Origin of the sequence: Pseudomonas laurentiana, assembly GCF_014648275.1 — a bacterium.
Classification (GTDB): domain Bacteria; phylum Pseudomonadota; class Gammaproteobacteria; order Pseudomonadales; family Pseudomonadaceae; genus Aquipseudomonas; species Aquipseudomonas laurentiana.
Map to the genome: position 1 here is coordinate 1 of NZ_BMQU01000025.1, position 50,161 is coordinate 50,161.

The 50,161-nt window shown below is 59.3% G+C and carries 47 protein-coding genes and 2 pseudogenes; 20 read left to right on the forward strand and 29 right to left on the reverse strand.

What is annotated here, in order from left to right; all coding sequences use genetic code 11:
• Positions 1 to 214 precede the first annotated feature (214 nt).
• Positions 215 to 526, forward strand: a complete 312-nt coding sequence (locus tag IE038_RS20680) for an Mpo1-like protein (RefSeq protein WP_163932837.1) — start codon at positions 215 to 217, stop codon at positions 524 to 526.
• Positions 527 to 670: 144 nt separating this feature from the next.
• Positions 671 to 1,558 (forward strand): DMT family transporter, encoded by an 888-nt coding sequence (locus IE038_RS20685; protein WP_163932839.1) that lies wholly within the window; start codon positions 671 to 673, stop codon positions 1,556 to 1,558.
• On the opposite strand, the gene IE038_RS20690 is transcribed toward IE038_RS20685, so the two are convergent.
• The 3 genes from IE038_RS20690 to recQ all read right to left on the reverse strand — a co-directional run bounded on the left by IE038_RS20690 (position 1,559) and on the right by recQ (position 4,556).
• Positions 1,559 to 1,843 carry an Rdx family protein gene (locus IE038_RS20690; protein WP_163932843.1) on the reverse strand — a complete coding sequence of 95 codons (285 nt, stop codon included), beginning with the start codon at positions 1,841 to 1,843 and terminating at the stop codon, positions 1,559 to 1,561.
• 25 nt (positions 1,844 to 1,868) lie between these two features.
• Positions 1,869 to 2,303 (reverse strand): MarR family transcriptional regulator, encoded by a 435-nt coding sequence (locus IE038_RS20695; protein WP_065760890.1) that lies wholly within the window; start codon positions 2,301 to 2,303, stop codon positions 1,869 to 1,871.
• A gap of 120 nt (positions 2,304 to 2,423) precedes the next feature.
• Positions 2,424 to 4,556, reverse strand: coding sequence for a DNA helicase RecQ (gene recQ, locus IE038_RS20700; protein ID WP_189396209.1), 2,133 nt, complete (start codon positions 4,554 to 4,556; stop codon positions 2,424 to 2,426).
• 246 nt (positions 4,557 to 4,802) lie between these two features.
• Here recQ and IE038_RS20705 point away from each other — a divergent pair, with 246 nt between their 5' ends.
• Together IE038_RS20705 and IE038_RS20710 are read left to right on the forward strand one after the other, a co-directional pair.
• Positions 4,803 to 5,390, forward strand: coding sequence for a UPF0149 family protein (locus tag IE038_RS20705; protein WP_163932846.1), 588 nt, complete (start codon positions 4,803 to 4,805; stop codon positions 5,388 to 5,390).
• Between the two features lie 10 nt (positions 5,391 to 5,400).
• Positions 5,401 to 5,763, forward strand: coding sequence for a YbaN family protein (locus tag IE038_RS20710; protein WP_163932850.1), 363 nt, complete (start codon positions 5,401 to 5,403; stop codon positions 5,761 to 5,763).
• A gap of 45 nt (positions 5,764 to 5,808) precedes the next feature.
• On the opposite strand, the gene IE038_RS20715 is transcribed toward IE038_RS20710, so the two are convergent.
• The 4 genes and pseudogenes from IE038_RS20715 to IE038_RS20725 form a co-directional block, all read right to left on the reverse strand.
• On the reverse strand, positions 5,809 to 6,408 hold the full coding sequence (locus IE038_RS20715) for a tRNA-uridine aminocarboxypropyltransferase (protein ID WP_163932853.1): 600 nt from the start codon (positions 6,406 to 6,408) through the stop codon (positions 5,809 to 5,811).
• Between the two features lie 74 nt (positions 6,409 to 6,482).
• Positions 6,483 to 7,457 (reverse strand): annotated as a pseudogene (locus tag IE038_RS25415) (methyl-accepting chemotaxis protein); the annotation flags it as partial.
• 282 nt (positions 7,458 to 7,739) lie between these two features.
• Positions 7,740 to 8,048 (reverse strand): annotated as a pseudogene (locus tag IE038_RS25420) (PAS domain-containing protein); the annotation flags it as partial.
• Between the two features lie 137 nt (positions 8,049 to 8,185).
• Entirely contained in the window at positions 8,186 to 9,079 is an 894-nt protein-coding gene (locus IE038_RS20725) for a LysR family transcriptional regulator (protein WP_189396211.1), read from the reverse strand.
• Between the two features lie 222 nt (positions 9,080 to 9,301).
• Between IE038_RS20725 and speB the strand changes: the two genes are divergently transcribed.
• Complete coding sequence (speB, locus tag IE038_RS20730; protein ID WP_163932856.1) at positions 9,302 to 10,252, forward strand: agmatinase; 951 nt, start codon at positions 9,302 to 9,304, stop codon at positions 10,250 to 10,252.
• A 146-nt stretch (positions 10,253 to 10,398) separates the two neighbouring features.
• Positions 10,399 to 11,778: a sodium:solute symporter family protein gene (locus tag IE038_RS20735; protein WP_189396212.1), complete on the forward strand. Its 1,380-nt coding sequence runs from the start codon at positions 10,399 to 10,401 to the stop codon at positions 11,776 to 11,778.
• A 60-nt stretch (positions 11,779 to 11,838) separates the two neighbouring features.
• On the opposite strand, the gene IE038_RS24715 is transcribed toward IE038_RS20735, so the two are convergent.
• Both IE038_RS24715 and ptrR read right to left on the reverse strand, forming a co-directional pair.
• The gene (locus tag IE038_RS24715) at positions 11,839 to 11,964 is read right to left on the reverse strand and encodes a PA1414 family protein (RefSeq protein WP_256587577.1); all 126 of its coding nucleotides are present in this window, start codon (positions 11,962 to 11,964) and stop codon (positions 11,839 to 11,841) included.
• Between the two features lie 124 nt (positions 11,965 to 12,088).
• Positions 12,089 to 12,982: a putrescine utilization regulator PtrR gene (ptrR, locus tag IE038_RS20740; RefSeq protein ID WP_189396213.1), complete on the reverse strand. Its 894-nt coding sequence runs from the start codon at positions 12,980 to 12,982 to the stop codon at positions 12,089 to 12,091.
• 104 nt (positions 12,983 to 13,086) lie between these two features.
• Here ptrR and IE038_RS20745 point away from each other — a divergent pair, with 104 nt between their 5' ends.
• Positions 13,087 to 14,271, forward strand: a complete 1,185-nt coding sequence (locus tag IE038_RS20745; protein ID WP_163935378.1) for an MFS transporter — start codon at positions 13,087 to 13,089, stop codon at positions 14,269 to 14,271.
• On the opposite strand, the gene IE038_RS20750 is transcribed toward IE038_RS20745, so the two are convergent.
• Both IE038_RS20750 and IE038_RS20755 read right to left on the reverse strand, forming a co-directional pair.
• The gene (locus tag IE038_RS20750; RefSeq protein WP_163935381.1) at positions 14,210 to 15,139 is read right to left on the reverse strand and encodes a DMT family transporter; all 930 of its coding nucleotides are present in this window, start codon (positions 15,137 to 15,139) and stop codon (positions 14,210 to 14,212) included. The two genes, IE038_RS20745 and IE038_RS20750, sit on opposite strands and share 62 nt — an antisense overlap.
• Before the next feature lie 207 nt (positions 15,140 to 15,346).
• Positions 15,347 to 16,672: a DEAD/DEAH box helicase gene (locus tag IE038_RS20755; RefSeq protein ID WP_163935386.1), complete on the reverse strand. Its 1,326-nt coding sequence runs from the start codon at positions 16,670 to 16,672 to the stop codon at positions 15,347 to 15,349.
• Positions 16,673 to 16,811: 139 nt separating this feature from the next.
• Here IE038_RS20755 and IE038_RS20760 point away from each other — a divergent pair, with 139 nt between their 5' ends.
• Positions 16,812 to 18,113, forward strand: a complete 1,302-nt coding sequence (locus tag IE038_RS20760) for a mechanosensitive ion channel family protein (RefSeq protein WP_163935389.1) — start codon at positions 16,812 to 16,814, stop codon at positions 18,111 to 18,113.
• Here IE038_RS20760 and IE038_RS20765 read toward each other — a convergent pair.
• The 3 genes from IE038_RS20765 to IE038_RS20775 form a co-directional block, all read right to left on the reverse strand.
• Entirely contained in the window at positions 18,054 to 18,932 is an 879-nt protein-coding gene (locus IE038_RS20765) for a carboxylate/amino acid/amine transporter (RefSeq protein ID WP_163935392.1), read from the reverse strand. The genes IE038_RS20760 and IE038_RS20765 overlap by 60 nt on opposite strands.
• Positions 18,933 to 19,137: 205 nt before the next feature.
• The gene (locus tag IE038_RS20770; protein WP_189396214.1) at positions 19,138 to 19,737 is read right to left on the reverse strand and encodes an FMN-dependent NADH-azoreductase; all 600 of its coding nucleotides are present in this window, start codon (positions 19,735 to 19,737) and stop codon (positions 19,138 to 19,140) included.
• A 150-nt stretch (positions 19,738 to 19,887) separates the two neighbouring features.
• Complete coding sequence (locus IE038_RS20775; protein ID WP_163935395.1) at positions 19,888 to 20,202, reverse strand: 3-phosphoglycerate kinase; 315 nt, start codon at positions 20,200 to 20,202, stop codon at positions 19,888 to 19,890.
• Positions 20,203 to 20,251: 49 nt separating this feature from the next.
• On the opposite strand from IE038_RS20775, the gene IE038_RS20780 reads away from it, so the two are divergent.
• The 4 genes from IE038_RS20780 to IE038_RS20795 all read left to right on the forward strand — a co-directional run bounded on the left by IE038_RS20780 (position 20,252) and on the right by IE038_RS20795 (position 24,456).
• Positions 20,252 to 21,175, forward strand: coding sequence for a PA3225 family LysR-type transcriptional regulator (locus IE038_RS20780; protein WP_163935398.1), 924 nt, complete (start codon positions 20,252 to 20,254; stop codon positions 21,173 to 21,175).
• Between the two features lie 14 nt (positions 21,176 to 21,189).
• Complete coding sequence (locus tag IE038_RS20785; RefSeq protein WP_163935401.1) at positions 21,190 to 22,005, forward strand: alpha/beta fold hydrolase; 816 nt, start codon at positions 21,190 to 21,192, stop codon at positions 22,003 to 22,005.
• Complete coding sequence (locus tag IE038_RS20790; RefSeq protein ID WP_163935403.1) at positions 21,999 to 22,559, forward strand: peptidylprolyl isomerase; 561 nt, start codon at positions 21,999 to 22,001, stop codon at positions 22,557 to 22,559. The genes IE038_RS20785 and IE038_RS20790 overlap by 7 nt, the downstream gene beginning before the upstream one ends.
• Before the next feature lie 64 nt (positions 22,560 to 22,623).
• Entirely contained in the window at positions 22,624 to 24,456 is a 1,833-nt protein-coding gene (locus IE038_RS20795) for an ABC transporter ATP-binding protein (RefSeq protein WP_163935406.1), read from the forward strand.
• A 12-nt stretch (positions 24,457 to 24,468) separates the two neighbouring features.
• Here IE038_RS20795 and IE038_RS20800 read toward each other — a convergent pair whose 3' ends face one another.
• Positions 24,469 to 25,593, reverse strand: coding sequence for a GNAT family N-acetyltransferase (locus IE038_RS20800; RefSeq protein ID WP_163935410.1), 1,125 nt, complete (start codon positions 25,591 to 25,593; stop codon positions 24,469 to 24,471).
• A 242-nt stretch (positions 25,594 to 25,835) separates the two neighbouring features.
• Here IE038_RS20800 and IE038_RS20805 point away from each other — a divergent pair, with 242 nt between their 5' ends.
• The gene (locus IE038_RS20805) at positions 25,836 to 27,086 is read left to right on the forward strand and encodes a putative porin (protein ID WP_163935413.1); all 1,251 of its coding nucleotides are present in this window, start codon (positions 25,836 to 25,838) and stop codon (positions 27,084 to 27,086) included.
• A 118-nt stretch (positions 27,087 to 27,204) separates the two neighbouring features.
• On the opposite strand, the gene IE038_RS20810 is transcribed toward IE038_RS20805, so the two are convergent.
• The 4 genes from IE038_RS20810 to hrpA all read right to left on the reverse strand — a co-directional run bounded on the left by IE038_RS20810 (position 27,205) and on the right by hrpA (position 33,432).
• The gene (locus tag IE038_RS20810) at positions 27,205 to 27,444 is read right to left on the reverse strand and encodes an anti-sigma factor family protein (RefSeq protein ID WP_163935416.1); all 240 of its coding nucleotides are present in this window, start codon (positions 27,442 to 27,444) and stop codon (positions 27,205 to 27,207) included.
• Positions 27,438 to 28,049, reverse strand: coding sequence for an RNA polymerase sigma factor (locus IE038_RS20815; protein WP_163935419.1), 612 nt, complete (start codon positions 28,047 to 28,049; stop codon positions 27,438 to 27,440). The genes IE038_RS20810 and IE038_RS20815 overlap by 7 nt, the downstream gene beginning before the upstream one ends.
• Before the next feature lie 146 nt (positions 28,050 to 28,195).
• Positions 28,196 to 29,317, reverse strand: coding sequence for a beta-ketoacyl-ACP synthase III (locus IE038_RS20820; RefSeq protein ID WP_163935444.1), 1,122 nt, complete (start codon positions 29,315 to 29,317; stop codon positions 28,196 to 28,198).
• 203 nt (positions 29,318 to 29,520) lie between these two features.
• Positions 29,521 to 33,432 (reverse strand): ATP-dependent RNA helicase HrpA, encoded by a 3,912-nt coding sequence (gene hrpA / locus IE038_RS20825; protein ID WP_163935422.1) that lies wholly within the window; start codon positions 33,430 to 33,432, stop codon positions 29,521 to 29,523.
• A 198-nt stretch (positions 33,433 to 33,630) separates the two neighbouring features.
• Here hrpA and IE038_RS20830 point away from each other — a divergent pair, with 198 nt between their 5' ends.
• From IE038_RS20830 to IE038_RS20840, 3 genes are all read left to right on the forward strand, one after another.
• A complete protein-coding gene (locus IE038_RS20830; RefSeq protein WP_167524029.1) occupies positions 33,631 to 33,792 on the forward strand; it encodes a hypothetical protein in 162 nt (53 codons plus the stop codon).
• 76 nt (positions 33,793 to 33,868) lie between these two features.
• The gene (locus IE038_RS20835; protein WP_163935425.1) at positions 33,869 to 35,233 is read left to right on the forward strand and encodes a glutamine synthetase family protein; all 1,365 of its coding nucleotides are present in this window, start codon (positions 33,869 to 33,871) and stop codon (positions 35,231 to 35,233) included.
• A 29-nt stretch (positions 35,234 to 35,262) separates the two neighbouring features.
• Positions 35,263 to 36,570: an NAD(P)/FAD-dependent oxidoreductase gene (locus IE038_RS20840; RefSeq protein WP_189396215.1), complete on the forward strand. Its 1,308-nt coding sequence runs from the start codon at positions 35,263 to 35,265 to the stop codon at positions 36,568 to 36,570.
• Between the two features lie 48 nt (positions 36,571 to 36,618).
• Here the strand turns inward: IE038_RS20840 and fadD1 are convergent, their stop codons facing one another.
• The gene (gene fadD1 / locus IE038_RS20845) at positions 36,619 to 38,316 is read right to left on the reverse strand and encodes a long-chain-fatty-acid--CoA ligase FadD1 (RefSeq protein ID WP_163935429.1); all 1,698 of its coding nucleotides are present in this window, start codon (positions 38,314 to 38,316) and stop codon (positions 36,619 to 36,621) included.
• 288 nt (positions 38,317 to 38,604) lie between these two features.
• Positions 38,605 to 40,293, reverse strand: a complete 1,689-nt coding sequence (gene fadD2, locus IE038_RS20850; protein ID WP_163935432.1) for a long-chain-fatty-acid--CoA ligase FadD2 — start codon at positions 40,291 to 40,293, stop codon at positions 38,605 to 38,607.
• A gap of 222 nt (positions 40,294 to 40,515) precedes the next feature.
• On the opposite strand from fadD2, the gene IE038_RS20855 reads away from it, so the two are divergent.
• Both IE038_RS20855 and IE038_RS20860 read left to right on the forward strand, forming a co-directional pair.
• Positions 40,516 to 41,460: an alpha/beta hydrolase gene (locus IE038_RS20855; RefSeq protein WP_163935435.1), complete on the forward strand. Its 945-nt coding sequence runs from the start codon at positions 40,516 to 40,518 to the stop codon at positions 41,458 to 41,460.
• Positions 41,461 to 41,495: 35 nt separating this feature from the next.
• Positions 41,496 to 41,966 (forward strand): MaoC family dehydratase, encoded by a 471-nt coding sequence (locus tag IE038_RS20860; protein WP_163935438.1) that lies wholly within the window; start codon positions 41,496 to 41,498, stop codon positions 41,964 to 41,966.
• A gap of 55 nt (positions 41,967 to 42,021) precedes the next feature.
• Here IE038_RS20860 and IE038_RS20865 read toward each other — a convergent pair whose 3' ends face one another.
• The 4 genes from IE038_RS20865 to IE038_RS20880 form a co-directional block, all read right to left on the reverse strand.
• Positions 42,022 to 42,513 (reverse strand): SRPBCC family protein, encoded by a 492-nt coding sequence (locus tag IE038_RS20865; protein WP_163935441.1) that lies wholly within the window; start codon positions 42,511 to 42,513, stop codon positions 42,022 to 42,024.
• Positions 42,514 to 42,612: 99 nt separating this feature from the next.
• The gene (locus IE038_RS20870) at positions 42,613 to 43,101 is read right to left on the reverse strand and encodes a GyrI-like domain-containing protein (RefSeq protein WP_189396216.1); all 489 of its coding nucleotides are present in this window, start codon (positions 43,099 to 43,101) and stop codon (positions 42,613 to 42,615) included.
• 131 nt (positions 43,102 to 43,232) lie between these two features.
• A complete protein-coding gene (locus tag IE038_RS20875; protein WP_189396217.1) occupies positions 43,233 to 43,886 on the reverse strand; it encodes a LysE family translocator in 654 nt (217 codons plus the stop codon).
• A gap of 105 nt (positions 43,887 to 43,991) precedes the next feature.
• Positions 43,992 to 44,945 (reverse strand): threonine dehydratase, encoded by a 954-nt coding sequence (locus IE038_RS20880; protein WP_189396218.1) that lies wholly within the window; start codon positions 44,943 to 44,945, stop codon positions 43,992 to 43,994.
• 90 nt (positions 44,946 to 45,035) lie between these two features.
• Between IE038_RS20880 and IE038_RS20885 the strand changes: the two genes are divergently transcribed.
• Complete coding sequence (locus tag IE038_RS20885) at positions 45,036 to 46,409, forward strand: aminotransferase-like domain-containing protein (protein WP_163939400.1); 1,374 nt, start codon at positions 45,036 to 45,038, stop codon at positions 46,407 to 46,409.
• Positions 46,410 to 46,565: 156 nt separating this feature from the next.
• Here IE038_RS20885 and IE038_RS20890 read toward each other — a convergent pair whose 3' ends face one another.
• Positions 46,566 to 46,823, reverse strand: coding sequence for a DUF2790 domain-containing protein (locus tag IE038_RS20890; RefSeq protein WP_163939398.1), 258 nt, complete (start codon positions 46,821 to 46,823; stop codon positions 46,566 to 46,568).
• Positions 46,824 to 47,105: 282 nt separating this feature from the next.
• Between IE038_RS20890 and IE038_RS20895 the strand changes: the two genes are divergently transcribed.
• Positions 47,106 to 47,522, forward strand: a complete 417-nt coding sequence (locus tag IE038_RS20895) for a GNAT family N-acetyltransferase (RefSeq protein WP_229775710.1) — start codon at positions 47,106 to 47,108, stop codon at positions 47,520 to 47,522.
• On the opposite strand, the gene def is transcribed toward IE038_RS20895, so the two are convergent.
• From def to IE038_RS20910, 3 genes are all read right to left on the reverse strand, one after another.
• A complete protein-coding gene (gene def / locus IE038_RS20900; RefSeq protein WP_163939395.1) occupies positions 47,510 to 48,046 on the reverse strand; it encodes a peptide deformylase in 537 nt (178 codons plus the stop codon). The two genes, IE038_RS20895 and def, sit on opposite strands and share 13 nt — an antisense overlap.
• Positions 48,036 to 49,016, reverse strand: a complete 981-nt coding sequence (locus tag IE038_RS20905; RefSeq protein WP_163939393.1) for a YihY/virulence factor BrkB family protein — start codon at positions 49,014 to 49,016, stop codon at positions 48,036 to 48,038. The genes def and IE038_RS20905 overlap by 11 nt, the downstream gene beginning before the upstream one ends.
• Positions 49,017 to 49,288: 272 nt before the next feature.
• Positions 49,289 to 50,071: a hypothetical protein gene (locus IE038_RS20910; protein WP_189396219.1), complete on the reverse strand. Its 783-nt coding sequence runs from the start codon at positions 50,069 to 50,071 to the stop codon at positions 49,289 to 49,291.
• Positions 50,072 to 50,161 lie beyond the last annotated feature (90 nt).

Here is a 50,161-nt window from a genome sequence, read left to right on the forward strand (position 1 = left end):
AATTTCGGAATTAGCGCGCTCCGATTTTTTAACTAGCTGTTGCACTTGCTCCTTGAGGCCGCCCTTCTTTTTAGTTCGTACCGCGATGCGGTGAACCGAAAGGATACTAAAACGGCGCCGATTGTCACTGGCTGATGTCGCACATGACTCTAGACTTAAATCAGGCTCCACGTCGTATGCCGTGGTCATATCCGATAAACAAGGAAGCGTTATCGTGAACAGCCCTCAACATTTCGGCAGCTTTTCCGAGTTCTATCCCTACTATCTGGGGGAGCATAGCAACCCCACCTGTCGGCGCCTGCACTTTGTCGGCACCAGCCTGGTCATCGCACTGTCAGCCTACACCGTGGCCAGCGCCAACTGGGCACTGCTGCTGACATTACCCGTTGCAGGTTATGGATTCGCCTGGATAGGGCATTTCTTTTTTGAAAAAAACCGTCCAGCCACGTTCGACTACCCCCTCTATAGCCTGATTGGCGACTTTGCGATGTACCGTGACATGCTGCGTGGCAAGATCACCTTCTAGCCCCAGGTCCACCGCACACTCGATTGCCCTGTTGAAAAGCGTGCCAGCCCCCAGAGATGTAAACTGCGCTCCTGCACGTCGAGGAAGCATCGAAGAGCGCCGGCTCGATACTCACCCCGCCTCACTCGAACAACAAGGATTTCCATGAATCACCGCACTGCCCTGGGTGCCCTGCATATTGGCGCATTGTTTTTCGGCCTGACGGGCGTGTTTGGCAAGCTTGCCAGCGCCACCCCGTCGATCATCGTCTTCGGTCGTGCGGTGTTCGCGGTATTGGCACTGGCTGCATTCACGGCCCTCAGCCAACAAGGCTGGATGCGCCTGCAGCGTCAGGACTGGCGCCGTCTGGCACTCGGCGGGATACTGCTGGCAGGGCACTGGGTCAGCTTCTTCATCGCCGTAAAGGTGGCAGGCGTGGCCATCGCGACCTTGGGCTTTGCCAGTTTTCCGGCCTTTACCATCATGCTTGAAGGCCTGTTGTTTCGCGAACGCATCCGCGCCAATGAGATGCTTCTGGTACTGCTGGTCAGTGTTGGCCTGGTTCTGGTCACCCCTGACTTCAACCTCGCCAGCGAAGCCACCGGTGGCCTGCTATGGGCGCTGCTCTCCGGCTTGCTGTTCTCATTACTCTCATTGATCAACCGTGCAAGCTCAGGACGCATCCCGGCAGTCCAGGCTGCCCTGTGCCAAAACGCAGTCGTCGCCCTGTGCCTGCTGCCCTTGGCGGCACCGGGAGTCGGTGAGGTACCCGCACTGGACTGGCTTTGGATTGGTCTGCTCGGCGTGTTCTGCACAGGCGTTGCTCACAGCCTGTTCGTCGCCAGCCTCGCAGTGATCAAGGCGCGCACTGCCGCTGTAGTCTTCGCCATGGAGCCGGTCTATGGCATTGCCATGGCCTGGGTGATCTTCGCCGAAACGCCCACACCGCGCATGTTCATGGGCGGTGTGCTGATCATTCTAGCAATCGTCGTTTCCAGTCGCCTGAGCACAGGCAGCCAAGGCAAGAAGCTCAAGACTGCAGAAAGCGCCTGATCAAGGTCGGTCGTTGTGACCCAGGTCGCGCTGAGGATCGATCTGGTCGCGCACGCGCTGCTTGAGCACTTTGGCTTCAGGAAAGCCGCCATCGGCCTTACGCTCCCAGATTTGCACACCGTCGCAGGTAATGCGAAAAGTGCCACCCGTGGCGGGCTCAAGCGCCACCCGCGACAGGTCATCACTGAAGGTACTGAGCAGCTCCTGAGCCAGCCAGGCAGCACGAAGCAGCCACTGACACTGAGTGCAGTAGGTGATGACGATTTCAGGCTTGTGCAAGGTCATGCGGGTACTGCCTCCTGACCGGTGACTAGGACTTCTCCAGGTTCGCCAGAATGCGCGCATGTACACGCATGCAGATGCTCAACTCTTCTTCGTCGACACCCGTGAACAGCTCGGCGCGCAAGGCATTGGCGATGGTTTCGATCTGCTCGATCAAGGGTTTGGCGGGTGGGCAGAGCAGAATTTTCTTCGCACGACGATCCTCAAGGACCGCCTGACGGCGCACCAGGCCCTGAGCCTCCAGGCTGTCCAGCAAGCGGGCCAGCGTCGGCCCCTCAACGCCAACACTCTGCGCCAGCTCGCGCTGAGTAGGCGCCTCCTCGAAACGGGCCAAGTGCAACAGCACCAGCCAGCGCGCTTGCGAGAGGTTCAATCCAGCCAGGCGGCGATCCAGTTCGGCGCGCCAGCCACGGGACATCTGCGCCAGCTGCATCCCAAAGCGGTGGTGATCGGTTAACGGCATAACACACTCATCATCAAAAACAATTATTAGTCAGCTAACCATGCCCGCGCCCCTTAGGCAAGGCTCAAGCACCGGGCATTTTGTCCAACAATCGTTATAAATGATGACATTACCGATTTTTTACATCTCAAATTCAGCGGCCAAAGCCGCCCGAACGCAGTACAACACCCCTTCGGGGACCCGTGCTCCAAACTGCCCGACAATCACCGAGACTGGCGGTAACTCCCCCTCGCCATCGAGGAAGGCGTCCTGCAGTTCAAGCAACAGGTCTTCCGGCAAATCCAGCGCCTGTTCCAGTGACAGCTCCTGACGGCCAATGGCTTCAGCCAGCAGGCTGTAGACATTTTTTTCACTGCATTGCAGTTGACCGGCGATCTGGATCGGCGTCATGCCGGCGCGGGCCAGGGTAACCAACTCGTGACGCAGATCGACCACGACCTTGGGCGTTTCAGCTTCGCCACCGAGCACCTCAAGGAAGGCCTGACCGTAGCGCTCCAGCTTGCGCGCCCCCACGCCGCTGACCCGCGCCATTTCACTCAGGCTGCTCGGTTGGCTGCGCAACATTTCGAGCAACGTCGAATCAGGGAAGATCACATAAGGCGGTACGCCATGCTCTTCGGCCAACTTGCGCCGCAGCGCACGCAGGGCCTCCCATTGCTCGCGCTCTTCGCCACGCACCAGTTGGCTCGCCGGGCTGCCGGAGCTGCCCGTGCCTTTACTGATCTGCGGCTTGAGGTCCCGACGCAGCTCCAGGTTGACCTCGCCACGCAACAGCGGGCGACAACTGTCGGAAAGGCGCAGGCCGCCATACCCTTCAAGGTCGATATCAGCCAGGCCACGGGCAACCAGTTGACGGAACAGCGAGCGCCACTCCCCTTCCTGGCGGGCCTTGCCGACACCAAACACCGACAACTGTTGATGGCCAAAACTACGTACTTTTTCGTTATCACGACCAAGCAATACGTCGATCAAATGGCCGACGCCATAGCGCTGCCCCGTGCGATAGATGGCCGAAAGGGCCTGGCGTGCCGGCTCGGTCGCATCCCAGGTCTGAACGCTGTCAACGCAGTTGTCGCAATGACCACATGGCTGCAAGAGTTCTTCGTCAAAGTAATTCAGCAGTATCTGACGCCGGCAGCGGGTTTCCTCGCACAAAGCCAGCATGGCGTCGAGCTTGTGCTGTTCGATGCGCTTGTGGCGCTCGTCGCCCTCGGAGTTCTGCAGCATCTGCTTGAGCATCACCATGTCCTGCAAGCCGTAGGCCATCCAGGCATCGGCAGGCAGCCCGTCACGGCCCGCACGTCCGGTTTCCTGGTAATAGGCTTCCAGGGATTTGGGCAGGTCGAGGTGAGCGACAAAGCGGACGTTGGGCTTGTCGATCCCCATGCCAAACGCAATGGTCGCAACCATGATCAGGCCCTCCTCGTTGAGGAAGCGCCGCTGGTTGCTGGCACGGGTCTCGGCAGGAAGGCCGGCATGGTAGGGCAAGGCCGGAAAACCCTGATCACAGAGGAAGGCGGCAACATCGTCGACTTTCTTCCGCGACAGGCAGTAGACAATCCCGGCATCGCCACGGCGCTCGCTCAGGAACGCCATCAACTGCTTGCGCGGCTGCTCCTTGGGCACAATGCGATAGAAAATGTTCGGTCGATCGAAGCTCGACAGAAAGCGCTCGGCATTCTGCAAATGCAGGCGGGTAACGATTTCCTCTCGGGTCCGCATATCGGCCGTCGCCGTCAGGGCGATACGCGGCACCGTTGGAAACAGTTCAGCCAACTGCCCCAGTTGCAGGTACTCCGGGCGGAAGTCATGACCCCATTGTGAAACGCAGTGCGCCTCGTCAATGGCGAACAAGGCGATCTCAAGGCCGCGCAGGAAGTCCAGCATGCGCGGTTGAACCAGGCGCTCAGGCGCCAGGTAGAGCATCTTGATTTCACCGCGACGGATCTTTCCGGCCAGCTCGCGCTGCTGCTCGGCGCTCAGGGTCGAGTTCAGCGATGCGGCCGCCACCCCCAGCTCGTCAAGGGTTGCAACCTGGTCTTCCATCAGGGCGATCAGGGGCGAAACAACCACTGCCAGGCCATTGCGCAGCAACCCCGGTACTTGATAGCAGAGCGACTTGCCGCCGCCGGTAGGCATCAGCACCAAGGCATCACCGCCCTTGGCTACACATTCGATGATCGCACCCTGGCGACCACGGAAACTGTCGTAGCCGAAGATATCCTTGAGGACGCGCTGAGCCTGTTCGAGCATAGAAACTCCAAAAATCGCAGAACCATCCTCGCCACAGGCTGGATGAAAAACCGATCCGCCTCATCCGAAAATGCGTAAGCGGCTTTTACCCGGGGACCGCCACGCTGGGCACCCGACACAAAAGCCGAGCATTATACCCGAGCGCCCGCCCCCACAGGTGGCTCTACGATAGAGCGTCTTCCTTTGCATCGTTTGCTCCGCAAGGTGCTAGAATTCATTATCGTTTATTCCCAAGGTAGCCCTGTAATGTCCTTCGCTGAGCAATTGAACCGCCTGCAAGCCTTCCTCGACGCCGACGAATTGCATGAGGAAGCGCTGGACTACGTTGCCGCACACGGCTACCTGACTGCGCTGTCGATTTGCGCCGAAGCCGTGCCCGAGCGTGAATGGATCGACGCCCTGTTCTCCGAAGAGCCGCACTACAAGGACGACGCCCAGCGTACCGAGATCGAAACAACGCTGATCAAGCTCCGTGAACACATCGCTCGCCAACTGGCCAGCGACGAGGAGTTCGAGCTGCCCTGCGACCTGGACCTTGGCGACGAACCGGACGACTCCGAGCTGCGCGGCTGGTGCATCGGTTTCATGGAAGGCGTATTCCTGCGTGAGGAAGCCTGGTTCGAGACCGCAGAAGAAGAAGTCAGCGAAATGCTGTTGCCGATCATGGTGGGTTCCGGCCTGTTCGACGAGCAGCCTGAATTTGCCGACATCGCCAGCGATGCCAACCTGATGGACGACATGATCGTGCAGATCCCCGAGGCGCTGACTGCGCTTTATCTGCTCTGCCATGCGCCAGACGAAAAGCCAGCGCTGCTCAAGCCTCGCCACCACTGAGTTCTTGCAGATGCGCTACCTGCTGCTGGCCATCGGCTGGCTCAGCGTTGCGTTGGGGGTGATCGGCATCTTCCTGCCGGTACTGCCGACCACCCCGTTTCTGCTGCTGGCTGCCGCCTGCTTTGCACGCAGCTCGCCACGCTTTCACGATTGGCTGATCAACCACCCCCAACTGGGCCCGTGGATCCGTGACTACCTCAACGGTGAAGGGATTCCCCTGAAAGGCAAGGTCTACGCCATCGGCCTGATGTGGACAAGCATCAGCCTGTCCTGCTACCTCGTACCGCTGCCTTGGGCCCGTGGCTTCATGCTGGCCAGTGCCGTGCTGGTCAGCGTCTACATCCTGCGCCAGAAAACCCTGTACAAACATTGACGCCAGCGGGTACTGGCAGGAACCGCTGTGCGCTCTGCCGAGCCGTCAACGCACATGGTTGCGTGTATAGGTCTCACTGCCCATCGCTGCAATCTGCCCCTCGATCAGGGCATCGAACGGCTTGAGCAACCCATCAAACACCTCTGGCGCCTCCAGCACATTCAACGCCTGCACCACCGCTTCCAGCGTCGACAACGCGCCTGGCTCCGGCGCCTTGCGCAATCGGTAACGTGACGGTTGAACGGTCGCCAGGCTGACCCTGGGCAACTCAGCCAGCAATGGATTCAGGTGCAGCAACTTGCGAGCCTTGCGCCAGGTACCGTCAGGCACCACCAATAACCAGGGGCGCGAGTCCTGGCCATTACTGTAGGGTTCAAGCACCTGAGCCTGTTCTGCGGGAAACAGCACCGCGACCCGGTAACCGGGGGTAGCGATCAGTTCAGGCAGATCATCAAACACCTCGCCCACCCGCAATTCGGCATTGCGCAGGCCCAATGCCGCCAGGCGTGCGGTGTTCAGCGCATGCCGGACTTCACTCGGGTGCTGCAAAAGCACGATGCGGGTGCGGCTTGCAAGGCTGGGAATCAAGGGGCAAAGGCAGTGGTTTTGCGGTCGCAAGCAGCGCTCGCAGTTGATTCTGGACATCGGGTTCTCCTGAATGCACAAGTGTGCCATAACAGGCCCGAAAAGCTTACCCACATCCCTGTGGGTAAAAGGAACTAACGATTGAAGCGTTCTGCGAGGCTATACAAGTAATCTGCCATGTGTTCGAGATCCTGGCTGATCTCTGCCCCCTGCTTGGCTTGACCGGCACTGTGGTCGCAAAGCTGGGCAATACGGGTGATCTGCTGGTTGATATCCTCAGCCACATGGCTTTGTTGCTCGGAAGCCGTGGCCATCTGTTGGCTCATGCCCGTAATACGGCTGACCGCCTGGCTGATACCCACCAATGCCGACTGTACCGCCTCAACCCGTTGCACGCTGTCACGGGAAATCTGTTCGCCCTTGGTTGCGGTGCTCACGGCCCGCTCCGCGCCAGAACGCAACGAGGCAATAATCTGGTGGATTTCCTCGGTGGACGCACGGGTACGCTGGGCCAGTGAACGCACTTCATCAGCCACGACCGCAAAACCCCGCCCCTGCTCCCCCGCCCTGGCCGCCTCAATTGCCGCATTCAGCGCCAGCAGGTTGGTCTGCTCGGCAATCGACGTAATCACATCCACGACACTGCCAATCGACTGGGTCTGGTCGGCCAAGGCATGCACCGCCACACCTATGTCGTTGACCGCATCACTCATACTGCTCATCGCTTGCAAACTCTGCTGAGCCAGATCACTGCCCTGCTGAGCCAATTGATCTGCATCGGACGCAGCGTTGGCGGTGTTCTGAACGTTATGGGTCACCTCCTGAATCGTCGCGGCCATTTGTGCAATGGCCGTGGCGGACTGGTCAGTCTCATTACGTTGGCGATCGAGCATCTGCGCCTGGGAGCCGGACAAATCGGACGACTGGGCCGCCCGAGCCTTGACCCCGACACCCGCGTCGACCAGCCGGGTGAGTGCGGTCTGCAGCCGCGCTTCCTCACTGATAATGGCCAGCTCCAACTGCCCCAACAACCCCGGATTGTCACTGTAGGTCAGCGCAACCAGCGGGCTGGTGAAAGCTTTGGGGTGCTCAGCCAGCGTGCGTTCAATCGCGCGGTTCTGTCGCGACTCAGTCAGGTACCAGGCACCGAGCAGGCTGACCGCCAGCACACTCAGCGCCGCGTATTGTGGCAACCATAGGTACCCTGCTGCCGACACCCCTCCCGCAACCAGCAAAGGCCAACCATGAGCGAGCTGGGTACCCAGCCGCGCAGCGAACGGGAGTGCCGAACGCCCTTGGCGCAAGCGCGCATAGAGTGCGGAGGCGCGGCGAATCTGCTCCCGAGTCGGCACTGAACGTACCGACTCATAACCGCTGACGCGGCCATTTTCATAAATCGCTGTTACGTAGGCACTTACCCAGTAAAAATCGCCGTTCTTGGCCCTGTTCTTGACGACCCCCATCCAGGGCTTGCCTTGCTTTATGGTCTCCCACATATGTGCAAACACTGCGGGCGGCATGTCTGGATGGCGTACCAGGTTGTGCGTCTGGCCAACCAGTTCCTCATTGGTAAAGCCACTGATCGAGATGAAGGCGTCGTTGCAGTAGGTAATGCGGCTATTCAGGTCGGTGGTAGAGATAAGCCGCTGTTCATTGGGGAAGGTTCTTTCATGCTCAGTGACTGGCAAATTCATGCGCATCTGGGCGTTCCCTGCTTGGAGGACAATGATGTAAAAATCATCAAGCAGAGACAGGTTTAGCAGAGCCCTTGCCGGAGTGATGGCGAAAAGCCCCAGAAATTCACCGAATTTCGAAAAAAATTTATTGGAAACTCCATTCAGGCTGGCATGAGCTGTGCCCTGAGTAAATCACGAAAAGTCTGGATCAATGGTTCACGGCTGCGTCCTCGGCGGATGATCATGGAGAACGGCGCCTGGTAGCCAAAGGTCGCCGGGGACAAAACCCGCAAATCGCCCTTGTCCACCCACGCCTGGGCATAGTGCTCGGGCAAGTAACCAATGTAGGCACCGGACAACACCAGTATCAGTTGCGCCTCCATGCTCTCCACCGTTGCCGCACTGTGCTTGAAACCATGGCGAGCCAGTTCCGCCTGGCTCCAATAACCGCGCCCAACCATGCGCTGCTGGGTAATCACCTGCTCGGGGATACGCCGCTGCAGGTAGAGCGGATGGCGATTGCTGCAGTACAACCAATGTTGCTCACGGTACAGCGGCTGATACAGCAAGCCACTCATGCGTGTGGAAAACGCGCCAATCGCCAGATCCAGGCGGTTGTCCTGCACGCCCAACTGCAGCTCGTAAGGGCTGGAAACCGACAAGTGCAGATGCACCGCCGGGTGTTCCTGACTGTATGCACCAATGGCCTCTGCCAACGGCAAGGCCCGGTCACCGACCGTAGAATCGATTACCCCCAGGTTCAGCGTCCCACGCAACTCGCCCTTGAGTGCTGCAGCGTACTGCTCGAAGCCCTCCATTTCCGCCAGTAAACGCAACGTTTCCTGATGGAACAACTCGCCCTTGCTGGTCAGGCTGAAGCCGCCACGCCCTCGATGGCACAGCACAATACCGAGTGCGGACTCCAACTGGCTCATGTAAGTGCTGATGGCTGAGGTCGACAGATTCAACTCTTGCTGGGCATTGGCGAACCCTTGATGACGCACGACGCTGACGAAGATGCGCAACAGTTTCAGGTCGGGCAAGGCATTGGCCATGTTCAGGTGATCCACAGTGAAAGCGGTCTGCAAAGTCTAACCAGCACACAGGCATTAGTTTAAGAAAATCTGAAGTAAGTATTTGGCTGTAGCGATTCTTTTCAACCACTACGTTTTGCAGACTCCGCCACAACACAGCCTGTGTGCGGCATTTCAGTTGCGTTCCCGCGATAGCCCGACAGGTTTCAACAACTAGAACAATCGAATCGAAGAGGCCCGACCGTGGACAAGATTCTTCATCAACCGCTGGGCGGCAACGAAATGCCGCGCTTCGGCGGTATCGCCACCATGCTCCGTCTCCCCCACCTGCAAAGCGCTGCCGGCCTTGATGCCGCTTTTATCGGTATTCCACTGGATATTGGCACCTCATTGCGCTCAGGCACTCGCTTCGGACCGCGAGAGATACGCGCCGAATCCGTAATGATCCGCCCCTACAACATGGCAACCGGCGCCGCCCCGTTTGACTCACTGTCGGTGGCCGACATTGGCGATGTGGCAATCAACACCTTCAACCTGCTCGACGCCGTGCGGATCATTGAAGAAGCCTACGACCAGATCCTGGAACACAATGTGATTCCGCTGACCATGGGTGGCGACCATACCGTTACGTTGCCAATCCTGCGTGCCATCCATAAAAAACACGGCAAGGTCGGGCTGGTGCATATCGATGCCCACGCCGACGTCAACGATCACATGTTCGGTGAAAAAATCGCCCACGGCACCACCTTCCGCCGCGCGGTCGAAGAAGGCTTGCTGGACTGCGATCGCGTGGTTCAGATCGGTTTGCGCGCACAAGGCTATACCGCAGAAGACTTCAACTGGAGCCGCAAACAGGGCTTCCGGGTTGTTCAAGCCGAGGAGTGCTGGCACAAGTCGCTGGAGCCACTGATGGCCGAAGTTCGCGAGAAAGTCGGTGGTGGTCCGGTCTACCTGAGCTTCGATATCGACGGCATCGATCCTGCGTGGGCACCTGGCACCGGCACCCCGGAAATCGGTGGCCTGACCACCATACAGGCCATGGAAATCGTCCGTGGCTGCCAGGGCCTGGACCTGATCGGCTGCGACCTGGTGGAAGTTTCCCCGCCCTATGACACCACCGGCAACACCTCGTTGCTGGGCGCCAATCTGCTCTACGAAATGCTGTGCGTATTGCCAGGCGTGGCACGCCGATAGGACTGCACCACCAGGACAACCGCCACGGCAGGAAGCCATGACGGCGTTACCGGCGCCACCGGTCCGCCGTACTGAAGAATGAACCCCGGGCGGCCATGGTCGCCCGAGAGGTCGCTCTGACCATAATAAAGACAATCGGAGAACCCATGGCCCTGGATATTTTCGTTGTACTGATTTATGCCGCCAGCATGCTCACGCTCGGCTGGTATGGGATGCGCCGAGCCAAGACCCACGAAGATTATCTGGTCGCTGGTCGCAACCTCGGCCCGACCCTGTACATGGGCACCATGGCCACGACCGTACTGGGCGGTGCGTCAACCGTTGGTTCCGTACGCCTTGGCTATGTACATGGCATTTCCGGTTTCTGGCTTTGTGCCGCATTGGGCATGGGCATCATCGCCCTGAACCTGTTCCTGGCCAAACCGCTGTTGCGTCTGCGTATCTTCACGGTGACCCAGGTACTTGAGCGCCGCTACAACCCCTTGGCCCGCCAAGCCAGTGCCGCGATCATGCTGGCTTATGCACTGATGATTGGGGTTACCTCTGTCCTTGCCATCGGCACCGTCCTGGAAGTCCTGCTTGAACTGCCGTTCTGGCTGGCCATTGTGCTCGGCGGGGGCGTGGTCGTGACCTATTCGACCATCGGTGGCATGTGGTCACTGACCCTGACAGACATCGTCCAGTTCGTGATCAAGACCGTAGGCCTGATGTTCATCCTGCTACCGGTGTGCCTGTACAAGGTCGGAGGCTGGGATGAGCTGGTAAACACGCTGCCCGCAACCCGTTTCAGCCTTACCACGATAGGCTGGGACACCATCATCACCTACTTCCTGATCTACTTCTTCGGCATTCTGATCGGTCAGGATATCTGGCAACGGGTGTTCACCGCGCGCGACGAAAAGGTGGCTCAATATGCCGGTACTACCGCGGGGGTCTACTGCGTGATCTATGGCCTGGCCTGCGCCCTGATTGGCATGGCGGCCCATGTGCTGATGCCTGACCTGAGCAATCCCAACAACGCCTTCGCCGCAGTGATCAAGGGCACCCTGCCCGATGGTATCCGCGGGCTGCTGATGGCCGCCGCCCTCGCCGCGATGATGTCCACCGCCAGTGCTGGTCTGCTGGCAGCCTCCACCACCCTCACCGAAGACCTCCTGCCGCGACTGCGCAGCGGCAAGCAGTCGAGCCTGGGCGTCAGCCGCCTGTTCACCTGCCTGACCGGTATCGTGGTGCTGGGCATTGCGCTGGTGGTCAACGACGTGATCAGCGCGCTGACCCTGGCCTATAACCTGCTGGTGGGCGGTATGCTGATTCCGCTGATCGGAGCGATCTACTGGAAGCGTGCAACTACTGCCGGCGCCATTACCAGCATGGCACTGGGCTTTGGCACCGCACTGGTATTCATGATCAAGGATGGCCTGGAGGCCAATACCCCCATCTACTACAGTCTGGCGATCGGCTTGATCAGCTTCATTCTGGTCAGCCTGATGTCCCGCCAACCCGTGGAAGCGACAACATTGACGTAACCTGAACAAACCGTCGCATGCGTCATGATGCGGCGGTTTTCAGGTCGGCACTGCGCCCGCCTACTTGCGCGGCTGGCGTTTGCGTTGCTCCTCATCACTGGGGATCGGAACCGGTTGCAGCGGTGGCGGAATCAGGCCAAGCGCAACAGCCAGGTCATGTAGCCAGTTATACAGCGCATTTTTCATGACATCCCCCTTACGGGTTATCTGGCGTGGCAAAGAAGTCCTGCGACGCTTCATAGAGATCATAGCCCGATGTCCCTCACTGCGCATCGCTGAATCTGACAAAGAAAACATGGCTTGACCTCGATCAAGCGCTGACCACACGGCGTTGCGCAGGTTCAAGTCGCGCGCCCTGCTGCAATTCCACCCAGGCACTGAGGTTCGCGCCCAGCATGCCCTTGCGCCACATCAACCAGGTGGTCGCCTCGTCGAACGGCGATTGCAAACGGTGAACCGCCACGCTCTCACGCCCCGGCAGACTTTCCAGCATGGAGTGTGACATCAGTGCGACACCGGCACCGCCAATGACGCAAGCCAGCATGCTGGGGTAGGACTCAATTTCCATCACCCGCCCCATGCTCGCATGATCATGGGCATACCAGGCCTCGAGTCGCATCCGATACGAGCAGCCCTGACGAAAGGTGAATACCGCACGCCCTGCCACGTCGCGGGCGCTGCGTACCGGGGGATGATCAGCCTCGGTGATCAACACCAGGGTTTCATCACACAGCGGCACACCATCCAGGCCCGCCAGGCTCAACGGACCATCGACCAGCGCGGCGTCCAGACGCCCGCTGAGCAAGCCCTCGAGCAGTTCACCGCTGGGCGCCGCCTGCACCTGCAAATTAACTGCCGGATAGGCCCGGTGATAACGTGCCAACAAGGCAGGCAAATGAATGGCCGCCGTGCTGTACATGGTGCCGAGCACAAAATCCCCGGCCGGTTGACCACCCTGTACCGCCGCAAAGGCCTCATCGTGCAAGGCCAGCAGGCGCCCGGCGTAATCCAGCAGCACCTTTCCTGCCGGCGACAACTGCAAGCGCTGCCGTTCGCGACGAAACAGCTCTACGCCCAATTGTTCCTCAAGTTGACGCAGGCGCGTCGACAGGTTGGACGGCACCCGATGCAACTGCTCGGCAGCCCGGGTAACCGATCCCGTCTCGGCAACCGCCTGAAAGATTCTCAGCTGACTGAGCTCCATAGCCATTCTCTAAAAAAGAACAAGTTCCTCATAATTATTCAATTTCACTGAAAGTCAATGCGCACTAGCCTGACGGTCATCGAACCCTGTACTGGAGACCCGTCATGTCCCCGACTCTGCGCCTGCTTGCCAGTTTCATTGCCTTGATGATGGCGATGGGCATTGGCCGTTTTGCCCTGACCCCGCAACTGCCACACCTGATCAGCGAAGGTCAGCTGGGCCTGAGTGCTGCCGGCCTGGTGGCCGCATCCAATTACCTGGGATACTTCGTGGGTGCATTGGACGGCATGTTTGCGCGCCGCCCCGGACAGGTCCGGCTGCGCTTGCTGGCCGGGCTGTGGCTGTGTGTACTGCTGACGCTGGCGTCGTTCTGGGCGAACGGCTTCTGGGCGCATATGCTGCTGCGCTTTGGCACCGGTGTGGCCAGTGCCTGGGTGCTGGTCATGATCACCAGCTTAAGCCAACAGCTGGCCGCGCAGAGCAATCGCCCGCAACTGGGCGCCTTGGTCTTCGCAGGCCCTGGCATGGGCATCTGCCTCACCGGCCTACTGGCACTGTATTCAAACCTGCAGGGACTCGGTTCAGCACCGCTGTGGTTGATCTACGCCGCCACCGCCCTGCTGATGCTACTCGCCATCCTGCCGCTGCTGCCGCAGCCAACAACCGCTGCAAACGCAGCGCTCAGCCCGGCCGGCAGCACACCGGGAATTGCCCGTCTGAGCGTCATCTATGCGCTGTACGGCACCGGCTACATCATCCCGGCGACCTTCATGTCACAAATGGCCAATACGCACTTCCACGGCCAGTGGCTGGCCGATCTGTTCTGGCCCGGCTTCGGCCTGGCGGCGGCACTCGGTGTGGTGCTGGTCAGCCGGCGTCGGCCCGGACAAGGCAGCACGTCACGGTGGTTGATGGTAACGCTATGGCTACAGGCCACCGGGGTGTTTGCCTGCCTGCTGGGGAACGGCCCCGGTCTGGCGCTGGGCGTAGTGCTCTGCGGTACGCCATTCCTGGCCTGTATGCAGTTGGTGATGCAGCGCTCTCGGGAACTGGCCCCACACGCAACCCAGCGCAACGCGGGTCTGCTGACCGCCTGTTTTGCCCTTGGCCAACTGAGCGGCCCTTTGCTGGCTGCCCTGAGCAATCAGTTTGCAGCCAGCCTTGAACCCGCATTGATCATCGCCGGCACCGGCCTGTTGCTGGCCGGCGTGCTGTTGCTCTACCCCATTACTGGCCGAGCAGGCTGCGCAAACGTCGACGCACCCACTGCTCTGCACTCACCATCGTGACCCCGAGCAACACAAAGACGGCCCCCAGAACGAAGTTCAGACTGAGCGGCTCGCCCAACAGCAGTACGCCAAATGTCACCCCGAACAACGGGGTGACAAAGGAAAACACTGCCAGGTTCGATGCCAGGTAACGGCGCAATAACCAGAACCAGGTCAAATAACTGAAGAACGACACCACCAAGCCCTGGAACAACAGGCTGCCTACCGATACCGGGGTAAACGTAACGTGGCCGACCTGGCCACTGACCGCGGCAATCAGCAACAACCCGACAAACCCCACCAGCAACTGGTAGAACAGCGTCAGCGTCGCCGGGGCCTCGGACAACCGCGAGCCCCGCACCACGACAGTGGTCGCACCCCACGCCATGCCCGCCAGCACACCAAAGGCGTCCCCCAGCAGCATGCGCCCGTCCAGATGTTCCAGCGAAATGCCACCGGCAAATGCTACGGCAATACCGCCAAAGGCCAGCGCGATACCCAACCATTGCAATGGCCGCAGCCGTTCGCTGGGCAGCAGCCAATGCAAGCCCAGCGCGGTAAATATCGGTGCGGTATAGAGGAACACCGACATATGCGCCGCCGAGGTCAGTTGCAGGCCTTCGGCAATGAACAGGAACTCCAGGCCAAATAGCCCGCCAGCCAGCAAGCCGCCGCGCCAGGTACTGCTGACATGCTCCCAGCCACCACGCCAACAGATCAGCAACCCGACCATCAGCGCCGCAATACCGGAGCGCCCGGCAGCCTGCATCACCGGCACGATGTCAGCGGCAGCCCATTTGATCATGACCTGTTGCATGCCCCAGATCAGGCACAACACCAACATGATTTGCAGGGCAAACGCGTCGGTTGCGCGGCGGGTGGTGCTCATGGCAGGCACCCTGTCAGCAAAAACGGCATGGGAAACTCTCGGCAACAGTGAATTCAGCGCCGATTATCAACGGGCAGTGATGTGCATTGCCAGCGAACGCTCCACATTTGAACAGAGCAGGGACTGGCCGGGAGGGGATCACTGGCAAGCCCAGCACCTGCACAACGTGCTTTCAGGCGCTGGCCTTGCCGGCGATAGAGGGCCGACTTACTCGGCAGCAGGCGCTGGCTTGCGACGCTTCAGTGGTGCCAGGCCATCCTGGCTTACCAGCGGTGCGCTGGCTTTCGGCCGGTTGGCAGGCTTTTTCTTGGCGGCCACTTTTTTGTCACCTTTCTTATCGGTCTTTTTCTTCTTGACCCCTACTGCCTTGCCCGATGCCTTGACCTTCTTCGGACCGCTGTAGGTGCCCTTGACCTCCTTGATGACCCGGCGCTCGAAGCTCTGTTTCAGGTAGCGTTCGATGCTGGACATCAGGTTCCAGTCGCCATGGCAGATCAGCGAGATGGCCAGGCCTTCGTTACCGGCACGACCGGTACGGCCAATGCGGTGAACATACTCGTCACCACTGCGCGGCATGTCGAAGTTGATTACCAGGTCCAGGCCATCAACGTCCAGGCCACGGGCCGCAACGTCAGTGGCAACCAGTACCTTGGCTCCACCCTGCTTGAGGCGTTCGATGGCCAGCTTGCGGTCTTTCTGATCCTTGTCGCCGTGCAGGACGAAGGCTTTGAAGTCCTTGGCGACCAGGTGTCCGTAGATACGGTCGGCCATGACCCGGGTGTTGGTGAAAATAATGGCCTTCTGATAGGTCTCGTTGGCCAGCAACCACTGAACGATCTCTTCTTTATGCTGGTTGTGGTCGGCAGTAATGATCTGCTGGCGAGTACCTTCGCTGAGCTGGCTGACGTTGTTGAGCATCAGGTGCTCAGGGGTCTTCAGCACTTTGCCGATCATTTCACGCAGGCCTGCACCGCCGGTAGTGGCAGAGAACAGCAAGGTCTGTTCGCGGTTAGGGCACTCGTTGCACAACCGCTCGACGTCATCGGAAAAGCCCATGTCGAGCATGCGGTCGGCTTCATCAAGCACAACAACCTGCACATGCTCCAGCTTCAGGTTGCCGGCATTGAGCTGTTCAAGCATACGCCCTGGGGTGCCGACCAGAATATCAGGCACCTTGCGCAGCATGGCGGCCTGTTCCTTGAAGTCCTCACCGCCGGTGATCATGCCGGCCTTGATGAAGGTGAACTGAGCGAAACGCTCGATTTCCTTGAGGGTTTGCTGGGCCAGCTCACGGGTTGGCAACAGTATCAGGGCGCGGATCTCGACACGCTTTTGTTTCAGGTCGACCAGGCGGTTAAGCACAGGCAGCACAAAGGCTGCTGTCTTGCCGCTGCCGGTTTGTGCCGTCACCCGCAGGTCACGCCCTTGCAGCGCCAGGGGAATGGCCGCTGCCTGCACCGGCGTCGGCTCGACAAAGTTCAGCTCGGCCACAGCTTTAAGCAGGCGTTCGTGCAGGGCGAATTGGGAAAACACGGGTGTACCTCGGGCAAGTGCAGAAATTCAGTTGCATAGGGTAACGTTTTCCACGGCCGGAGCCGAATTTCTTTTGGCACTGAACGAGAAATACGGGCTCTAATGACCCGTCTTTCATTTACAGAACCTTTCAAACGGTATGGATATCTACGCTTGGTGGCAAAACGCCCTTGACCTCTGGGGCACGCTGGATCAACACCCGCTGCTGCATGCCAGCCTTGGCCTGGGCGTGTTGCTGACCCTTGCCCTGCTGCTCGGCCGGGTGGCGCGCTTTCTGATCCTCCACACGGTCAAGTTGCTGGGCCGCCAACCAGCCTTGCTCTGGCTCAACGACCTGCTGCGAAACAAGGTGTTCCAGCGCCTGGCACAAACCACCCCGTCACTGCTGGTGCAATTCGGCCTCAAGTTGGTACCGGAACTGAGCGCCACCACCCAGCACTTCCTCGGTAACCTGGCGCTGGCCTTTACCATCCTGTTTGTAACCCTCGCCGTCAGTGCCCTGCTCGACGCCCTGCTGGCGATCTACGCCCGCACTGAACATGCTCGTACCCGCTCGATCAAAGGCTACGTGCAACTGGCCAAGATGGTGCTGTTCGTATTCGGCGCGATCATCATCGTCGCCACCCTGATCGACCGTTCGCCGCTGTTGCTGTTGTCCGGCCTGGGGGCGATGTCGGCGGTGATCCTGTTGGTCTACAAGGACACCCTGCTATCGTTCGTCGCCAGCGTCCAGCTCACGAGTAACGACATGCTGCGGGTCGGTGACTGGATCGAAATGCCGCAAGTGGGCGCCGATGGCGACGTGGTCGATATCACGCTGCATACCGTCAAAGTGCAGAATTTCGACAAGACAATCGTCTCGATCCCCACCTGGCGCTTGATGTCTGAATCCTTCAAGAACTGGCGCGGCATGCAACAGGCCGGAGGCCGACGGATCAAGCGCAGCCTGTTCATCGACGCTGGCGGTGTGCGTTTCCTGCAGCCCCACGAAGAGCAACGCCTGGCCGATATCCGCCTGCTTTCAGACTACATCGCACACAAGCGTCACGAGCTGCATAGCTGGAATGAGGCGCAAGGCCCGGTTGCCGAGCTGTCAGCCAACCGCAGGCGCCTGACCAACATCGGCACCTTCCGTGCGTTTGCCCTGGCTTACCTGAAGAGCCACCCGGACATTCAGCCGAACATGACCTGTATGGTCCGGCAGATGCAGACCACCGCGCAGGGCGTGCCGCTGGAAATCTATTGCTTCACCCGTACCACGGCGTGGGCCGACTATGAGCGTATCCAGGGCGATATCTTCGACTACCTGCTGGCAGTGCTGCCGGAGTTTGGCCTGAGCCTGTACCAGCAACCGAGCGGCAATGACCTGCGGGCCGGGTTGTTACCCTCGTCCCTGGCTGGCGAGCAACGGGCGCTGAACACCGAGGCGACTAAGCCATAGCGAGGCGAGTATCACCGCACCGCCGAGGAACAAACGCCCCAGTGGCTCATGCTGGTTCCAGATCAGCAGGTTGAGCAAGAGCCCTACGGGTACATGCAGGTTGTTCATCACTGCCAAGGTGCCGCCTGAAACCAGGCAGGCGCCCTTGTTCCACCAGTACAGGCCCAACGCGGTCGGGCATACCCCGAGAAACAGCAGCACCAGCCATTGCACCTCGGTACTCGGCAGGTGCTGCACGTTGCCAAACAGCAAGAAGGCTGGCAACACCACGATCAAGGCGCCCAGATAGAAATAGCCAAAACGCCGGTAGTGCGGCAAATCGCTGGGATAACGCGCCACCAGATGCTTGTACAGCACCTGCCCGGCGGCATAGGTGAAGTTGGCCACTTGCAGCAGCAGAAAGCCCATGAAGAAATCCGGATTGATCCGATCAAAACGAATCACTGCCGCCCCGCCCACCGCCACCACGGCAGCCAGCAGCGCCCAGGGGTTGAAACGCCGGTTCAGGGCGTCCTCGATCAGCGTCACATGCAGGGGCGTGAGGATGGTGAACAGCAAGACTTCCGGTACCGTCAACACCCGAAAGCTCAGGTACAGGCAAACGTAGGTGACGCCAAACTGCAGCGCGCCGATACCGAGCATTGCGCCCATGAAGCGCGGCTCGACCTGACGCCAGCGGGTCAGCGGCAAAAACACCAGCAACGCCAGCAACACACGCGCCAGTACAGCAAAATAGCTGTCGACATGCCCAGCGAGGTACTCGCCGATCAAGCTGAAGGAAAATGCCTGGATCAGCGCGACAATTAATAGATAGCCCATGTTTACCCCATGCAGTGCAGCCCGCGACCTTAGCGGTTCGGCGCCGGGCGAGCAATACAGTCAAACGCAGGCAGTGCCTTGCCGCACGGGATCGTACCGGGCCAGAACCAGCCGCCCACAAAAAACCCGATCAAGCACAGGGCATTGATCGGGCAGGTACACCCAAAGGAGCAACAGGTGTCAGGCGGGAAAGTCGATTGAAGCCTCAGGCCACCGCAGCCAGTTTTGCCTTGGCCTGGTTCAGGCCCTTGTCATGGAAGTCCCCCCCCATGTTCAAGCCCTCGGCATGGATGAAGGTCACATCGTGAATACCGATGAAGGCCATCACCTGACGCAGGTAGGGTTCCTGATGGTCGCTGGCAGCGCCGGCATGGATACCACCGCGCGCGGTCAGCACATAGGCACGCTTGCCTGTCAGCAGCCCCTGAGGACCGGTTTCGGTGTACTTGAAGGTAATCCCGGCACGCAGTACATGGTCCAGCCAGGCCTTCAGCGTGCTGGGGATGGTGAAGTTGTACATCGGCGCAGCCATCACCAGAACATCGGCGGCCAGCAGCTCATCGGTCAATTCGTTTGAGCGCTGCAGTGCCTTCAGCTCTTCGGCATTACGCTGCTCTTCAGGCTTCATCCAGCCACCGAGCAAGGTTTCGTCCAGATGCGGCACCGGGTTGGCAGCCAGATCGCGTACCGTGATCGCGTCAGTCGGATGGGCTGACTGCCACTGCGCGATAAAGTCACGGGTCAATTGACGCGAGACCGAATCGTGTTGGCGGGCGCTGCTTTCGATGATCAGTACACGGGACATGGTTGCCTCCATTCGGCAAGGTCGCTAAGTCGATGGAGGCAAGATTAAGCAGCAGCTTATCGATTAAAAAGCGCAAAAACTGGGTGCAATATATCGATTAATTTGTTTTATTTGGTCGATGCTCTACCCTGAAAGGTAGAGCATCGGGTTTTACTGGGGTTTGCAGCTGAGGGCTATGCGCAACTTGATGATCTTGCGATTGAACTTGGCGTTGACGTCAACGCTTTGCTTGGCAGGCACCTGCACACGGCGTACACGAGGCGCTTCCGGGCCATTGCGGAAGGTCACCTTGCACTGGGCCGCCACGTCACCGTAGTTGTTCAGGGTGATCGCGCCCATGTCGTAGTCCGTATCGTAGGTGGTGTAGTCGAGCTTGACGCCCTCCACGTCCTTTTCCACATCGATGGGATAGGCCAGGGCTGTAAGCGGCAGCAGGGCCAGCAGTGCAACACAACATTTTTTCATTCGGCGCTCTCCATGACAGTGCGCCAGCTTAGGACAACAGGAGCCCTTGATGAAAGCGCCGCGCGTTACCCTGGATCAGTGGCGAACCCTGCAAGCGGTCGTTGACCACGGCGGCTTCGCCCAGGCCGCCGATGCCCTGCACCGCTCACAATCTTCGGTCAGTTACACCGTGGCGCGCATGCAAGAACAGTTGGGCATACCGCTGCTACGCATCGACGGGCGCAAGGCAGTGTTGACCGAAGCCGGCGGCGTGCTGTTGCGACGCTCGCGGCAACTGGTCAAGCAGGCCAGCCAACTGGAAGACCTCGCCCACCATATGGAACAGGGCTGGGAGGCCGAAGTGCGGTTGGTGGTGGACGCTGCCTACCCCAACGCACGTCTGGTTCGGGCATTGAGCGCCTTCATGCCGCAAAGCCGCGGCTGTCGAGTACGGCTGCGGGAAGAGGTACTGTCCGGGGTCGAGGAAGTCCTGCACGAAGGTATCGCTGACCTTGCCATCAGCGGCTTCAACATCCCCGGCTACCTGGGCACCGAATTGAGCTCCGTGGAGTTCATGGCCGTGGCCCATCCCGAACATGCCCTGCATCGCCTGCAACGTGAGCTGAGCTTCCAGGACCTGGAAAGTCAGCTACAAGTAGTGATTCGCGATTCAGGTCGTTCGCAACCTCGCGATGTCGGCTGGCTGGGCGCCGAACAACGCTGGACCGTAGGCAGCCTGGCCACCGCATCAAGCTTCGTGTGCAGCGGCCTGGGCTTCGCCTGGCTACCTCGGCACCTGATCGAACGCGAACTGCGCGAAGGGCTGCTCAAGCCATTACCCCTGGACCAGGGTGGCAGTCGCCACCCTCTGTTCTACCTTTACTCGAACAAGGACAAACCGCTGGGCCCGGCCACACAAATCCTCATCGAGCTGTTGCGCAACTTCGACACCGCGCCGCTGGACGTGCCCTTCGCCGCCCCCGCCCAAGCCTGACAGGAATCGCGCCCATGGCCTACTTCGAACATGAAGGTTGCTCGCTGCACTACGAGATCTATGGCCAGGGCGAACCCTTGGTGTTGCTGCACGGCTTGGGCTCCAGCTGCGAAGACTGGGAATCTCAGGTGCCTGAACTGGCCCGTCACTACCGGGTTATCCTGATGGACATCCGCGGCCATGGGCGCTCGGACAAACCCCGTGAGCGCTACACCATCCCGGGCTTCAGTGCCGACCTGCTGGCACTGCTTGAACACCTGCAACCTGGCCCCGTGCACCTGGTCGGCCTGTCGATGGGCGGCATGATCGGCTTCCAGTTCGCCGTCGATCACCCTGAATGGCTACGCAGCCTGTGCATCGTCAACAGTGCCCCTGAGGTCAAAATACGCAACCGAACTGACTGGCTGTGGTGGTTCAAGCGTTGGAGCCTGGCCCGCCTGCTCAGCACCGAGGCTGTCGGGAAGGGCCTGGCAGCCAAGCTGTTTCCAAAACCGGAACACGCCGGCCTGCGGCGCACGATGACACAGCGCTGGGCACGCAACGACAAGCGCGCCTACCTGAGCAGCTTCGACGCCATCGTCGGCTGGGGGGTGCAGGAACGCCTGGGACAGATCCGCTGTCCTACGCTGGTGATCAGCGCCGATCAGGATTACACGCCAGTCGCGCTGAAAGAGCGCTACGTTGACCTGATCCCTCAGGCTCGACTGGCGGTTATCGCCGATTCACGGCACGCTACACCACTGGATCAACCACAACTGTTCAACCAGACCCTGCTGCAGTTTCTCGCTGCCGCTTCAACTACCGCTCAAGGATCATTGAGTCCATGCTGAAAAAAATTCTTCTGGCCGCCTGCGCTACCGTGTTCGCTACCAGCCTGATGGCTGCCGACAAACAACCCCACGTGCTGCTGACCACCAGCTTCGGTGATATCGAAGTTGAACTGGACGCAGAAAAGGCACCGATCAGCACCCAGAACTTTCTGGGCTATGTCGACAGCGGCTTCTACAACAACACCATTTTCCACCGTGTGATCCCGGGGTTCATGGTTCAAGGTGGTGGCTTCACCAAGGACATGGGGCTGAAGGAGACCAAGGAGCCGATCAAGAACGAAGCGGACAACGGCCTGCGTAACACGCGTGGCACCCTGGCCATGGCCCGTACGGCGGCGGTGAACTCGGCCACCAGCCAGTTCTTCATCAACCACAAGGACAACAACTTCCTTGACCATGGCGGTCGTGATTTCGGCTATGCGGTGTTCGGCAAGGTGGTCAAGGGTATGGATGTGGTCGACCAGATCGCCAATGTGAAAACCACCACAAAATCCGGCATGGGCGATGTCCCGGCAGATCCTGTGATGATCATCAAGGCTAAACGCCTCGACTGAATCCGGGTTCACAAGGACGTGACCTGCGCTCAGCCGGGCCGAAACAACAGGAGTTGACCCTTTCATGCTGTACCGCCGTTTCGAGCAGTTGATCGATATCTTCCGTGATGCGCCGACGGCGGCACCGCCTGGCAAAGTCCTGCCGTTCTACCTCTACTACCTGCGCCAGGTCTGGCCCAGTTTCGCCGTACTGTTGGTGGTAGGGCTGATCGGGGCGCTGATTGAAGTTGCGCTGTTCAGCTACCTGAGCCGGATCATCGATCTGGCTCAGGGTACGCCCAATGCAAACTTCTTCAGTGAACACGCCGGCGAGCTGATCTGGATGCTGGTGGTGGCCCTGATTTTGCGGCCCATCTTCGTCGGCCTGCATGATCTGCTGGTGCACCAGACCATCAGCCCTGGCATGACCAGCATGATCCGCTGGCAAAACCATGCCTATGTGCTCAAGCAAAGCCTGAATTTCTTTCAGAACGATTTCGCCGGACGCATCGCTCAACGCATCATGCAGACCGGCAATTCGCTACGCGATTCCGCCGTGCAAGCCGTCGACGCGTTATGGCATGTGCTGATCTACGCCCTCAGTGCCCTGGTGCTGTTCGCCGAAGCCGATTGGCGCCTGATGCTGCCACTGATTACCTGGATTGCCTGCTATGTCGGTGCGCTCTTCTACTTCGTGCCCCGGGTAAAGGCACGCGCCGTGATTTCCTCCGATGCCCGCTCCAAACTCATGGGCCGGATTGTCGACGGCTACACCAACATCGCAACCCTGAAACTGTTTGCCCACACCGACTTTGAACAACAATATGCTCGGGAGGCGATTCGCGAGCAGACCGAGAAAACCCAACTGGCCAGCCGCGTCATCACCAGCATGGACGTGGTCATCACCAGCCTGAACGGCCTGCTGATTGTCACCACCACGGCGCTTGCCCTGTGGCTATGGACCCAGTCGCTGATCAGTGTCGGGGCCATTGCCCTGGCCACCGGCCTGGTGATCCGTATCGTCAACATGTCGGGCTGGATCATGTGGGTGGTCAACGGCATCTTCGAGAACATCGGCATGGTGCAAGACGGCCTGCAGACCATCGCCCAGCCGGTGAGCGTTACCGACCAGCCCAACGCACCGACACTGAACGTGAGCCATGGCGCAGTGCGTTTCGAGCATGTCGATTTCCACTATGGCAAGGGCAGCCGAATCATCGAAGACCTGAATCTGGACATCCGCCCAGGCGAGAAAATCGGCCTGATCGGCCCGTCCGGGGCAGGCAAGTCCACCTTGGTGAACCTGCTGCTGCGACTCTACGACCTGGAAGGCGGACGCATCCTGATCGATGGCCAAGACATTGCCACGATCACCCAGGAAAGCCTGCGCGCACAGATCGGCATGATTACCCAGGACACCTCGTTGCTACACCGTTCGATCCGCGACAACCTGCTGTATGGCAAGCCAGATGCTACCGATGACGAGCTCTGGGAAGCGGTGTGCCGCGCCCGGGCCGATGAGTTCATCCCGCAACTGTCCGATGCCCAAGGGCGTACCGGTTTCGATGCCCATGTCGGTGAGCGCGGCGTCAAACTGTCCGGTGGCCAACGCCAGCGCATCGCCATTGCCCGCGTACTGCTGAAAAACGCGCCGATCCTGATCATGGATGAAGCAACATCTGCGCTGGACTCGGAGGTCGAGTCAGCCATTCAGGACAGCCTGGAAACCCTGATGCAGGGCAAGACCGTCATCGCTATTGCCCATCGCCTGTCGACCATTGCGCGAATGGACCGCCTGGTAGTGCTGGAAAAAGGTCGCATCGCCGAACTGGGCAGCCATGCCGAACTGCTTGCGCACCAAGGCCTGTATGCGCGGTTATGGCAGCACCAGACCGGTGGCTTTGTCGGAATCGATTGAAGCCTGGATCGCTCACACCTGACGATATGGCAAGGCCGTTTTGGCCTCTTCGGCATAAGCACGCACGCCGGCCCGCTCCTGTTCAAGAAACGCGCTGACGGCTGCCCGTAACCCTGGGTGCCGCAAGTAATGCCAAGAGCGGGTCAGCACCGGTTCAAACCCGCGAATCAGCTTGTGCTCACCCTGCGCTCCGGCGTCAAACCGTTGCAGCCCTTGGGCAATAGCGAAGTCCATGCCCTGGTAGAAGCAGGTTTCAAAGTGCAGTCGATCAAACTCGGCCAGGCATCCCCAGTAGCGGCCGTAGAGGCTGTCACCCCCAACCAGGCTAAAGGCCATTGCCACATCGCGCCCGGACTGGCGCGCCATGACCACGCGGATCGCCGACGGCATGCGCTCGGCCAACAGACTGAAGAAGTTACGGGTCAAATACGGCGAACGTCGGCGTACAAGGTAGGTATTGGCATAACAGGCATAGACAAAATCCCACTGTGCCTCACTCACCTGTTCACCGCCGAACCACTGGAATTCGATACCTTGCCCTGCAACCTGCTCGCGCTCTTTGCGCATCTGCTTGCGCTTGCGCGAGCTGAGGCTATCAAGGAAGTCCTGGAAATCACGGTAGCCACGGTTATGCCAGTGAAACTGACACCCCAGACGCTCCAGCCAGCCAGGCTGCGTTCTCACGCTCCTGTCCAACGCCGCATCCGTGAAGTTCAAGTGCGCACCTGACAGTGCTTCACCGGACAGGTAGTCGGGAATAGCCTGCAGCAATGTCAGGCCATCGGTCTCAGCGGCAGCCAACAGGCGCGGTCCGGCCACCGGGCTGAACGGTACCGCCGCCAATAGTTTGGGGTAGTAATCAATACCGGCCCGCTGGCAGGCATCCGCCCAGCCCTGATCAAAGACGTACTCGCCAAAGGAGTGCCACTTGCGGTAGGCCGGCAACGCCGCACGGCATTGGCCATCCCGCATCAACACCAGGTGCTCGCTGGACCAGCCCGAACCTGGCCCCACGCTGCCACTGTCTTCCAGCGCACTCAGGAACGCATGCCTCAGGAAGGGCTGACCTTCAGGCACCAGCGCATCCCATGCATCCGGCGCGATGTCTCGCAGGCTGGCAATGATCTGGAGGGTCATGACGAACGACTCAGGGCAAATGAAACCCTAGTGTTCCAGAAAACAACACGACTGCCCACCAGGCCCTGAACCCATCACGTAACACGAGAGAAATCAAAGAGACATCATTCTGTCATTAGCCCTCGCAATACTTGCGCCTGTTTTTCGGAACCCAAGACGCTGTCTAGCCAGGCGCTTTCCGAGGACATGCCAATACGGGGTGGGCAGCTGCCTCCCCATTTTTTTCAAATAGGGAGAACCTTATGCGTCTTGTTTCTACACTAACCGGAGCGAGCCTTTGCACAGGCATGATGCTGGCTCTGAGTGCTCCGGCCAGTGCTGCAGTCGACGCCAAGCTGCTCGAAATGCTCAAGGCCAACGGCTCGATCAACCAAGCGCAGTACTCTGAGCTGCAAACCGATCTGGCCAAGGAAGCCAAGGACGAGGCCGACCAGAAAGCCAAGACGGATCGTTTGAGCTCGTTTGAACAAAAACTGGCATGGGCTGCCAAGACCCAGATCAAAGGTGATGTGCGTGTGCGTTATGAGGACGTCAACGTCAACGGCCCGACTAACAACAAGAGCACCAACCAGGACCGCGAACGCATTCGTGCGCGCTTCGGTATCTACAGCGAAATCAACCCGCAAGTAGACACTGGTATCCGTGTAGCGACTGGCAGCAGCAGTGACGCCCGCTCCACCAACCAGAGCATGGACAACTACTTCGACAAGAAGCAGCTGTGGCTGGACCAGGCCTATATCGACTTCCACCCTGACGCGATCAAGGACCTGCACCTGATCGGCGGCAAGATGAACCAGCCTTGGGTGAGCATGGGTGACGTCATCTGGGACAACGACATCAACCCAGAAGGCTTCGCGGCCACCTACAAGCACTCGCTGGGCGGCGCCGAACTGTTCGGTAGCGCCGGTTACTTCAACCTCAAGGACAACGTCGACGGCGAAGGCGTACAGTTCCGTCACGACCTGCGCCTGTACAGCGGCCAGTTGGGTGCGCGCTTTGCACCGACCGACGGCATGAAAGTAACCTTGGGTGGCAGCATCTACACCTACGACAACGACAAGAACAGTGCCGCCCTGGCGGTCAACGGCAATACCACCAACGAGTTCACCCTGTACGAGGGCTTTGGCCAGATCGACCTGACCAACCTGCCGATTCCACTCTCGGCGTATGGTCAGTATGTGGTCAACAGCGAAACCAAGAGCTCTGAAGACACTGCCTGGTTGACCGGTGTGAAAACCAAACTGGGTTCATGGAGCCTCGACTACAACTACCGCGATGTACAGCGTGATGCAGTGGTCGGTGCATTCACTGACTCCGACTTCGCCAACGGTTTCACCGGTTCGCGTGGTCACAAGGTCAAGGTCGGCTACGAGATCGACAAGAACTTCTCCCTGGGCGCCGCCTACTACATGGCAAAGTCTGACACGTCCAACGCGCCGACTCGCGATGCCAACGTAGACACCCTGCAAGTCGACCTGGAAGCCAAGTTCTAATCGCCTTGCACTGAGTTACACAGGCGGAAAATGCTGACCCCATCCAGCATTTTCCGCCTTTTTCATTTCCGCACCGAAAACCTCAAACCGCTATGCCCGTCTGGTCACCTCACATCACTCAGCGCTTGTCCTGAGCCCTGCGCTGCGCTGCCAGATCTTTGGCCAGCGCATCGGCATCCGGCACGGGTGCCTCTGGCAGTGCACGCACGGCTGCCTGGGCAAGGCGCATCTGTTTGATGAAGCGCCTGCAATTACGGCAAAACAGCAGGTGCTGACGCGCCAGCAGACGTCCACCCAGCGTAAGCTCACCATCCAGGTAGTCGCTACTACGCGCCACCATTTCCTTGCAGGTCAACATTGTCCTGTCTCCTCAAAATGCTCCAGGGTCGCGAAGACCTTGAGCCGTGCCCGATGCAACAGCACGCGCACATTGGAGAGGGAAATCTCGAGCAGATTACAGATTTCCTCCAACTCCAGGCCTTGGCGCTCCCGCAGGATCAGGACACTGCTCTGAAACTGCGGAAGGCTTAACAGTGTGTGCTCCAGGCACTGACGCAACTCGTCCTCGCTGAGCAGTGCTTCAGGGGTGTCTTCATGCCAGGCAAACGGCGCAACGCGCCAATGCCCATCGGCCGCGAAGCGGTCATCGCCAATGCTGCCATGTGGCGACGGCAGGTCGTCGAGCAGCACTTCGCGTCGATTTTGCTTGTAGCGGTTTTTGGCCGCGTTGGCGGTGATGGTCAGTAACCAGGTCTTGAGGCTGGAACGGCGCTGAAATCCGGGCAGGCTGCGGACAACTGCCAGCCAGGCATCCTGCACGGCCTCGTCGGCCTGCCGGCTACCAACAATCGCGTAGGCTACCGCACGCATGGCGCTTTGATAGGTGTCGACCAGCTCCTTGAACGCCTGCTGCTCTCCGGCGAGCAAGCGTTCAAGAAACTCTGTCTCATGGGTACCGGTCATGGTGATTTTCCCTGAAAGTCGAGTAGGGACTTCGATAGAGGGAATTTGTTACAGCGACACAAGCACCTAAAGCACTGGAACGGCGTCCGGGTGCCGGAAAGGCTGCCTTGTCGACACAGGCAGCCTCCAGATACGCCCTGAAGCGCTTAGCGTTTGCGCAGAATCACACTGCCGATAGAGTAGCCCGCGCCAAACGAACTGAGCACACCCAGTGCGCCCTTGGGCAAATCGTCCTGATGCGTATGCAAGGCAATCACCGAGCCTGCAGAGCTGGTATTGGCATAGCGGTCCAGAATCACCGGGGCCTCTTCGACAGTCGCGTCACGGCCCAGGAGCTTCTTGACGATCAGGTGGTTCATGCTCAGGTTGGCCTGGTGCAACCAGAAACGCTTGATGTCGCTGACATTGATATCGTTTTCGGCAAGGTGCTGGCCGATCAGTTCGGCGACCATCGGGCACACCTCACGGAAGACCTTGCGCCCCTCTTGAACGAACAGTTTGTCCGGCGCACCGATGCCCTCTTCCGCTGCACGGTTGAGGAAACCAAAGTTGTTGCGAATGTTGTTGGAGAACTGGGTCAGCAGTTTGGTGCTGACGATATCGAACTGATGGGCCGAGGTAGCAAGGTCGGCACGCTCGACCAGCACAGCCGTAGCGGCATCGCCAAAGATAAAATGACTGTCACGGTCACGGAAATTCAAATGACCGGTACAGACCTCAGGGCTGATCACCAGCACGGCGCGGGCCTGACCGACCTGCACGCTGTTGCAGGCGGTCTGGATACCGAAGGTGGCCGACGAACAGGCCACGTTCATGTCGAAACCAAAACCGTTGATGCCCAGGGCTTGCTGCACTTCAATGGCAATGGCCGGATAAGGCCGCTGCAGGTTGGAACAGGCAACGATGACTGCATCGACATCGGCCGCAGTACGACCTGCGCGGGCAAGCGCCTGTTCAGCGGCGGCAACGGCCATCTGGCAAAGAATCGACGGTTCGTCGTTGCTGCGCTCAGGCAAGCGCGGCGCCATGCGTTGCGGATCGAGGATGCCGTCCTTGTCCATGACGAAGCGGCTCTTGATGCCCGAGGCCTTTTCGATGAACGCAGCGCTGGACTCAGCCAAGGCCTGAACCTCGCCGCGCTCGATGGCTTGAGCATTATCGGCATTGAACTGGTTGACATAGGCATTGAACGCCTCCACCAGTTCGTCGTTGGAAATGCTGTTGGCCGGGGTGTACAGGCCGGTGCCGCTGATCACGACGTTATGCACGGTCGTTCCTCTGTTCGGGGCCGGTGCCGGCAAGGCAACGGCCTGTTGGTCGGTCTTATTGGCACGAATGTACCAACTTAAGCGCGCAATGCCCTTGTCAGGCGCAAGCACTGCGCGGTCATGCAATCGGGTGGCCGCTGATGTCACCGGGGCAGGTCACATCAACGGCATACGTCGGCGAAGTGTGCCACATTTCCAGGCTGTTAGGCTTCCACCTGCCCCCACTGCTTGCTCAATCGCTTGTCGGAAATCGGCACCTTGGTTCCCAGTTGCTGGGCAAACAGTGAAACCCGGTACTCTTCGATCCACCAGCGGTACAGAATCAACTGCTCGTCACGCTTGCCCTCTTGGGCATGCTTGTCGGCGCGTGCCTTGAACTGTGCCCACAGGCTGCTGAGCTCACCACTCCAGACACGGTCTTTCTGCACCTGCCCAGGCAGTTTTTCCAGACGCAGCTCAATCGCCTTGAGGTAGCGCGGCAGCTCCTTGAGCCAGAGCGACGGGGTTTCCCGAACAAACCCCGGGTACACCAAGTTGGCCGTTTGCTGCTTGATGTCGTTCAACGCCACTGCCTGGGCCAGGTCAATCTTGCCCTTGAAGCGCTTCTGCAGGCCATGCCAGAGCTTGAGGATCTCCAGTGTCAGGCGCGCCAGGCGCTCTGCATGCTCGGCCCAGTGACCACGTTTGCGCTCGGCCAGTGAGGCCAATGCCGCGCCATCACGTGGCAGGCTGGCTTCGCCTTCCAGGATACAGCTGTCGAGACTGGCCAGCAGAATGTCTTCCACCAGTGCTTCGATCCGTCCCAGTTCGCGGTACAGCAGCCCGAGCTCGGTCAACCCCGGCAATTTGCCGCGCAGGTACTTGGCTGGCTCGGCCAACTGTTGCAGCAACAGGCGCTGCAAACCGCGACGGTGCTGGTATTCCGCCTCGGCGGCCGTCGAGAAACGCCCCTCCTTGACCGTCCCGCCCTCTTCCACCAGCGCCGGATACACCGTCAACGAAAGGCCGGCAATCTTTTGCTGGGCACTTTGCGCAACCTTGGCAAAGCCCTTGGCCTCCACCGGCTGCTGACTCTGTGCCGTCTGTGGTACGGCCAGCGCCGCCTGGCTTGCGGCGACGAAACGCGAGGTCAGCTCCGCCAGATCGCGGCCTTCGCCCAGGAACTTACCTTGGGCATCGACCACCTCCAGGTTCATTTTCAAGTGGCTGTCCACTTGCTCGGCAGCTTCACGCCAGGCCTCATCGCTGACCCGCGCACCGGTCATGCGCAACAACTCTGCCCCCAGCGCCTGAGGCAACGAGCCGACACCGAAACTCATGCGCTGCAAGGCGGCCTTGACGAAGTCCGGTACGGGCACGAAGTTCTTGCGGGTTGCCTTGGGCAGGTTGCGCACCAGCACAATGCACTTGGCTTCCAGTAACCCGGGGACCAGCCACTCCAGGCGTTCGCCCGGCAGGTTCGGCAGCAGCGGCGCCGGTAAGCGCAGGGTGACGCCATCGCGCGGGTGGTTCGGCTCGAAGTGGTAACTCAATGCCAGGCTCAGGTCTCCCAGGCGCAGGGTATCGGGGTACTGCGCGGCGGTCACTTCACTCGCTTCACGGGCCAGCACATCCTCTTCGCGCATGATCAACAACTGCGGGTCTTTCTGGCTGTTGACCCGGTACCAGCTGTCGAACGTTGCCGTCTGATGAATTTCAGCAGGCAGACGCGCTTCATAGAAGGCGTAAAGGGTTTCTTCATCGGCAAGGATGTCACGTCGACGCGCCTTGGCTTCCAGCTCGTCGAGCTGTTCAAGCAAGCGCGTATTGGCCGTCAGGCACTTGGCCCGCGACTGAATTTCACCGCCCACCAGCGCTTCACGGATGAACAGTTCGCGGGACATCAGCGGATCGATCGGACCGAAATGCACAGGACGTCGCCCTACGATAATCAACCCGTACAGGGTGATCTGTTCATAGGCTACAACCTGACCACGTTTCTTTTCCCAGTGCGGCTCGAAGTGGTTCTTCTTGACCAGATGCCCGGCCAGCGGTTCGATCCAGTCCGGTTCGATCTTGGCAACCATCCGCGCATAGAGCTTGGTGGTTTCCACCAGTTCGGCAGTCATCAGCCATTGCGGGCGCTTCTTGCCCAGGCCAGAGGACGGGTGCACCCAGAAGCGCCGCTGGCGAGCACCAAGGTAGTCGCCGTCCTCGGTTTTCTGCCCGATCTGGCTGAGCAGGCCGGAAAGCACTGCCTTGTGCAGTTTCGGGTAGTCGGCAGGCTCCTTGTTGATGCTCAACTGCAGGTCACGGCAAATCAACCCCAACTGCCGGTGCGCATCACGCCACTCTCGCAAGCGCAGGTAATTGAGGAAATTTTTCCGGCACCAGTTGCGCAATGGGCTGGCGGTCAGCGCTTGACGCTGTTCCTCGAAACCACGCCAGAGATTGACCAGTGCCGCAAAGTCGGAATCGACATCCTTCCACTGGGCGTGAGCCTGATCGGCAGCCTGCTGACGCTCCGGCGGACGCTCGCGCGGGTCCTGCACCGACAGTGCACTGGCAACAATCAGCACTTCCTGCAGGCTACCCTGCTTCGCACCTTCGAGCAGCATGCGGCCCAGCCGTGGGTCGACCGGAAGTCGCGCCAGTTGCCGCCCCAGCGGCGTCAGCTGGTTCTCGCGGTTCACCGCAGAGAGCTCTTGCAACAGGTTGAAGCCGTCGCTGATGGCCTTGCCATCGGGCGGTTCAATGAACGGGAATGCGTCAATCGCGCCCAAACGCAAATGCAGCATCTGCAAGATCACTGCGGCAAGGTTGGTGCGCAGGATCTCGGGATCGGTAAATGCGGGCCGGGCGTTGAAATCCTCTTCGCTGTAAAGACGCACACAAATGCCTGGCTCGACCCGACCGCAGCGACCTTTACGCTGGTTGGCGCTGGCCTGCGACACGGCCTCGATCGGCAGCCGCTGAACCTTGGCCCGGTAACTGTAACGGCTGATCCGCGCCGTACCGCTGTCGATCACATAGCGAATGCCCGGCACCGTCAGTGAGGTTTCTGCCACGTTGGTTGCCAGCACCACCCGTCGCCCTGGGTGGGACTGGAAAATACGTTGCTGTTCGGCCGGCGAAAGCCTGGCGTACAACGGCAGGATTTCGGTGTGCTTGAGCTGGGCCTTGCGCAGCATTTCGGCCGCGTCGCGGATTTCCCGCTCACCGGGCAGGAACACCAGCACGTCACCAGGGTGCTTGCCTTCGCTGCGCTCATGGGCGGCAATTTCATCGAGGGTGGCGAGAATCGCCTGATCCACGGTCAGGTCATCTTCAACCCGATTGCCTTCTTCATCCTGTTCGCTGGTCAGCGGTCGATACCAGGTTTCCACCGGGTAGGTACGCCCCGAAACCTCGATGATCGGTGCATCGTTGAAGTGCTTGGAGAAGCGCTCCAGGTCGATGGTCGCCGAGGTGATGATCAGCTTCAGGTCAGGACGCCGAGGCAGCAGGGTCTTGAGGTAACCGAGCAGGAAGTCGATGTTCAGGCTGCGTTCGTGCGCTTCGTCGACAATGATCGTGTCGTAGCGCTCAAGAAAACGGTCGTGCTGGGTTTCGGCCAGCAGGATACCGTCAGTCATCAGCTTGACCAGGGTGTTGGCATCGCTCTGGTCTTCAAAACGCACCTGGTAGCCCACCAGTGCACCCAGTGGCGTACCCAGTTCTTCGGCAACCCGCGTCGCAACACTGCGGGCAGCGATCCGGCGTGGCTGGGTATGGGCGATCAGGCCATGCTGGCCGCGACCCAGCTCCAGGCAGATCTTCGGCAATTGGGTGGTCTTGCCCGACCCCGTCTCGCCCGCAATGATCAGCACCTGATGCTCGGCCAGGACCTTCTTGATCTCATCGCGCTTGGCGGCAATCGGCAGGCTGTCGTCATAACGAATGAACGGTACGCTTTGTTTGCGCGCCGTCACTCGGGCACAGGATGCCTGCACCCTCTCGACCCATTGGGCGAGTTTGGCTTCGTCAGGGTGCTTGCGCAGTTCGTGCAATTGCCGGCGCAGTCGATGACGCTCGGCGATCATGGCGTGATCAAGGTTTTTCAACAGTTGATCGATGGCGGAATTCTGGTCTGTCATGGAGTCTTTTTAGTCATGCAGGTGAGCCTGCTGTCGCATGATCGGCATATGATCGGCATAGGTAAGGGTTGCGATTGTCGCAGATTTGCCCCCGCTCGGCACGGATACAGGGTCTCACTGCTTTGTTTAGCCAATGCATATCTGAAGGTATAAAAACGCTGATTTAATGAACCTTACTGGCCATGGGAGTATCGGAGCATGACTTCACCTGTGCGCCTGTCCTGCCCTGCATCACGTCCTTCGTTCCCGAAGGTCAGGGCCCGTTCCGGTGAAAACCCGCTGGTTCACATCATTCTCGCCTTCTGGGCCTTGTGGCACTGCCGCCATGCTCGCCCACCAGACACCCTCGCGCTGATCTGACTCCCTACATCGTCAATCACCGGCTGACCTGCACTGCAGGCGGCACTGTGCGCCTATGGGCGCAAGCGAGACCTTCATGCACTTTGCTCACCCCGAGCAGGCCCGGGTATTCCTGGCTGCCAACCCCGATATCGAAATGATCGAGCTGTTCATCCTCGACGCCAACGGCGTACCGCGCGGCAAGCTGCTGCACCGCGAGGAACTGCTGGCGGTTTATGACAGCGGCCGCCCGCTGCCCAGCACCATTCTGGGCTTGACCCTCAACGGCGAAGACGTTGAAAACTCAGGGCTGGTCTGGGACGTCGGCGATATCGACTGCCGCGCCTATCCGCTTGAAGGCAGCCTGGTGCGCCTGCCATGGCGACAGATCCCCACCGCTGCGGTACAGGTCAGCATGCACCCGACTGAAGGCCAACCGGCTGCCATCGCCGACCCTCGGCATGTCCTGATCACGGTGATCGACGCCCTCAAGGCCGAGGGTTACCACCCGGTCATGGCCTGTGAACTGGAGTTTTACCTGCTCGACCAGCAGCGCGATGCAGCAGGCCGCCCGCAACCCGCACGCGACGCCGACGGCGGTCGACCGCGAGGCACCCAGGTCTATGGTCTGCGTGAACTGGAACAGATCGAACCCTTCCTGGCAGACCTGTACGCAGCGTGCAAAGCCCAGGGTATTCCTGCACGTACGGCGATTTCCGAGTACGCCCCCGGGCAGGTGGAAATCACCCTGGAACACGGCGATGCCCTCGAAGCCATGGATCAAGCCGTTCGCTACAAGCGCCTGGTCAAAGGCGTGGCGCACAAACACGGCATGCAAGCCTGCTTCATGGCCAAACCGTTCGATCACCTGGCCGGTACCGGCATGCACATGCACGTCAGCCTCGCCGACCACGTGGGCAACAACCTCTATGCCAGTGAAGACAAGGCAGGCACCCCCCTGTTACGCCAGTCGGTCGCCGGCATGCTCGATGTGTTGCTCGATTCGCTGCTGCTGTTTTGCCCGAATGCCAACTCTTACCGGCGCTTCCAGGCCAATAGCTATGCACCGCTGGCACCGACCTGGGGCGTGGACAATCGCACGGTGAGCTTGCGCGTACCGGGCGGCCCTGCCCACACCCGGCATATCGAGCACCGCATTTGTGGCGCCGATGCCAACCCCTATCTGGCCGCTGCTGCCATTCTCGCCGGCCTGCATCACGGCATTCGCCAGCAACTCGACCCAGGTGCACCGGTTGAAGGTAACGGCTATGCACAAGCCAAGACACTGCTGCCAACCGACTGGTTGACTTCACTCAATGCCCTGCAAGGTTCGTCCTGGGCCCATGAAGCATTCGGCGCGGCGTTCCTCGGTGTCTACATGGCGGTCAAACGCGCGGAATACCGACAGTTCATGGCCGAAGTCGGCGACCAGGACTGGCGCTGGTACCTGACCCAAGCCTGACCGCTCACTTTTTTCGCAAGGATTACCCCATGAACGCAGCACTTAACCACGGCCCGGCCCCGCGCAGCGCCTCCTATTACAGCGCCAGCCTCAATGACTTCACCGAGTACCCACGCCTGAACGGCAACGTGAGTGTCGATGTAGTGGTCATTGGTGGCGGCTTCACCGGTGTCGCCAGCGCCGTTGAACTGGCCGAGCGCGGCCTGAAAGTTGCCATTGTCGAAACCCATCGGATCGGCTGGGGAGCCAGCGGCCGCAACGGTGGCCAGGTCACCGGCAGCCTGTCGGGCGACGAAGCCATGCGCAAGCAGATGCGTACGCGCCTCGGCGATGAGGTCGACGACTTTATCTGGCACCTGCGCTGGCGCGGTCACCAGATCATCGAACAGCGGGTGGAGCGCTACGGCATTGACTGTGACCTCAAGCGTGGCCACCTGCATGCGGCGATGAAGCCATCGCATCTGGACGAACTTCAGGCGTCCTATGATGAAGCGCTAACCCGCGGCATGGGTGATCAGGTCGAGTTGCTGGACCGCCAGGGTGTACGCGAACACCTGGACAGCCCCTTGTACATCGGCGCGCTGAAAAACCGCCGCAACCTGCATGTGCACCCACTCAACCTGTGCCTGGGTGAAGCCCGCGCCGCCCAGCAACTGGGCGCACTGATCTTTGAGAACTCCGAGGTGCTGGAAATCGTCCACGGCCCTCGCCCGGCGGTGGTCACCGCCCATGGGCGGATCGACGCACGTCAGGTGCTGCTGGCAGGCGATGTGTACCACAAACTGGAAAAACTCCAGCTCAAAGGCAAGATCTTTCCAGCCATGGGCGGCATCGTCACAACCGCCCCGCTGGGCGAGCTGGCACGCCAGATCAATCCGCAAGACCTGGCGGTCTACGACTGCCGCTTCGTACTCGACTATTACCGCATGACCGCCGATGGTCGCCTGCTGTTCGGCGGCGGCGCCAACTACTCCGGGCGTGACTCACGGGATATCGCCGGAGAACTGCGCCCGTGTATCGAGCGCACCTTTCCGGCCCTCAAGGGCATTCCGATCGAGTTCCAATGGAGCTGCGCCATGGGCATCGTGGTCAACCGCATCCCGCAACTGGGCAAGCTGTCGGAACATGTCTGGTACTGCCAGGGGTATTCCGGCCACGGCATCGCCACCAGCCATATCATGGGCGAAATCATGGCTGAGGCCATGACCGGAACACTGGAAAAATTCGATACGTTTGCCGGTTGCAAGCACATCAAGGTGCCAATGGGCGATGTGCTGGGCAATCCGTTGTTGGCGGCTGGGATGTGGTACTACCAGATGCTTGAAAAACTGCGCTAAACCCGTTGCGGGTCAAGGCCGGCTCCGTCAGGAGCCGGCGCGTGTGCCTCAGGCAATCTTCTTCAGGCCCAGTTTCTTCAGTTCTTCATCGCGCAGTTCGCGGCGCAGGATCTTGCCAACGTTGGTGGTCGGCAGTGCATCACGAAACTCGATGAAGCGCGGCACCTTGTAACCCGTGACATTGGCGCGCATGTGCTCCATGACCTGCTCCTTGGTCAGCGTGACACCAGGACGGGCAACGATGAACAGCTTGATCACTTCACCGGACTTTTCATCCGGTACGCCGATTGCCGCACACTGCAGCACACCCGGCAGTGCAGCCAGTACATCCTCAAGCTCATTCGGATAGACGTTGAAGCCGGACACCAGAATCATGTCTTTCTTGCGGTCGACGATGCGCATGTAACCGTCCGCCTGAATCACGGCGATGTCGCCAGTCTTGAGCCAGCCATCGGCATCGAGGATCTCGGCCGTCGCGTCCTCACGCTGCCAGTAGCCCTTCATGACTTGCGGGCCCTTGATGCACAGCTCGCCCACTTCGCCCAGCGCCAGCTCACGTCCGTCATCATCGATCACTTTGCAGAGTGTCGAAGGCACCGGAATGCCGATGGTACCGATCTGGTTGCGCTCAGCCGGGTTGACGGCAGCTACCGGGCTGGTTTCGGTCATGCCATAACCTTCACAGATGGCACAGCCTGTGACGTCTCTCCAGCGTTCGGCAACCGACATCTGCAACGCCATGCCTCCTGACAGGGTGATCTTCAGCGCCGAGAAATCCAGCTTGCGGAAGTCGGCGTTGTTGCACAGGGCCACGAACAGGGTGTTCAAACCGACAAAGCCGCTGAACTTCCACTTCGACAGCTCCTTGACCATGGCCGGCAAGTCACGCGGGTTGCTGATCAGGATGTTGTGGCTGCCAATCAGCATCATCGCCATGCAATGGAAGGTGAAGGCATAGATGTGATAAAGCGGCAGCGGCGTAATCAGGATCTCGCAGCCTTCATTGAGGTTGGAGCCCATCAGCGCCCGGCACTGCAGCATGTTGGCCACCAGGTTGCGGTGGGTGAGCATGGCGCCCTTGGCCACCCCGGTGGTGCCGCCGGTGTACTGCAGTACCGCAACATCGGAGCTGGCCGGATTGGCTTCCTTGATCGGCTGACCACGGCCCTTGCTCAAGACATCATTGAACTTGACCGCCTTGGGCAGGTGATATGCCGGCACCATCTTTTTCACATACTTGATGACGCTGTTGATCAGCAAGCGCTTGAGCGGTGGCAACAGATCGGCAACTTCGGTGACAATTACGTGTTTGACCTGAGTCTTGGGCACTACCTTTTCCGCCAGGTGCGCCATGTTGGCCAAACAGACCAGCGCCTTGGCGCCGGAATCATTGAACTGATGTTCCATTTCCCGCGCGGTGTACAACGGGTTGGTATTGACCACGATCAGGCCGGCCCGCATGGCACCGAACACTGCAACGGGGTACTGCAATACGTTGGGCAACTGCACCGCGATACGATCGCCGGGCTGCAAATCAGTGTGCTGCTGCAACCAGGCGGCAAAAGCCCCGGAGAGTTCGTACAACTCACCGTAGGTCAAGGTTTTGCCCAAGTTGCTAAAGGCCGGTTTATCAGCGAAACGTTGGCAGGACTGCTTCAATACCGCCTGGATATTCGGGTACTCATCCGGATTGATCTGCGCGGCAATCCCGGTTGGGTACTTATCCTTCCAAAAGTTCTCGATCATGGAAGCCCACTCCTCCAGCACCAGCGAATTCTTCACCGCAGTCGATGCGATTATTATTGATATTAAGTTCGGGTTTATTGCAAACCGAATGCTCTGAAGCGCGCCGAGAGTAGCAGCTTTGCCAAGGCCCGCCTAGGGCTAAAGCAGCCCAAACAGTCACAAAAGTGACTTATATACTTTCAATAGTCACTTTTAGAGTAATTAGTCTACGACTGCGGTTTTGTTCCTGTCACATCGTCGGCACGCATCGCTTGCAAGAGGCTTGCATTGCCGACGATGTTCATCACGTCACGCGATGTCACGCAGTTCGCGGCGCAGGATCTTGCCCACCGCCGTCATCGGTAACGACTCGCGCAACACGATGTGCTTGGGCACCTTGTAACCCGTGAAGTTGGCCTTGCAGTAGGCCTTGAGCTCTTCCAGGCTGATGCCCTGTTCGCGCGGCACCACGAACAGCTTTACGGCCTCGCCGGAACGCTCGTCCGGTACGCCAATGGCTGCGCAGTTGGCCACCTTCGGATGCGCCATGACCACATCTTCGATTTCGTTTGGGTACACATTGAAGCCAGAGACAATGATCATGTCTTTCTTGCGATCGACGATCCGGGTGAAGCCATCCGGGTCGATCACTGCGATATCCCCCGTCTTCAGCCATCCCTCGGCATCCAGCGTTTCAGCCGTAGCCTCTGGATGCTGCCAATAGCCTTTCATGACCTGCGGCCCCTTGATACACAGCTCGCCACGCTCGCCCAACGGCATCTCATGACCATCGTCATCGATCACCTTGAAGGCCGTTCCCGGCACCGGAATACCCACAGTCCCCAGGCGTGCCTGCTGACCGTAAGGGTTGGTACTGGCCACCGGTGAGGTTTCGGTCAAGCCGTAACCTTCGACGATGCGGCAGCCCGTCAGGCTCTCCCAGCGCTCCGCCGTGGCCTTGACCAAGGCCGTACCGCCCGAGTTGGTGACCTTCAATGCAGAGAAATCGAGCGTCTTGAACGCCGGGTGCTCCATCAGTGCAACGAACAGCGTGTTAAGCCCCAGCAAACCAGAGAAGCGCCACTTCTTCAGTTCGTTGATAAAACCGCCAATATCACGCGGATTGGTGATCAACACGTTATGGTTGCCAGTCACCATCATGCACATGCAATTCGCGGTGAATGCATAGATGTGATAAAGCGGCAACGGCGCGATCATCACCTCCTGGCCATCCTTGATCATCTTCTGGCCATCCGGGCCAAGCTGGGAAAAACACGCCAGCACCTGCAGCATGTTCGCCACCAGGTTGCCATGGGTCAGCATCGCGCCCTTGGCCAGGCCCGTGGTACCACCGGTGTATTGCAGCACGGCAACATCGTCCAGGCCCAATGACACAGGCTTCAAGGCATGACCCTGGCCCTGCCTCATGGCGCGTTTGAACGGCACAGCTTGCGGCAATTGGTACGGCGGGACCATTTTCTTGACCGTGGAGACAATCGTGTTGACCAGCCACCCCTTGGCCGTCGGCAACAGGTCGCCCATCTTCGCTTCGATCAGAAACTCGATCTCTGTATCGGGCAGCACCTCCTGAACCAATTTACCGAACATGTTCAGGTAGACCAGGGCACGGGCACCTGAGTCCTTGAACTGATGGCGCATTTCGCGGGCGGTGTACAGCGGGTTGGTATTGACCACGATCAGCCCTGCACGCAGGGCACCAAATACCGCAATGGGGTACTGCAGCACGTTGGGCATCTGTACCGCGATGCGATCACCGGGGACCAGGTCGGTATGCTGTTGCAAGTAGGCAGCAAAGGCTGCCGAGTGGCGATCAAGCTCGGCGTAGGTCAACGTCACCCCGAGGTTGCTGAATGCCGGGCGGTCAGCAAATCGCTTGCATGAGCGCTCGAACACCTCAATGACCGATTTGTAGGCACTCATGTCGATGTGCGAGGGAACCCCCGCAGGGCGTTTGTCATTCCAGAAATCAGCTTGCATTTATTCTTGTCCTCATACCTGAGCCGTTCCGGACCGTCTCGTCTCCAGACAACGGTGCTTTGCCGACGTTAGCAGGTATGCCCCTGACGGCAAACACGCCACAGGCGGCATATCTGACAAGCTCTGTAACTAAGGATGTGAATCCTGCGGCCCGTGGCCAATCGCCCCTCCGGTTGGGATATACACTGAGCAGATCACGCGATAAGCGTAAAAGGAACCGCCATGCCCCATGACGCCTTCTGGCTACCGGCCAGCGATCACTGCAGCCTCTATGTTTACCAGTGGCTGCCGAAAGGCCCAGCCAAGGCAGTGGTGATGCTGGCCCATGGCATGGCTGAGCATGCTGGCCGCTACCAGCGCCTGGGCGAGGCGCTGAGCGCCGCCGGCTTCGCCCTCTACGCCCATGACCAACGCGGGCACGGACGAACGGCTGAGCTGGGTACGCGGGGGCTGTTCTCGCAACACGACGGTTGGAGCAAGGTGGTCAATGACCTCGGGCTGCTCAATCAGCACATTGGCCAACAGTACCCCGGCACACCGGTGTTTCTGCTCGGTCACAGCATGGGCAGCTACATCGCCCAAGCCTATCTGCTGCACCACAGTGCAAGCCTGCAGGGGGCGATTCTCAGTGGTTCCAACTTCCATCCACCAGCGCTGTACCGTGCAGCCTGCCTGATCGCGCGCTTTGAGTCCTGGCGCCAAGGCCCGGTTGGCCGTAGCGCGCTGATCGAATGGCTGTCATTCGGCACCTTCAACAACGCCTTTAAGCCCAATCGTACCGCCTTCGACTGGCTTAGCCGCGACCCTGTAGAGGTCGACAAGTACCTCGCCGACCCGTTGTGCGGCTTTCGCTGCAGCAATCGTCTGTGGATCGACCTGCTCATGGGGTTGGAGCAGATCAGCCAGTTGAACAACCTCGCCCAGATCGATCCGAACCTGCCAATTCTGATCATGGGTGGCGAATGTGATCCGGTCAGTGCCGGCAAGCGTCTCAAAGATCTGGCAGGTGCTTTGCGTCTGGCCGGCAACCAGCACGTGCAGCTGCAACTGTATCCGCAAGCCCGGCATGAGCTGTTCAACGAAACCAACCGCGATGAGGTTACAGCTACAGTTATTGACTGGCTCGAGCGGGCCCTGGCCCTTGGCCGCCCCCCTCGCTGTGAATAACCGCTACCTTGTCGAACCTGAAGGAATCACCCTTAATGACCCAGGTCACCAACACGCCTTACGAAGCCCTCGAAGTCGGCCAGACCGCCAGCTTCAGCAAGACCGTCGAAGAACGTGATATCCAGCTGTTCGCCGCCATGTCCGGCGATCACAACCCGGTGCATCTGGATGCAGCGTTCGCCGCCAAGAGCATGTTCAAGGAACGTATTGCCCACGGCATGTTCAGTGGCGCACTGATCAGCGCTGCTGTCGCCTGCGAGTTGCCCGGCCCGGGTACGATTTACCTGGGTCAACAGATGACCTTCCAGAAACCGGTGAAGTTTGGCGATACCTTGACCGTTCGCCTGGAAATTCTCGAGAAGTTGCCGAAGTTCAAGGTGCGCATCGCCACCCGCGTATTCAACCAGAACGAAGAACTGGTGGTGGACGGTGTGGCGGAAATCCTCGCACCACGCAAACAGCAGACCGTGGACCTGGTGAGCCCGCCACCAATCACCATCGGTTAAGCGTTGTACACTCGTCAGGGCGGTGCGCGGTAATGCGCCGTTCTGGCGGGCGGGGTTAATCCGGCATCTGTTCGGTCACCAGCGCCACCAGGCGTTCGACACTTTCTCCCCACCCCCGATGAAACCCCATGTCGTCATGGGCCTGACAATCTGCAGCCGTCCAGTGCCACGCACGGGCCGTGTACAGCGTCCTGCCGTGGAGGTCATCAAAGGTCACCACCGCCGTCATGAACGCCTTGGCCGATGGCACCCAAGCAGGGCCAAAGGCATCGGTAAAGACAATCCGCTCGGGCGCAACGATCTCCAGGAACACCCCTTGGCTGGGATACTCCATGCCATCCGGGGTACACATGACCGTGCGAAACAGACCACCGGGCCACAGCTGCATCTCACACAGCGGTGTGGTCATGCCATGCGGCCCCCACCACTGACTCAACAATGCAGGCTCCGTCCAGGCACGGAACACCTTGGTACGCGGCGCATCGATCAGGCGTGTCAGCGACAGCTCGTGCTGCACCCTGCCCGGATCAGGTGTGAGGGGGCTCATCGTGTTGTTCTCCTCAGCAATCAAGGTTGAAACTCACGTGCTGAACAGACGGCCATGCGGGCCACCCATTCAGCGAAAATGCCCCCCAGAACGCGTCGATTACCGGGTTTTCAGTGGTAGCCAGATTTCAACCACACTGTTATTGCTGTCCGGATCGAAATCCTTGCCGTAACGCTCGAACCCCGGTGCATCGGCAGCCTCCTCGCCCGAACCTGGCAACCACTCCTTCCAGATCCGCTCGAACGTCCGGCCGATACCGGATATCGCCCCCCGGTGCTCAAATACCGCATAGTGCTGTGGTGCCAAGGTGTGCCAGCAAAAAGGCTGCGTCAGCGCCCCGGTACTCGTCACTTCGACCCCGGCGATGTACTCGAAACCACCCTCACTATCAGGATTGCAGCATAGGCCATAGGTGTCGTGCCCGACCTGCCCGGGCACCTTGCCGATATGGCTGGCAAAGCGTTGCCACAGTGCCGGAATGTTCTGCAAGGTCTGCTGGGTGTACCGCTCACCAAACCCGGCAATGGTGAACGCACGACCATTTTCATAGCGCGCCGGTGCGAACCCGGCATCCTTCAGGGTCGACATACAGGTCCCTCGATACAGGATGAGCATTGCAGGCGATGGCCGCTGCCCTCTGTTGCAGCGGGCCATGCCTCTTGGCTAGCGTAGCCCGATTGTCCGTTCCGGGAAACCAGCCCCAGTACCTGTTGGCTGGCTCACAGGCCAGTTGTCGGCATCGCCAGGATAAACTCGCGGTAACCGGAAACGATCACATACACGGCGAAGTAGCAGAAGATCCCTGCCGAGGCCAGGTAAGACCAGGTCAGCAAACGGTCGCCAAGCAAGCGCCCACCGTGGCTGGCGACCAGGCACAACGACAAGCTCCAAAGCACCCCGGCAGCGAAGAACCCGGCAAGGAAAACACCGGCTTGCAGCAAGCTGCCACCGCCAGAGCGCGAGATGAGCACACCCCCTACCGCAGCGAACCAGAGAATCGCGCTGGGTGAGGACATGGCCAGGAATACACCGCGCATGAACTCACGCCACGGTGACTCCACGATCACCTCATCACTGGTATTCAAGTGCGCGTCACCGCGCAGGGCAGTGATCAGCATCCGAACGGCAAACCACACCAGCAACAGCGAACCACCCACCCACAACACCCAACGTACCGCCGTGTACTGCAACAGTACCGTCATGCCCGCCAGCGCGGCCACGGCGTACAACAGATCGCCGATACAGGTTCCCAGCCCCAGGCAGAACCCCTGAAAAAATCCACGGCGCATGGCCAGGGTGATCATGGCGATGTTGGCCACACCGATGTCCAGACACAACGACAAACTCAAAAGAAATCCATTGGAAAAAGGCATGAACCGTCCCTGATAGGCTTCGCAAACAAACGCTCATTAAACCCTTTTGTATGGATTGCGTGTTGGGAGAAATTACCTGCCCAGGGACGTCGCGGGAACACCCACTTAACCTGCCAGCACCTGCGCATAGCGTTCACGGTCGACATTCGCACCACTGAGAATCACTGCCACCTTGCGTCCTTGCTGCCGCTCCCGCTCCTGCACCAACGCCGCAAGGCCTGCGGCCCCGGCGCCTTCGGCCGTATTGTGCGTGTCCTCATGGAAAACCCGCATCGCCGCGGCAATTTCCTCGTCGCTGACCCGCACAATGCGTGCAGCACCCGCACGCACAATTTCAAACGCTTCGGGCTGCGGCATACGACAAGCCATGCCATCGGCGAACGTATCCGCGCGCTCAGTGGTAACGATACGGCCTTGCTCGAAGCTCTGGGCAAAGGCATCGGCACGCGTTGACACCACACCGACAATCTCGGTTCGCAAGCCCAGCAGATCGCGGGTACGAATCAACGCACAAATCCCCGACCCCATGCCGATGGGGACATAGACACAATCCAGTTCACCCACGCCCTCAAACAGCTCCAGCGCATAGGTGGCGACACCGCGAATCAGCTCTGGATGAAACGCCGGCACCAACTCATGACCTTGTACCTTTGCCAGCCTGGCCGCCTCACTACGGGCCTGATCGAAGTCCTGGCCGAACTCGATCAACTGGGCACCCAAGGCACGCATCGCAGCGTTCTTTTCCCGCGAGTTACCCTCCGGTACGACGATAGTGATCGGCAGTCCGGCCTGACGTGCAGCCAGCGCCAGGCTTTGCCCATGATTACCACGGGTGGCCGTGACCAACCCCCGAACATGAGGAGAAGCCGCCAACAGTGACTGGACGTAAAGCAGGCCACCCCGAACCTTGAATGCCCCTGTCGGCGCATGGTTCTCATGCTTGACCCACACCTCACAGCCCAAGCGCTCGGCCAGACGAGGCCAGGCATACTGAGGCGTGGCAGGAATGCTGGCGCGAACCAAACGAGCGGCATCGCGCAGGGCCGGTAAATCAAACATGACAGTCACCTTCTCGGGTTCAGGGTTTGACCCGATCTTAGGCATCACGCATTGTATGGGTAAAACCTTATATTGCATGGCCAACAATAAATGTGGACACCGCTTCTGCCCCATTCCGCTCAACCGCGCTACCTCGCCTTGGTCGACGCCATTGCCGAAGCTATCGAACGCGGAGAACTCAAAGTCGGAGAGCGCCTGCCACCACAACGGCGGCTGGCCTGGGCGTTGGGCCTCAACCCCAGCACGACCCAACAGGCGTATCGCGAAGCAGCCGCCCGCCATCTGGTCAGTGGCGAGGTTGGCCGCGGCACGTACGTATTGGCTGGCAGCAAGGAGGCCACGCTGTTTTGCCTGAAGCAGGGCAAACCGGCACGCATCGACCTGTCGACCAACGTGCCGGCCATCGATATACACAACCGCGACGTCGATACTGCACTGCAGGCTCTGATCAACAACAATCAGGCCCGCCGTCTGGAACACTACCTGACCGCCGATGAACTTCAGTTGGGGCGCGCACTGGGCGCTACCTGGCTAAGAAACCGCGGTTTAAACCTCTCGCCGCAACAGGTGCTGCTCTGCGCTGGGGCCCAACAAGGCTTGTTCAGCCTGCTGCTGTCGCTGTGCCAGGCCGGCGACCCCGTGTTGGTCGAAGCCCTTACGGCCCCCGGTATCAAGGCGGCTTGTCGCCAGTTGCGCCTTCCTTTGCACGGTGTTGCGCTGGACCTGCACGGTATCCGCCCGGACGATCTGGAACGCATGGCGCGTGCCACCGGTGCCCGCGTGCTGGTGTTGACACCGACCCTGCACAACCCCACCGGCAGTTGTCCATCCGCAGAGCGGCAACGTGAGATCGCAGCCGTGGTCAGGCAACATGGGCTGTTGGTGATTGAAGACGATGTCTACGGTGCGCTCACAGATAACCCGCCGCTTTTCCCCTTGCTGGGCCAACAGGGTGTATTGGTGACCAGCCTGTCAAAGACCGTCGGCGCCGGGCTGCGCCTGGGCTGGATTGCGGCCGATGCCGCACTGCTGCAACGGATAGACCCCCATACCCAAGCAACCCACTGGTCTGTATCGCCACTCACTGTGCAGATTGCCAACCGCTGGATAACCGACGGTACCGCCGAACGGCGTCTAGCCTGGCAGCGCAAGGAAATCACACAGCGTTGGCGCCTGGCCCGCAAGATCCTCGGCACAGCACTGCAAGAGGGCTGCCCCCCTTCACCCCATCTATGGCTCACCGGGCAACGCCCTGGTGCAGTGCTCGCGGCAGCCTGTCGTGCCGAAGCCGTGGACGTTGTGCCAGCAGAAGTCTTTGCGGTCAAACAGGGGGATCTACCGGCTATTCGTGTCAGCCTTTCGGCAGCGGCTGACCGGGCAGAACTCAAACAGGCACTGGAACGTATTGCACAGGTGCTGGCGCACCCCGCGCAAGCCGCCAGTCAATTAGCCCACGCCCAGTAATAACCCCACAAAAGAATGGTGTACTGACTGAGCACGCGCTTAATTAAAAAAGCGGATCAAACATCCTGGCCCAACAGTACCCGCACGGTTATTTATACCCCTGATAAAACAAAACCCCCGCTGCTGCGGGGGTTTGAAAACATCTAAACCCGTATATTAACCGTTGCTGCAACCATCGCCCATGGCGCGGTATTCGATGGTGTGACGCTGGCCTTGATGGTCTTCATAGGTCATGGTTGCTGGAACCACTTCACACACATTAGGCAGGGTCGACAGGCTGATAACCTTAGCAATATCGAGGTTTTGCGAGTAGTCATACTGCGCGGCAACAGGTTGTGCGGCTGCGGTTTCAACCTCATCGGCCAGAGCAATTGTAGAAAAACCGATCAGGGCGAATGCAAGTAATTTTTTCATGTTAGTTGGCCTGCAAAGCAATCAAACGAACAGATTCACTTCATGCGCCGGACTGGCGGGGAGAAGTTGCTACATCACGCGTTGATGTAACACGAAGTACCGATCCCGATTAACTATTCTGTTTGGGATATGCTTAGTTTACAGCGCAACTTCAGTCGTTAAATCACGAAGCCGTACAATCACTATTACCGTTTCCGTAACAATAATGGCCCTTTGCAAGGCTCGACGGACCGCCCACGCTGGTGTAAAACCGCGAGATAGAGCCTTGCGTGGAAGCCCATCGTGCCTCAGATCCACTACTGCCTGCTGCCACCCCTCGAGCAGCCACTGCTAAATAAATTCTATAAAAGCCAGGGTTCATCAATGCGTGCAGCGCCCGGAGGACAGCACTGGGTAGCGCGCGCACCTCAGATCATCGCCGCGCTTAACCTCACGGAAGTCCCCGGTGGCAGTTGGTTAACCGGATTACTGGTAGATGAGCAATCGCGTGCACAGGGCATTGCACGATGCCTTATAGCAACGGCAATCCGCCACGAGGAAGGCTGCGTCTGGCTGTTCTGTCATCCTGACCTGCAGGCGTTCTACAGCCGACTGGGGTTTGCGTCAGCCAGCACACTGCCTGCCACGCTGGCTGATCGCCTGGCGCGCTATCAACGCAGCAAACCCTTGCTGGCGATGGTTAGGCCTCAATCGTCCTGATCGACCAGGCCTGGAAACAACACCTCGGTGTAACCGAACTTGGCGAAGTCGTGAATACGTGAGGGATACAGCCGACCAATCAGGTGGTCACACTCGTGCTGTACCACGCGGGCATGGAAACCCTCAGCCACTCGCTGGATCGGTATGCCCTGAGGGTCAACCCCTTCATAACTGATGCGCGTGTAACGCGGTACCACGCCCCGCAGCCCCGGCACCGACAGACAGCCTTCCCAGCCATCCTCGACTTCTGTACCCAACGGCGTAATCACCGGGTTGAGCAGAATGGTCTGCGGCACGGCTTCGGCATCCGGGTAGCGCTCGCTGCGCTCGAAGCCAAAGATGACCAACTGCAGGTCAACACCGATCTGTGGAGCGGCCAGACCGACACCGCCAACATGGTGCATGGTCTCGAACATGTCAGCGATCAACTGCTCCAGCTCAACACTGCCATACAGGTGGGATGGCACGGGTGGCGCAATACGCAACAGGCGCTCATCGCCCATTTTCAGGATTTCACGAATCATGGGACGTTCGACTCAACGGTTCGGGATCGGATTCGGGCTGGAGCGAATGATCGCGCCCAAGTCCGGAAACATGCTTCTTATCATGGCTGTGATCGTCATTGCTAAACGCCTTTCTGCCAAGTGCACTTCGCTCCTCGCACATATGGTCGATCACCGCGTTCATCTCCGCCCCCAACAGCAACACCGCCGCCGAGATATAGAAGTACAGCAACAACACAATGATCGCACCGATACTGCCGTACATGGCGTTGTAGTCGGCAAAGGTCTTGACGTAGTAGCCAAAGCCCAAGGAGGCAACAATCCACACCACCACCGCCAGCACCGATCCTGGAGTGATAAGGCGGAACGTCTGCTTCACATCCGGCATGACGAAATAGATCAACGCCACCGCCACCATCAACAAAATGACAATGGCCGGCCAGCGCAGCACCATCCAGAGCGTGACGATGAAGTCCTCCATCCCCACCTGCGACGCAACCCAGGCCATCACCTGCGGCCCCAGCACCATGAAGGCTGCCGCAGCCAGCAACATACCGGCAATGCCCACGGTATAGATGATCGACAACGGAAAACGCTTCCAGATCGGCCGTTGCTCAACCACATCATAGGCCGCGTTCATCGCACTCATCATCAACCGCACACCGGCCGATGCCGTCCACAGCGCAACAACAATACCAATGGAGAGCAAGCCCCCCTTGGACTGCTGCAACTGGTCTATCACCGGGTTGACCTGCTCCAGCGCCTGCGGCGGCAGCACCAGCTCAGACTGCAGGCGCAACCAGGAGAAAAAGTCCGGCAGATGCAGGAAACCGATCAATGCAATCAGGAACAGCAGAAACGGGAACAGCGAAAACAGCATCTGGTAAGCCAGTGCCGACGCATAGGTGGACATCTCGTCATTGAGAAACTCACGGACCGTTCGCACCAGTACCTGGTGAAGCGGCAAGCCGCGCAAGTCGGGAAATATCATGGTGTCTCCTGTCACTGCTCGACAGTCATCGGCAGGATCCTTGTGCGCGGTAACAGTGATCAACTCACGTTAGTCTAAATGAGCAACGGGCAGGCAGCACAACGCAACTGCAAAGAGATCAATCGCCCCATTGACCCACACTGCGCCCTCAACGTTCCATTTTTTCTTGCCGTGCGCTCTCTGTGGGACGCAGGCTTGCCTGTCATGGCGTCGATACGGGTGTCATTGAGTACGCGGCGCCTGCATCGTTGGCAAGCCCACAAGGACCTGCCTCAAGCAGCCCGGTCTATGGGCCGGGCGACACGCGGAAGATGTGGAAGCTGCGCCTCGAAAAAGACCAGCAAATGATCAAGCTCGCGGCGTTTGGCAAACAACGGCGCGGTACTTAAAGAGTCTTTATTCATATAGTTGTCATACCAACCAAACTCCAAGCCGACCAACGCCTGCTTCTTATCGAACACCACCAACGTAAACCTAGACCACTCATAGGTCCTGTGATGAAACTCTGTCTGCAAGTCGCGATAGGCTTTCGAGCTCATTGAGGCGCGCAACAGCATCATTTTCGCGGGTGCGATCACGGCATAGATCAGAAAGCCAGCGTCGCGGTAGAGGCTTGCCATACAGGCAAAGAGAATCGCCGAAACAATCGCGAGACACGTCAAGAACCTCAGCGTCCACTCTGGAAAGTTTTTCCACTCACAGAATTCAGCGCCAGATGCTGTAAAGCGGTAGGCGAAATTCATGCGCTGATGGGTCATGCATACTGCGGGCGTCGATATAAAAAAGAAAAACAAAACATAAATCAATACTTTCGAAAAGCCCGGCTCGAACACTGACGTGTGATACTGGTAAAGTGCAAGCCCCAAAACTATCGCCAACATCAAGACCAGCAGGGCATTTGCTATGGTCGTATTATAGTTTCGCGCCTTGATCCTCCATCCCAGCAGCTCTGGTTCGCTTGCATACTTCCACGCCAGTTGTGGCGGGAGTTTTCGTGGCGTGGCCAAGTGATTCAACAAGGACTTCACGCCAGACGAACCTTCTAAAACCTTCATTTCGCCATCCTCTCTGGCATCGAAATCCTATGCCCTTTCAACTGACTGGAGGCTACGTGGTAGTTCTGGAAGCTGCTTTTCAAAAAATGC

Bases quoted from the DNA above. Each gene is read 5' to 3' on its own strand.
- IE038_RS20685 (WP_163932839.1), top strand. From the start codon at position 671: ATGAATCACCGCACTGCCCTGGGTGCCCTGCATATTGGCGCATTGTTT.
- IE038_RS20690 (WP_163932843.1), bottom strand. From the start codon at position 1,843: ATGACCTTGCACAAGCCTGAAATCGTCATCACCTACTGCACTCAGTGT.
- IE038_RS20695 (WP_065760890.1), bottom strand. From the start codon at position 2,303: ATGCCGTTAACCGATCACCACCGCTTTGGGATGCAGCTGGCGCAGATG.
- recQ (WP_189396209.1), bottom strand. From the start codon at position 4,556: ATGCTCGAACAGGCTCAGCGCGTCCTCAAGGATATCTTCGGCTACGAC.
- IE038_RS20705 (WP_163932846.1), top strand. From the start codon at position 4,803: ATGTCCTTCGCTGAGCAATTGAACCGCCTGCAAGCCTTCCTCGACGCC.
- IE038_RS20710 (WP_163932850.1), top strand. From the start codon at position 5,401: ATGCGCTACCTGCTGCTGGCCATCGGCTGGCTCAGCGTTGCGTTGGGG.
- IE038_RS20715 (WP_163932853.1), bottom strand. From the start codon at position 6,408: ATGTCCAGAATCAACTGCGAGCGCTGCTTGCGACCGCAAAACCACTGC.
- IE038_RS20725 (WP_189396211.1), bottom strand. From the start codon at position 9,079: ATGGCCAATGCCTTGCCCGACCTGAAACTGTTGCGCATCTTCGTCAGC.
- IE038_RS20735 (WP_189396212.1), top strand. From the start codon at position 10,399: ATGGCCCTGGATATTTTCGTTGTACTGATTTATGCCGCCAGCATGCTC.
- IE038_RS24715 (WP_256587577.1), bottom strand. From the start codon at position 11,964: ATGAAAAATGCGCTGTATAACTGGCTACATGACCTGGCTGTTGCGCTT.
- ptrR (WP_189396213.1), bottom strand. From the start codon at position 12,982: ATGGAGCTCAGTCAGCTGAGAATCTTTCAGGCGGTTGCCGAGACGGGA.
- IE038_RS20745 (WP_163935378.1), top strand. From the start codon at position 13,087: ATGTCCCCGACTCTGCGCCTGCTTGCCAGTTTCATTGCCTTGATGATG.
- IE038_RS20750 (WP_163935381.1), bottom strand. From the start codon at position 15,139: ATGAGCACCACCCGCCGCGCAACCGACGCGTTTGCCCTGCAAATCATG.
- IE038_RS20760 (WP_163935389.1), top strand. From the start codon at position 16,812: ATGGATATCTACGCTTGGTGGCAAAACGCCCTTGACCTCTGGGGCACG.
- IE038_RS20765 (WP_163935392.1), bottom strand. From the start codon at position 18,932: ATGGGCTATCTATTAATTGTCGCGCTGATCCAGGCATTTTCCTTCAGC.
- IE038_RS20770 (WP_189396214.1), bottom strand. From the start codon at position 19,737: ATGTCCCGTGTACTGATCATCGAAAGCAGCGCCCGCCAACACGATTCG.
- IE038_RS20775 (WP_163935395.1), bottom strand. From the start codon at position 20,202: ATGAAAAAATGTTGTGTTGCACTGCTGGCCCTGCTGCCGCTTACAGCC.
- IE038_RS20780 (WP_163935398.1), top strand. From the start codon at position 20,252: ATGAAAGCGCCGCGCGTTACCCTGGATCAGTGGCGAACCCTGCAAGCG.
- IE038_RS20785 (WP_163935401.1), top strand. From the start codon at position 21,190: ATGGCCTACTTCGAACATGAAGGTTGCTCGCTGCACTACGAGATCTAT.
- IE038_RS20790 (WP_163935403.1), top strand. From the start codon at position 21,999: ATGCTGAAAAAAATTCTTCTGGCCGCCTGCGCTACCGTGTTCGCTACC.
- IE038_RS20795 (WP_163935406.1), top strand. From the start codon at position 22,624: ATGCTGTACCGCCGTTTCGAGCAGTTGATCGATATCTTCCGTGATGCG.
- IE038_RS20800 (WP_163935410.1), bottom strand. From the start codon at position 25,593: ATGACCCTCCAGATCATTGCCAGCCTGCGAGACATCGCGCCGGATGCA.
- IE038_RS20805 (WP_163935413.1), top strand. From the start codon at position 25,836: ATGCGTCTTGTTTCTACACTAACCGGAGCGAGCCTTTGCACAGGCATG.
- IE038_RS20810 (WP_163935416.1), bottom strand. From the start codon at position 27,444: ATGTTGACCTGCAAGGAAATGGTGGCGCGTAGTAGCGACTACCTGGAT.
- IE038_RS20815 (WP_163935419.1), bottom strand. From the start codon at position 28,049: ATGACCGGTACCCATGAGACAGAGTTTCTTGAACGCTTGCTCGCCGGA.
- hrpA (WP_163935422.1), bottom strand. From the start codon at position 33,432: ATGACAGACCAGAATTCCGCCATCGATCAACTGTTGAAAAACCTTGAT.
- IE038_RS20830 (WP_167524029.1), top strand. From the start codon at position 33,631: ATGACTTCACCTGTGCGCCTGTCCTGCCCTGCATCACGTCCTTCGTTC.
- IE038_RS20835 (WP_163935425.1), top strand. From the start codon at position 33,869: ATGCACTTTGCTCACCCCGAGCAGGCCCGGGTATTCCTGGCTGCCAAC.
- IE038_RS20840 (WP_189396215.1), top strand. From the start codon at position 35,263: ATGAACGCAGCACTTAACCACGGCCCGGCCCCGCGCAGCGCCTCCTAT.
- fadD1 (WP_163935429.1), bottom strand. From the start codon at position 38,316: ATGATCGAGAACTTTTGGAAGGATAAGTACCCAACCGGGATTGCCGCG.
- fadD2 (WP_163935432.1), bottom strand. From the start codon at position 40,293: ATGCAAGCTGATTTCTGGAATGACAAACGCCCTGCGGGGGTTCCCTCG.
- IE038_RS20855 (WP_163935435.1), top strand. From the start codon at position 40,516: ATGCCCCATGACGCCTTCTGGCTACCGGCCAGCGATCACTGCAGCCTC.
- IE038_RS20860 (WP_163935438.1), top strand. From the start codon at position 41,496: ATGACCCAGGTCACCAACACGCCTTACGAAGCCCTCGAAGTCGGCCAG.
- IE038_RS20865 (WP_163935441.1), bottom strand. From the start codon at position 42,513: ATGAGCCCCCTCACACCTGATCCGGGCAGGGTGCAGCACGAGCTGTCG.
- IE038_RS20870 (WP_189396216.1), bottom strand. From the start codon at position 43,101: ATGTCGACCCTGAAGGATGCCGGGTTCGCACCGGCGCGCTATGAAAAT.
- IE038_RS20875 (WP_189396217.1), bottom strand. From the start codon at position 43,886: ATGCCTTTTTCCAATGGATTTCTTTTGAGTTTGTCGTTGTGTCTGGAC.
- IE038_RS20880 (WP_189396218.1), bottom strand. From the start codon at position 44,945: ATGTTTGATTTACCGGCCCTGCGCGATGCCGCTCGTTTGGTTCGCGCC.
- IE038_RS20885 (WP_163939400.1), top strand. From the start codon at position 45,036: ATGTGGACACCGCTTCTGCCCCATTCCGCTCAACCGCGCTACCTCGCC.
- IE038_RS20890 (WP_163939398.1), bottom strand. From the start codon at position 46,823: ATGAAAAAATTACTTGCATTCGCCCTGATCGGTTTTTCTACAATTGCT.
- def (WP_163939395.1), bottom strand. From the start codon at position 48,046: ATGATTCGTGAAATCCTGAAAATGGGCGATGAGCGCCTGTTGCGTATT.
- IE038_RS20905 (WP_163939393.1), bottom strand. From the start codon at position 49,016: ATGATATTTCCCGACTTGCGCGGCTTGCCGCTTCACCAGGTACTGGTG.
- IE038_RS20910 (WP_189396219.1), bottom strand. From the start codon at position 50,071: ATGAAGGTTTTAGAAGGTTCGTCTGGCGTGAAGTCCTTGTTGAATCAC.